General features: G+C 69.9%; 55 protein-coding genes (1 of these 55 running past the window's edge). 22 read left to right on the plus strand and 33 right to left on the minus strand.

Features of this window, described 5'->3' with window-relative positions:
- Positions 1-193 precede the first annotated feature (193 nt).
- The 13 genes from QH470_RS29405 to QH470_RS29465 form a co-directional block, all read right to left on the minus strand.
- The gene (locus QH470_RS29405; RefSeq protein WP_280275673.1) at positions 194-841 is read right to left on the minus strand and encodes a DUF305 domain-containing protein; all 648 of its coding nucleotides are present in this window, start codon (positions 839-841) and stop codon (positions 194-196) included.
- Entirely contained in the window at positions 841-2418 is a 1578-nt protein-coding gene (locus QH470_RS29410; RefSeq protein ID WP_280275674.1) for an LVIVD repeat-containing protein, read from the minus strand. Before QH470_RS29410 ends, QH470_RS29405 begins: the two co-directional genes overlap by 1 nt.
- A gap of 155 nt (positions 2419-2573) precedes the next feature.
- On the minus strand, positions 2574-3263 hold the full coding sequence (locus tag QH470_RS29415; RefSeq protein WP_280275617.1) for a methyltransferase domain-containing protein: 690 nt from the start codon (positions 3261-3263) through the stop codon (positions 2574-2576).
- A gap of 34 nt (positions 3264-3297) precedes the next feature.
- Positions 3298-4203 carry a 3-methyladenine DNA glycosylase gene (locus QH470_RS29420; protein ID WP_280275618.1) on the minus strand — a complete coding sequence of 302 codons (906 nt, stop codon included), beginning with the start codon at positions 4201-4203 and terminating at the stop codon, positions 3298-3300.
- A gap of 7 nt (positions 4204-4210) precedes the next feature.
- Entirely contained in the window at positions 4211-5275 is a 1065-nt protein-coding gene (locus QH470_RS29425; protein ID WP_280275619.1) for a hemolysin family protein, read from the minus strand.
- The gene (locus tag QH470_RS29430; protein ID WP_280275620.1) at positions 5268-6641 is read right to left on the minus strand and encodes a hemolysin family protein; all 1374 of its coding nucleotides are present in this window, start codon (positions 6639-6641) and stop codon (positions 5268-5270) included. Before QH470_RS29430 ends, QH470_RS29425 begins: the two co-directional genes overlap by 8 nt.
- A 304-nt stretch (positions 6642-6945) precedes the next feature.
- Entirely contained in the window at positions 6946-8382 is a 1437-nt protein-coding gene (locus QH470_RS29435) for a GuaB1 family IMP dehydrogenase-related protein (protein WP_280275621.1), read from the minus strand.
- 202 nt (positions 8383-8584) lie between these two features.
- Complete coding sequence (locus tag QH470_RS29440; protein ID WP_280275622.1) at positions 8585-9040, minus strand: DnaJ family domain-containing protein; 456 nt, start codon at positions 9038-9040, stop codon at positions 8585-8587.
- A gap of 203 nt (positions 9041-9243) precedes the next feature.
- Positions 9244-10197, minus strand: a complete 954-nt coding sequence (locus QH470_RS29445) for a M56 family metallopeptidase (RefSeq protein WP_280275623.1) — start codon at positions 10195-10197, stop codon at positions 9244-9246.
- A gap of 59 nt (positions 10198-10256) precedes the next feature.
- Complete coding sequence (locus tag QH470_RS29450) at positions 10257-10673, minus strand: BlaI/MecI/CopY family transcriptional regulator (protein ID WP_280275624.1); 417 nt, start codon at positions 10671-10673, stop codon at positions 10257-10259.
- Positions 10674-10750: 77 nt separating this feature from the next.
- Positions 10751-11593: an ABC transporter ATP-binding protein gene (locus tag QH470_RS29455; RefSeq protein ID WP_280275625.1), complete on the minus strand. Its 843-nt coding sequence runs from the start codon at positions 11591-11593 to the stop codon at positions 10751-10753.
- Positions 11590-12675, minus strand: coding sequence for a FecCD family ABC transporter permease (locus QH470_RS29460; protein WP_280275626.1), 1086 nt, complete (start codon positions 12673-12675; stop codon positions 11590-11592). The genes QH470_RS29455 and QH470_RS29460 overlap by 4 nt, the downstream gene beginning before the upstream one ends.
- Positions 12672-13709, minus strand: a complete 1038-nt coding sequence (locus tag QH470_RS29465; protein ID WP_280275627.1) for a FecCD family ABC transporter permease — start codon at positions 13707-13709, stop codon at positions 12672-12674. The genes QH470_RS29460 and QH470_RS29465 overlap by 4 nt, the downstream gene beginning before the upstream one ends.
- Positions 13710-13805: 96 nt before the next feature.
- Here QH470_RS29465 and QH470_RS29470 point away from each other — a divergent pair, with 96 nt between their 5' ends.
- The 6 genes from QH470_RS29470 to QH470_RS29495 all read left to right on the plus strand — a co-directional run bounded on the left by QH470_RS29470 (position 13806) and on the right by QH470_RS29495 (position 18477).
- Entirely contained in the window at positions 13806-14513 is a 708-nt protein-coding gene (locus tag QH470_RS29470; protein ID WP_280275628.1) for a hypothetical protein, read from the plus strand.
- Positions 14514-14797: 284 nt separating this feature from the next.
- A complete protein-coding gene (locus tag QH470_RS29475; RefSeq protein WP_425302811.1) occupies positions 14798-15238 on the plus strand; it encodes a PaaI family thioesterase in 441 nt (146 codons plus the stop codon).
- A gap of 114 nt (positions 15239-15352) precedes the next feature.
- Entirely contained in the window at positions 15353-15655 is a 303-nt protein-coding gene (locus QH470_RS29480) for an urease subunit gamma (protein ID WP_280275629.1), read from the plus strand.
- 40 nt (positions 15656-15695) lie between these two features.
- On the plus strand, positions 15696-16064 hold the full coding sequence (locus QH470_RS29485) for an urease subunit beta (protein ID WP_280275676.1): 369 nt from the start codon (positions 15696-15698) through the stop codon (positions 16062-16064).
- On the plus strand, positions 16061-17782 hold the full coding sequence (locus QH470_RS29490) for an urease subunit alpha (protein WP_280275630.1): 1722 nt from the start codon (positions 16061-16063) through the stop codon (positions 17780-17782). Before QH470_RS29485 ends, QH470_RS29490 begins: the two co-directional genes overlap by 4 nt.
- A 32-nt stretch (positions 17783-17814) precedes the next feature.
- Positions 17815-18477, plus strand: coding sequence for an O-methyltransferase (locus QH470_RS29495; RefSeq protein ID WP_280275631.1), 663 nt, complete (start codon positions 17815-17817; stop codon positions 18475-18477).
- A 24-nt stretch (positions 18478-18501) separates the two neighbouring features.
- Here QH470_RS29495 and QH470_RS29500 read toward each other — a convergent pair whose 3' ends face one another.
- Positions 18502-19272, minus strand: a complete 771-nt coding sequence (locus tag QH470_RS29500; RefSeq protein ID WP_280275632.1) for a VOC family protein — start codon at positions 19270-19272, stop codon at positions 18502-18504.
- Positions 19273-19393: 121 nt separating this feature from the next.
- Complete coding sequence (locus QH470_RS29505; RefSeq protein ID WP_280275633.1) at positions 19394-20053, minus strand: TetR/AcrR family transcriptional regulator; 660 nt, start codon at positions 20051-20053, stop codon at positions 19394-19396.
- An 88-nt stretch (positions 20054-20141) separates the two neighbouring features.
- Between QH470_RS29505 and QH470_RS29510 the strand changes: the two genes are divergently transcribed.
- Both QH470_RS29510 and QH470_RS29515 read left to right on the plus strand, forming a co-directional pair.
- Complete coding sequence (locus tag QH470_RS29510; RefSeq protein WP_280275634.1) at positions 20142-21659, plus strand: MFS transporter; 1518 nt, start codon at positions 20142-20144, stop codon at positions 21657-21659.
- Positions 21660-21712: 53 nt separating this feature from the next.
- Entirely contained in the window at positions 21713-22576 is an 864-nt protein-coding gene (locus tag QH470_RS29515; RefSeq protein WP_280275635.1) for an SDR family NAD(P)-dependent oxidoreductase, read from the plus strand.
- Positions 22577-22588: 12 nt separating this feature from the next.
- Here the strand turns inward: QH470_RS29515 and QH470_RS29520 are convergent, their stop codons facing one another.
- Positions 22589-23566, minus strand: coding sequence for a zinc-binding dehydrogenase (locus QH470_RS29520; protein ID WP_280275636.1), 978 nt, complete (start codon positions 23564-23566; stop codon positions 22589-22591).
- 114 nt (positions 23567-23680) lie between these two features.
- Positions 23681-24250: a hypothetical protein gene (locus QH470_RS29525; RefSeq protein ID WP_280275637.1), complete on the minus strand. Its 570-nt coding sequence runs from the start codon at positions 24248-24250 to the stop codon at positions 23681-23683.
- A gap of 166 nt (positions 24251-24416) precedes the next feature.
- Here QH470_RS29525 and QH470_RS29530 point away from each other — a divergent pair, with 166 nt between their 5' ends.
- Positions 24417-24839 carry a GNAT family N-acetyltransferase gene (locus QH470_RS29530; protein WP_280275638.1) on the plus strand — a complete coding sequence of 141 codons (423 nt, stop codon included), beginning with the start codon at positions 24417-24419 and terminating at the stop codon, positions 24837-24839.
- A 135-nt stretch (positions 24840-24974) separates the two neighbouring features.
- Here QH470_RS29530 and QH470_RS29535 read toward each other — a convergent pair whose 3' ends face one another.
- Positions 24975-25343 carry a VOC family protein gene (locus QH470_RS29535; RefSeq protein ID WP_280275639.1) on the minus strand — a complete coding sequence of 123 codons (369 nt, stop codon included), beginning with the start codon at positions 25341-25343 and terminating at the stop codon, positions 24975-24977.
- 272 nt (positions 25344-25615) lie between these two features.
- Here QH470_RS29535 and QH470_RS29540 point away from each other — a divergent pair, with 272 nt between their 5' ends.
- Complete coding sequence (locus QH470_RS29540; protein WP_280275640.1) at positions 25616-25753, plus strand: hypothetical protein; 138 nt, start codon at positions 25616-25618, stop codon at positions 25751-25753.
- 247 nt (positions 25754-26000) lie between these two features.
- Here QH470_RS29540 and QH470_RS29545 read toward each other — a convergent pair whose 3' ends face one another.
- The 3 genes from QH470_RS29545 to QH470_RS29555 all read right to left on the minus strand — a co-directional run bounded on the left by QH470_RS29545 (position 26001) and on the right by QH470_RS29555 (position 27676).
- Positions 26001-26303, minus strand: a complete 303-nt coding sequence (locus tag QH470_RS29545) for an LppU/SCO3897 family protein (protein WP_280275641.1) — start codon at positions 26301-26303, stop codon at positions 26001-26003.
- Between the two features lie 182 nt (positions 26304-26485).
- Positions 26486-27055: a hypothetical protein gene (locus QH470_RS29550; protein WP_280275642.1), complete on the minus strand. Its 570-nt coding sequence runs from the start codon at positions 27053-27055 to the stop codon at positions 26486-26488.
- Positions 27056-27064: 9 nt separating this feature from the next.
- Positions 27065-27676: a TetR/AcrR family transcriptional regulator gene (locus tag QH470_RS29555; protein WP_280275643.1), complete on the minus strand. Its 612-nt coding sequence runs from the start codon at positions 27674-27676 to the stop codon at positions 27065-27067.
- An 88-nt stretch (positions 27677-27764) separates the two neighbouring features.
- Here QH470_RS29555 and QH470_RS29560 point away from each other — a divergent pair, with 88 nt between their 5' ends.
- Entirely contained in the window at positions 27765-28847 is a 1083-nt protein-coding gene (locus tag QH470_RS29560; protein ID WP_280275644.1) for a saccharopine dehydrogenase family protein, read from the plus strand.
- Positions 28848-28944: 97 nt separating this feature from the next.
- On the opposite strand, the gene QH470_RS29565 is transcribed toward QH470_RS29560, so the two are convergent.
- Positions 28945-29331 carry an RNHCP domain-containing protein gene (locus QH470_RS29565; RefSeq protein ID WP_280275645.1) on the minus strand — a complete coding sequence of 129 codons (387 nt, stop codon included), beginning with the start codon at positions 29329-29331 and terminating at the stop codon, positions 28945-28947.
- A gap of 36 nt (positions 29332-29367) precedes the next feature.
- Entirely contained in the window at positions 29368-29748 is a 381-nt protein-coding gene (locus QH470_RS29570) for an RNHCP domain-containing protein (RefSeq protein ID WP_280275646.1), read from the minus strand.
- A 322-nt stretch (positions 29749-30070) separates the two neighbouring features.
- Between QH470_RS29570 and QH470_RS29575 the strand changes: the two genes are divergently transcribed.
- Positions 30071-30682 (plus strand): hypothetical protein, encoded by a 612-nt coding sequence (locus tag QH470_RS29575; protein WP_280275647.1) that lies wholly within the window; start codon positions 30071-30073, stop codon positions 30680-30682.
- Between the two features lie 375 nt (positions 30683-31057).
- Here the strand turns inward: QH470_RS29575 and QH470_RS29580 are convergent, their stop codons facing one another.
- Both QH470_RS29580 and QH470_RS29585 read right to left on the minus strand, forming a co-directional pair.
- Positions 31058-31663 (minus strand): dihydrofolate reductase family protein, encoded by a 606-nt coding sequence (locus QH470_RS29580; RefSeq protein ID WP_280275648.1) that lies wholly within the window; start codon positions 31661-31663, stop codon positions 31058-31060.
- Positions 31664-31764: 101 nt separating this feature from the next.
- Positions 31765-31938: a hypothetical protein gene (locus QH470_RS29585; protein ID WP_280275649.1), complete on the minus strand. Its 174-nt coding sequence runs from the start codon at positions 31936-31938 to the stop codon at positions 31765-31767.
- Positions 31939-32203: 265 nt separating this feature from the next.
- On the opposite strand from QH470_RS29585, the gene QH470_RS29590 reads away from it, so the two are divergent.
- From QH470_RS29590 to QH470_RS29600, 3 genes are all read left to right on the plus strand, one after another.
- Positions 32204-32839 (plus strand): urease accessory protein UreF, encoded by a 636-nt coding sequence (locus tag QH470_RS29590; RefSeq protein WP_280275650.1) that lies wholly within the window; start codon positions 32204-32206, stop codon positions 32837-32839.
- Positions 32840-33186: 347 nt separating this feature from the next.
- Positions 33187-33906, plus strand: a complete 720-nt coding sequence (gene ureG / locus QH470_RS29595; protein WP_280275651.1) for an urease accessory protein UreG — start codon at positions 33187-33189, stop codon at positions 33904-33906.
- Positions 33896-34573, plus strand: a complete 678-nt coding sequence (locus QH470_RS29600; RefSeq protein WP_280275652.1) for an urease accessory protein UreD — start codon at positions 33896-33898, stop codon at positions 34571-34573. Before ureG ends, QH470_RS29600 begins: the two co-directional genes overlap by 11 nt.
- A gap of 9 nt (positions 34574-34582) precedes the next feature.
- Here the strand turns inward: QH470_RS29600 and QH470_RS29605 are convergent, their stop codons facing one another.
- The 5 genes from QH470_RS29605 to QH470_RS29625 form a co-directional block, all read right to left on the minus strand.
- Positions 34583-35278: a hypothetical protein gene (locus QH470_RS29605; protein WP_280275653.1), complete on the minus strand. Its 696-nt coding sequence runs from the start codon at positions 35276-35278 to the stop codon at positions 34583-34585.
- 114 nt (positions 35279-35392) lie between these two features.
- Positions 35393-36142 carry a DUF4097 family beta strand repeat-containing protein gene (locus tag QH470_RS29610; RefSeq protein ID WP_280275654.1) on the minus strand — a complete coding sequence of 250 codons (750 nt, stop codon included), beginning with the start codon at positions 36140-36142 and terminating at the stop codon, positions 35393-35395.
- Positions 36143-37147: 1005 nt separating this feature from the next.
- Entirely contained in the window at positions 37148-37843 is a 696-nt protein-coding gene (locus QH470_RS29615; RefSeq protein ID WP_280275655.1) for a hypothetical protein, read from the minus strand.
- Positions 37844-38332: 489 nt separating this feature from the next.
- A complete protein-coding gene (locus tag QH470_RS29620) occupies positions 38333-39883 on the minus strand; it encodes an NAD(P)/FAD-dependent oxidoreductase (RefSeq protein ID WP_280275656.1) in 1551 nt (516 codons plus the stop codon).
- 63 nt (positions 39884-39946) lie between these two features.
- Entirely contained in the window at positions 39947-40636 is a 690-nt protein-coding gene (locus QH470_RS29625; protein ID WP_280275657.1) for a TetR/AcrR family transcriptional regulator, read from the minus strand.
- 52 nt (positions 40637-40688) lie between these two features.
- Here QH470_RS29625 and QH470_RS29630 point away from each other — a divergent pair, with 52 nt between their 5' ends.
- Positions 40689-42152, plus strand: coding sequence for a cytochrome P450 (locus tag QH470_RS29630; RefSeq protein WP_280275658.1), 1464 nt, complete (start codon positions 40689-40691; stop codon positions 42150-42152).
- A 6-nt stretch (positions 42153-42158) separates the two neighbouring features.
- On the opposite strand, the gene QH470_RS29635 is transcribed toward QH470_RS29630, so the two are convergent.
- Together QH470_RS29635 and QH470_RS29640 are read right to left on the minus strand one after the other, a co-directional pair.
- Positions 42159-43031: a serine hydrolase gene (locus QH470_RS29635; protein ID WP_280275659.1), complete on the minus strand. Its 873-nt coding sequence runs from the start codon at positions 43029-43031 to the stop codon at positions 42159-42161.
- A 96-nt stretch (positions 43032-43127) separates the two neighbouring features.
- Entirely contained in the window at positions 43128-43334 is a 207-nt protein-coding gene (locus tag QH470_RS29640; protein ID WP_280275660.1) for a hypothetical protein, read from the minus strand.
- 364 nt (positions 43335-43698) lie between these two features.
- On the opposite strand from QH470_RS29640, the gene recC reads away from it, so the two are divergent.
- From recC to QH470_RS29665, 5 genes are all read left to right on the plus strand, one after another.
- Positions 43699-47106: an exodeoxyribonuclease V subunit gamma gene (gene recC, locus QH470_RS29645; protein WP_280275661.1), complete on the plus strand. Its 3408-nt coding sequence runs from the start codon at positions 43699-43701 to the stop codon at positions 47104-47106.
- On the plus strand, positions 47103-51104 hold the full coding sequence (locus tag QH470_RS29650) for a UvrD-helicase domain-containing protein (protein WP_280275662.1): 4002 nt from the start codon (positions 47103-47105) through the stop codon (positions 51102-51104). Before recC ends, QH470_RS29650 begins: the two co-directional genes overlap by 4 nt.
- Before the next feature lie 118 nt (positions 51105-51222).
- A complete protein-coding gene (recD, locus tag QH470_RS29655) occupies positions 51223-53100 on the plus strand; it encodes an exodeoxyribonuclease V subunit alpha (RefSeq protein WP_280275663.1) in 1878 nt (625 codons plus the stop codon).
- Between the two features lie 385 nt (positions 53101-53485).
- Positions 53486-54751 (plus strand): cytochrome P450 family protein, encoded by a 1266-nt coding sequence (locus QH470_RS29660; RefSeq protein ID WP_280275664.1) that lies wholly within the window; start codon positions 53486-53488, stop codon positions 54749-54751.
- 12 nt (positions 54752-54763) lie between these two features.
- Positions 54764-55996 (plus strand): cytochrome P450 family protein, encoded by a 1233-nt coding sequence (locus tag QH470_RS29665; protein ID WP_280275665.1) that lies wholly within the window; start codon positions 54764-54766, stop codon positions 55994-55996.
- Positions 55997-55999: 3 nt separating this feature from the next.
- Here the strand turns inward: QH470_RS29665 and QH470_RS29670 are convergent, their stop codons facing one another.
- Positions 56000-56698: a TetR/AcrR family transcriptional regulator gene (locus tag QH470_RS29670; protein WP_280275666.1), complete on the minus strand. Its 699-nt coding sequence runs from the start codon at positions 56696-56698 to the stop codon at positions 56000-56002.
- Between the two features lie 128 nt (positions 56699-56826).
- On the opposite strand from QH470_RS29670, the gene QH470_RS29675 reads away from it, so the two are divergent.
- Positions 56827-56834: the beginning of a succinic semialdehyde dehydrogenase gene (locus QH470_RS29675; RefSeq protein WP_280275667.1), read on the plus strand. The gene runs 1564 nt beyond the window's last position; 8 of the gene's 1572 nt are visible here — the first part of the coding sequence; its start codon is at positions 56827-56829; its stop codon lies off the right edge, out of view.

Below are 56834 nucleotides of genomic sequence, written 5' to 3' on the forward strand. Positions count from 1 at the left end.
GGTTTTGTGAGCGGGTCCCCTGCCCCCCCGGGGTGCTCCCCCCCCTCCCCCCCCCCGGCCCCCCCGCCCCCGGGGGGCCCGCCGGGCCCCCCCCCCGGTTCGGCCCCGGGACCGCACAACGGCTGTCGTGGCCGGACAACATCCGTGGACGCCGAAATTGTTGTCCGGCCTCGAGAGACGTTGACGGTCTCGGCTAGGGGAGTGGGTGGGCGTTGCGCTGGGTCAGCAGCAAGCCCATCAGGCCGCATTCCTGGCTTTGGGCGAAGAGCATGCCGCGGGCGGCTTCCTTGACGGGGCCGGCGGGGATCGCGTGGTCGGCCGCCTGTGCCATCGTGATTCCGCCCTGATGGTGGCGATACATCAATTGCAGGAACAGGATTTCGGCGGCGGGGCCGCGGGCGGCGGAGAGGGCGTCGAGTTCGGACTGCGACGCCAGCCCCGGCATCGCGGTATCGGTCGCCGCGGACGCGGTCGAATGATGGTGCGCGGCAATGGTATCGGAGTGCGGCGGCATCCAGGCCATCGGGTGCTGCGGCATCGGCGCCGCGTTGGCCAGGCGGAGCCAGCCGAGCATGGTGCCGATCTCCACCTGCTGTGTCCGGTCGATCTGCCGCGCCAGCCGCAGCACCGCGGGATCGACGCCCGCGTCCAGCCGCTGCACGATCTGCACGGCCTGCTGGTGATGGGCCGTCATATCCTGGGCGAAGCCGATCTCCGTATCGTTCAACACCGGTGTCGCAGTGTGGTTTTCGGGCACGACGAGGGGGCGGAGGGCCGCGCCGAGCACCAGCAGCAGCACCGCTCCACAGGCGAAGGAGGCGACACGCGGCCAGCGCCGCATCACGAACCCACGATCGACTGCTGGTCCGCCGGTGGCGAATACACCTCGTCGTCGAGTTGCACCACCAGGAAACCGTTGTCGTTGCAGGTGGTCCACAGCTGGTTGCCGTGCCACTCCGGCGGGGCGAAGCACCAGTCGGTGGAGACGTCGCCGAAGGCGAGCATGCCGCTGCGCGGCGAAAGCGCCTGCCCGGGATCGAATTTGCCCTCCAGCATGGCGCGGGCGGCCGAGAAGCCCTCCATCGCGGGCGGTCCGATCAGCGACGCCAGCGCGTGCGGCGAATTCCACAGCTCCAGATTCCGGCCGGTCCGGGCGGGCGGATTGAAGTACGCGATCTCGCGGACGTGGAACGGGTCCCGCACGTCGAACACCCGGATCCCCGAGGACTCCCAGCCGCAGGCCAGCGCGGTCGGGTCGTTCGGGCGGTCGGCCGCGCAGTAGTGCGGGTCGTAGGAGAACACCGAGCCGCCCATGGCCGAGGCCATCAGGCTGTCCTGATGTTCGGGCAGGTTGATCTCGAGCTTGATCTTGTTGACCACCTCGGGGCGGGTGTCGTCGGAGATGTCGACGAGTTTCACACCGCCCGAACCGCCCTCGTCGGCGGTGAACAGATACGGCTTGCCGTCGTAGGTGACGGGGATGCTGTGCTGGGTGGCCCAGCCGTCGGTCCAGAACACCCGGCCCAGGTGCGCCACTTGGGGATTCGGATCGCGGCGCTGCACCGCGCCGATGTCGAGCACGGTGAATCCGCCGAGCGCCGACAGGTACAGGCGGTTACCGTCGGCGCTGACGCCGAAGCCGTGTGCCTCGATTCCGGTGAGACCCTGCCAGACGACATGCGGATTCGCGGGGTCGGTGAGGTCGACCGCGCTGACGAAACCGGGCGCGATGCCCGAGGACCAGTAGGTGCGGCCGTCGGGGGAGAAGCCGCCCTCGTGCGTCGTGATCGGCAGCGGCATAGCGAGGTTGGAGCCCGGGCCGGGATTGAGCAGACGCGGGTGGGCGCAGTCGGAGATGTCGTACACCGACAGGTAGCCCGCGCCCTCACCGACCGGGACTCCGGTGCCCACCAGTAGTTTTCGCTGCTTGTTGACCTTCAGGCTCTCCCAGGTTCCGGCAAGCATGGCCGGTTCGGTGAGGGTAGCGGTGAGTGTGGGCCGCGCCGGGTCCGATACGTCGAGCACCTGCACGCCCTGGGCCGGGCCCAGCAGATTGCCGGGGAACAGCGAACCGGTGTAGGAGCAGTGGTCGAAGGTGGTGGAGGTGATGCCGCCGCCGCGCCCGGCGAAGCCGCCGACCATCGACATATTGCAGCTGTACCCCTGTGTACTGCGCCCGCTGCTGCGGTCGGCGGCCGGAACATCGCCTTGCAGACCGCTTTCCGGCCGTGAGCCCGGCCCGCAGTCGGCTCGCCCGACCGCCGTCCGGCCGATGTCGAGGAACTGCCGCACCTGACCGGTGATGTCGGATTGCAGATCCGCCGAGGCCCCGCCCAGCGGCAGGGCGGTGGCGGCGAGCAACGCGGCCGCGAGCACCACTATCGGCCTGGATCGCCGAACTCCCAGGAAGCGCCGCATCGCGTCCCCGCCTTCCACGCCGTCCCCACATCTCGCCGAGACGGGGCCGCGGTACGCCGTACCGCTGGTTACGCCAACGTCGAAACGGTAACGCGTCCGCTGTCTGGTACGGACCATTTCGGCGAAAGTGCCGATGAGAACGCCATTTCCGCTGTTCAGTCCCCGCGCGTCCCGGCGGCGAGGAAGAACGGGACGGCGACGAACAGCCGATCGCGGCGGGCCCGGTCGGCTTGGGCGTCGAGCCAGGGACCCTCGCCACCGATGTCCGCGAGCATCGGCAGGAACGAGGGGTCCGTCCACACGACCGTGTGCACCTCGACGGTGACGTCGGTGAAGCCGTTGTCCAACAGTAGGTTCCGGTATCGGCGGGCGACCCGGGGGCTGGGCTGGCGGTCCGCGCGCGCATGGATGAGGGTCCGGGTGAGTTCGGGATCGTCGGAGTCGATGACGCAGGTGTCCCAGTCCTGGCCGAGCAGCACCGCGCGACCGTGGGCGGCCAGGACCCGACGGGCCTCGGCGACGGCTCGCTCGGGCTCGGCGAGGGTGTGCAGGACCTTGTCGGCGCGGTAGCCGGTGACCGAGCCGTCCTCGAGGGGCAGCGCGGTGGCGTCGCCCACGCGGAACTCGGCCGCGGGCCAGCGCGCGGCGGCGGCCTCGAGCATGGCGGGGTTCAGGTCGAGGCCGAGGGCGCGTATCCCGCGGTCGGCCAGTTCGCCGACGGCGCGGCCACCGCCGCAACCGACGTCGACCACGGTGTCGCCGAGGTCTTGATAGCTGCGTTCACGCAGTTCACGGGCCTGCGGAAGGTTGTCGAAGGCGTCGAGCATGGTGAGCAATGTGGACATGGCCGCCAGTCTGCGACTTCATCCCGACCTGAAGTCAACCGTGCGCGGGCACTTCGCGCAGCAGGCCTTCCGCGGCGGCCAGGAGGCGTTCGCGCAGGGGCGCGGCCTGTTCGGCCAGCTGTACTTGGCCGCGGACGTACTCGGCCCGCCCGGCGGGGGTCTCTATGGGCACCGGGGTGTAGTCGTACCCGGACAGGTCGTAGGGGCTGGCACGCATATCGAGTTCGCGTGCGGCGCAGGCGAGTTCGAAACAGTCCAGCAGCAGTGCGGAATCGATGAGGGGGATCAGCTTGAAGCCCCACTTGTAGAGGTCCATGTTCGCGTGCAGGCAGCCGGGCTGTTCACGCAAAGGCTGGTCGTCGCGGGCGAGGCGGTCGGCGTTGCGCGGCGCCGCGTCGGGGGTGAAGAACCGGTAGGCGTCGAAATGGGTGCAGCGCAACGGCATCGACTCCACCACCGCGTCGGTGCCGGTGCGGCCGAGGCGCAGGGGGACCTGGGTGTGGCGGACGTCGTCGCTGCGGTAGACCATCGCCCATTCGTGCAGTCCGAAACACGACAGCTGCGGCGCGCGGGAACCGGTGGCGCGCAACAGCTTCGCGATGAATGCGATGGTGTCGCGGCGACGCGCCACGAAGGCGGGGCCGGCGGTCCACGCCGGTGCGCCGTCCGGGTGCCGCGGGACACCTTCGTACCCACGGGAATTCGCGTACTCGTGTGCATCCTCCAGCGCCACGCCGTACCCCGGGTGCCAGCGCCGCAGCTGTGCGGGCTTGTGGCCGTAGTAGGTGAACAGGAAGTCGATCACCGGATGCTTCGACCCGGCGGCGCGCTGCCGCAGATACGGCCCGATCAGTTCCTCGACCCGCGTGCGGTGGTCGGCCGCCCGCGCCCGCCAGTCGCGTTCGGGCAACACCCGCAGGTCCCGCGCCGCCGTCGTCATGCCGTGCTCACTCCGCGATCCGGTGGGTGGCGTCGCGCACCGTCCCCACGAACTCCTCGACCAGGTCCTCGAGCGCGACGATGCCGACGGTGTTGCCGCGGCTGTCGACCACCCGGCCGAGATGGCTGTTGGTGCGGCGCAGGCGGGCCAGCGCCTCGTACAGCGTGGTGCCCATGCTGAGCGTGGGCAGCGGCCGGATATCGATGCGCGGGATCGGCGTCGACGGCCCGGCCGCTTCGTCGGCCACCTTGTCCAGCACGTCCTTCACATGCAGATAACCGACCAGCGAACCCTCCGAGGCCCGGACCGGGTACCGCGAGAAGCCGGTCTCCGCGACCGCGGATTCGATGTCGCCCAGCGTCGTCCCGTCGCCGCGCAACGGCACGCAGCGGGTTTTCTCCAGCGGCACCATGACATCGGCGACGATGCGATCGGTGGTGCCCAGGGCCTGGGTGAGGCGGCGGTGCTCGCCCTCCTCCAGCAGCCCCTCCGAGCGGGACTCGCCGATCATCTCCGCCAGCTCCACCGACGACACGGTGGCGTCCAGTTCGTCCTTCGGCTCGATCCGCAGCGCTCGCAGCGTCAGATTGGCCGCCACGTTGTACAGCGTGATCAGCGGGCGGGCCAGCCGCAGGAACCACAGCAGCATCGGAACCAGCAGCAGCGCAACGCGTTCCGGCCCGGCGAGGGCGATGTTCTTCGGGATCATCTCGCCCAGCAGCATGTGCAGCACCACGACGAGGGCCAGCGCCAGGGCGAACGCGATCGGGTGCAGCAGCTGGTCGGGCACGCCGACCAGATCGAACGGCCGCTCCAGCAGATGCGCGATGGCCGGTTCGCCGACCCGGCCCAGCAGCAGCGAGCAGATGGTGACGCCCAGCTGCGCCGACGCCAGCATCATCGACAGGTGCTCACCGGCTCGAATGACCGTGTCGGCGCTGCGTTTTCCTTGTGCGGCCAGGGTTTCCAGGCGGTCGCGGCGCGCGGTGATGAGCGCGAATTCGGCGCCGACGAAGAACGCGTTGCCGCCCAGCAGCACCACTGTCAGCAATACCCCGTACAGGTCACCCATGGTGCAACTCCCACTGTGCGAGGGTGTCGCCGTCGATGGGCCGCAGCAGCACCCGGTCGATGCGGCGGCCGTCCATCCGTTCCACCTGGGCCAGCCAGCCGCCGTTGGTGTGCGGCTGACCCTGGTGGGCGGTGGGGCTGGGCAGTAGTACCTCGTCACCGGCGTCCGGGATCCGGCCGAGTTCGGTGAGGACGAGGCCGCCGAGGGTTTCGTACTCGCCCTCGGGTGCCTCGTAACCGGTGGCGCGGGCCAGTTCGTCGACGCGCAGCAGGCCCGAGCAGTTCCAGCCTGCGGCGGTGCGGCGCACGTCGAGTTCCTCCTCGTCGTGCTCGTCGCGGACGTCGCCGAGGATCTCCTCGATGATGTCCTCGGTGGTGACCATTCCGGCCGTGCCGCCGTATTCGTCGACCACCAGCGCCACCTGCATGCCGTCGGCGCGCACGCGTTCCAGCACGGCGTCGCCGTCCAGGCTGGCCGGCACGATCGGCACCGCGTGGGCGATCGCGCGCAGCCGGATGGTGCGCCGCTCCCGGACCGGATGCAGGAAGGCCTGTTTGATGTGCACGACGCCGAGCGTGTTGTCCAGGTCGCCGTCGATCACGGGGAACCGGGAGAAACCGGTGCGGCTCGCGGCGGCGATCAGGTCGGCGATGGTGTCGTCCTGGTCGAGGGTTTCGATCTTGACCCGTGGTGTCATCAGCTCTTCCGCGCTGCGGTCGCCGAATGCCAGCGAGCGGTCCACGACCATGGCCGTGCGCAGGTCCAGCGCGCCGCGCTGGGCCGAGGTGCGCACCAGCGAGCCGAGTTCCTGCGGGGAGCGCGCCGAGCGCAGCTCCTCGGCGGGTTCGATGCCGAACCGGCGCAGCACCCAGTTGGCGGTGCCGTTGAGCAGCTTGATCAGCCATTTGAACGCCGCGGAGAAGGCGATCATCGGACCGGCGGTGAGCCGGGCGGCGCCCAGCGGGTTCGCGATGGCCATGTTCTTCGGCACCAGTTCGCCGTAGGTCATCGACAGCGAGGTGGCCAGCACCAGCGCCAGAGCCAGTGAAATACCCTGTGTCGCACCGGTTCCCAGCCCGGCGGCGGTGAACAGTGGCTCGAGCAGCCGGGCCAGCACCGGTTCGGCGATGTAGCCGGTGACCAGGGTGGTGATGGTGATGCCGAGCTGGGCGCCGGACAGCTGGAACGACAGCGTGCGATGCGCGTGGCGCACCTGGCGGGCCCGCCGGTCGCCGTCGCGGGCGTGGGCCTCGACGGTGCTGCGCTCGAGCGCGGTGAGCGAGAATTCGGCGGCGACGAACAGCGCGGTGCCGACGGTGAGCGCGATGAAGCCCACCAGGCTGAGCACAGTGAGTACGACCGACATGGTCAGCACCGCCCGCAGCGGGGAGGAACTGTGGTTACGGGGGCGCCGGGTTCGTCACCCGGCTCGGTAGAGGAGCCCTCCTGTATGGCGCCCTCGGACGCGGGTGACAACTGGGTCCTTTCGGCAAACGGAGCTGTGTACATGCTGCGCACCAGCGACGGGACAAGCGTCCCGGTGCTCGGCGAGTCCCATGCTACCGGGTCTCGTGCGCCACTCCGGGGCCGCGGCACACCGGAATATGGAATGCGCGCGGCGCCGTCGGAGTGCTTCCGCCCGCCCGGGTGTCCGGACCGGACGGTTCGGGTCACCAGCCGCTGGGCAGCGGACGACCCTCGGCGAATCCGGCCGCCGACTGGACGCCGAGGACGGCCTTGTCGTGCAGTTCGCCCAGCGTGCGGGCGCCGGCGTAGGTGCAGGCGCTGCGCACGCCCGAGCAGATGTGGTCGATGAGGTCCTCGACGCCGGGACGCTCGGGATCCAGGCGCATGCGCGAGGAGGAGATGCCCTCCTCGAACAGCCCCTTGCGGGCGCGGTCGAAGCCGCTGTCGGAGGCGGTGCGGGCGGCGACGGCGCGCTTGGACGCCATGCCGAAGCTCTCCTTGTACGCGTTCCCGGCGGGGTCGGTGCGCAGATCGCCGGGGGATTCGTAGGTGCCGGCGAACCAGGAGCCGATCATCACGTTCGACGCGCCCGCGGCCAGCGCGAGCGCCACGTCGCGCGGGTGGCGCACGCCGCCGTCGGCCCAGATGTGCACGCCGAGGTCGCGGGCGGCGGCCGCGCATTCGGCGACCGCGGAGAACTGCGGGCGGCCCACGCCGGTCATCATCCGGGTGGTGCACATCGCGCCGGGGCCGACCCCGACCTTGATGATGTCGGCGCCTGCCGCGGCCAGATCGCGCGTCCCCTCGGCGGAGACGACGTTGCCCGCCGCCAGCGGGACACCGAGTTTCAGGTCGGCCACCGCGCGCAGCGCCTCCAGCATCTTCACCTGATGGCCGTGCGCGGTGTCGATCACGAGCAGGTCGGCGCCGGCGTCGACCAGCGCCTTCGCCTTGGCCGGGACATCGCCGTTGATCCCGACGGCGGCGGCGACCCGCAGCTTGCCGCGAGCGTCGACGGCCGGGCTGTAGATGCCGGTGCGCACCGCGCCGGTGCGGGTCAGCACGCCCGCCAGGGTGCCGTCGGGGTGGACCAGCACGACGAGGTCCGCGTGCTCGGCCTCGAGCAGTTCGAAGATCTCCCGGGGCGAGGTGTCGGCCGGGGCGGTGAGGAAGTCGGTGTCGGCGACGGTGTGCAGGCGCGCGAACCGGTCGACGTCGGCGCAGGCGGCCTCGGCGACCACGCCGACGGGCTTGCCCTCGTCGACGACGACCACGGCGCGGTGGGATCGCTTGTGCACCAAGGCAAGTGCCTCGGACACCGAATGATCGGGGCCGAGCGTGACCGGCGTCTCGGCGGTCAGCGAACGGCTCTTGACATACCCGATGGTCTTGGCGGCCGCGCTGATCGGCAGGTCCTGCGGCAGCACCGTGAGGCCGCCGCGGCGGGCGACCGTCTCGGCCATGCGCTTGCCCGCGACCGCGGTCATATTGGCCACCACGATGGGGATCGTCGTGCCGGTGCCGTCGCCGGTCGATAGATCGACGTCGAAGCGGGACGCTACATCCGTCCGATTCGGGACGAGGAAGAGGTCGTCGTAGGTCAGGTCATACGGCGGCGTGTGGCCCGGAAGAAATTGCACTGTTGCCATTGTAGAGGAGTGCCCGCGGTGTGCGGGAAAGCCCGTCATGACGGTCCGGGCCTGGTCACGGCACGGTATCCGGGTGGCTCCGAATACGCTTCGGCGTTGCCCGGCGGACGGGCGTGGTGGAGCGGGCGGCGCGGTCGGGGGTGGTGACGTGTGCTCGCTCGGGAGGTGAGCGATCGCGGCGCGCGGCCACGGCTCAGCGGCGGCGGAACCACCTGCGGCGGCGGCCGGGTGGTGTGGGTGTGCCGGGGCCGGCCGAGCTGTCGGCGGTGGGTTTGTGCTCGTGGCGCCACTGCTCGACGACCTCGTCGACGTCGACGGGCGCGACGGGCACGTGCGGGCCGCTGGGCAGGCGTTGCCATTCGATGATGCGGGCGTTGAGTTCGGCGGCCAGTTCGCGGACGTCGCGTTCGAAGCGCAGGCGGCGTATCCGTTCCGGGAGTTGCTCCAGGTCGCGCCGCAGCAGCAGGGAGGGCGGCAGCACGCCGTCGCCCGTGACTCCCTCGCGCCGTAGGTAGTCCCGCAGCCAGGAATCCTCTGTCACCGGTTGCCCGGCCCCCGGAATCGGTTTGCCCGCCCCCGGCAGATTCTCGAACTCGCCGCGCTCGGTGGCCTCCCGAATCTGCTTGTCTACCCACGATTCGTGAGTCATTCCCGCAGGCTTACGCTCGGTCACGGCTATCCCCTTCGATAGTCGACGGTCTGCCTCTCCATCGTAACGGCTTGCCACACAGGCCCGTTCGAGCCCACAACCGACCGTCGGAGTCGTCGGCCCACCGGTTAGCGGTGCGGTTGCGGCGGTGAAATCCGGGGTGCTTTTCGTGCGCGGCGGCCGCGATTCCCCGGCGTTTCGCCTCAGGCGGCGCTGAACAACCGGCTCAGCTCGACCAGCCACGGAATCGCTACGGCCAAGGTCGGCACCACCAGGATGGCGGCGGCCACCAGATACGCCGCCACCGCGATCCGGATATCGCCGAGCGGTCCGGCCAGCCGCTGGATCCGGATCAGCGTGGTGGGACCGCCGACGGCCATCGCCCCTTGCGGCGCAGTCGAATTCGAGCAGGCCACCAGCGCTCGCGCCAGCGGCGTCGGCCCGGTGACCTTGACCGCGGAGTCGTCGGCGAGCAACTCGATCAGCAGCTTCACCGAGTCCAGCGCCGACTTGCTGCGCACCACGCGCGGGAAGGCCTCGTGCGCGGCGGTGAACGCCTCGAGCACCAGATCGTGCCGGGCCCGCAGGTGCGAGCGCTCGTGACTGACGATCGCCTTCAACTCCGCGTCGGACAGGCTCGTGAAGGTGCCCTGGCTGAGCACGACGCGGCGGCGCAACCCGGGTAGGCAGTAGGCGATCGGCTCGGTGGCGGCGAGCACCCGGATGTCGGCGGCGCCGCGCTCGCTGTGCCGGTATTCGCGCCCCTGGTCCAGCAGGTCGACCAGCATGCGGTGGCGGGCGCGGCGGCGGCGGGTGTGCACCCCGACCCGGATCGAGGCGTAGATCAGGCGCGCGCCGACCAGCAGCGTCAATGCGAACACGACCACGTAAGCCAGCCACAGCGGCAGCCCGAGCGCGTCGATTTCGCCGGTGGGGGAGGTGGTGGGCCGGCCGTCCGGACCGGGCACCAGAAGCTGACTGGCGATGGCCAGTCCGGACCCGAACGCACTGAGAACGGCGGCGAGAGCGACGGCCTGCCACAGCACGAGCGCCGCCCGCGGTGTCCGGTACGGCCATCGGGCTCGGCTGAGCAGGCTCGGCACCGGTCCCGCCAGAAGCAAGGCGAGACCGGCGAAGACCGGCGCGGTTGCGTTCATGCTCAGCTCACTGCGTTGTGGGGCCAGGGCCCGAGATCGCGCCGCTCCGCTGCGCCGACCTACTGCGGCGGGGCGACTCCTTTGTCGTCGGACGCGTTGCGCGCGGCCTCGGTTGCTTCGAGCTTAGCGAGTGCGTCCCGCAGTGCGGCAGCCTCATCCTGTCCGACCTGCTCGACGAAGTGCACCAGCGCGGCGCGGCGGCTGCCGACCTCGTCGGCCTGCTGTAGCGCGTCGACCATCAGACTCGCGACCAACTCGTCGCGGGTGTGCACCGGGGCGTAGCGATGGGCACGATCGTCGCGCTGCTGCACGACCAGATTCTTCTTCGCCAGTCGCTGCAGCACGGTCATCACCGTGGTGTACGCGAGTTCGCGGCGCGCCGCGAGGGCCTCGTGGACCTGCCGGACCGTTTGCGGTTCATCGGCCGACCACAACTGGTCCATGACCGCTTTCTCGAGTTCACCAAGACCTGCCATCCCACCAGTTTACGGAGGCAACGACACAAATGCGTACTACAGATCGTCGTAACCGGTCGGTAACTGTGTGGGATTTTTCATAGGGGTGCGGGGTACCGGTCGGGACCACCGACCGCGCCGCGCACGTGCCGGGTCCCGATCGGCACGATCATCGGCCGCCCGGAGACCGGATCGTCGAGCACGCTGGCCTCGAGGCCGAACACCTCGCGCAGCAGCTCGGCGTCGACGATGTCGGCGGGGGCGCCCTGCGCGACGATGCGGCCGTCGCGCATCACGATCAGCCGGTCGCTGTAGCGGATGGCGAGGTTGAGGTCGTGCAGCACCATCACCACCGTGCGGCCCAGATCGGCGTGCAGGCGGTCGACCAGGTCCAGGACCTCGAGCGAGTGCGCCAGGTCCAGATAGGTGGTCGGCTCGTCCAGCAGCAGGATGTCGGTGCCCTGGGCGAGCGCCATGGAGATCCAGGCGCGCTGGCGCTGGCCGCCGGACAGTTCGTCGAGGGTGCGGTCGGCCAGGTCGGCGATGCCGGTCTGGTCCAGCGCGGTCGCCACCTCCGACTCGTCGTCGGCCGACCACTGCCGCAGCCAGGACTGGTGCGGATGTCGGCCGCGCGCAACGAGATCGGCGACGGTCAGGCCCTCCGGCGCGACGGGTGTCTGCGGAAGCATGCCCACGATCCGCGCCACGTCCCGGGTCTTGAGCGTGGCGATCGCCTTGCCGTCCAACAGGACTCGGCCCGCGCGCGGCCGCAGCAACCGGCCCAGCGCTCGCAGCAGTGTGGACTTGCCGCAGCCGTTCGGGCCGATCACGGTGGTGATCACGCCGGTCTCGATCTCCAGTGACAGGCCGTCGACGATGACGCGGCCGCCGTATCCCAGGGTGATGTCGTCGGCGGTGAGGCGATGGGGGGTGGCCGTCATGAGATGGTCGCCTTCCGGTTCGTGCGCACGAGCAACAACAGCAGGAACGGTCCGCCGAGCGCGGCGGTGATGATGCCGACCGGTAGGTCGACGGGAACCACGGTACGCGCGATGACATCCGCGCCGACCACGACGAGCGCGCCGACGAGGGCCGATCCGAGCACCGGCTCGCCGGGCAGACGCAGCAGCCGCCGCGCGATCTGCGGCGCGGCCAGACCCACGAACGCGACCGGCCCGACGGCGGCGGTGGCCAGTGACGCCGCGACGACCGCCGCGCCCAGCAGCAGTCCCTGCTGCGCCTGCAACCGGACGCCCAGCGCGCGAGTGGTTTCGGTGCCGAAGCGCAGCGCGGCGAGCGTGCGCGCCGAGGCGGCGGTGACGACCAGCACCACGGTCAGCGCGATCGCGGCGGGGACGGCGCGGGACCAGTCGGCGCCGTTGAGCGAACCGGTGAGCCAGAGTTGGGCACGGGTGGCGTCGGTGAGCGTCGCGCGGGTCATCAGCCAGCTCACCCCCGAGAGCAGCAGCGCGTTGACGCCGATCCCGATGAGTACCAACCGCATTCCCGTCGCACCGGCCGCGCCGTCGCGCGATCGCCCCCAGGCCAGCAGGTAGATTGCCGCGGCCGTGAGCAGCCCGCCGGCCAGCGCCGCCAGGGGCACGCCGACGGTGGCCGCGGCGCCCGTCGCGGTGCCGGTGCCCGCGACCGCGGCGACGGCGGCGAAACTCGAGCCCGCGGTGATGCCGAGCAGGTCCGGGCTGGCGAGCGGGTTGTGCAGGATCGACTGGGTGATCGCCCCGGCCAGCCCCAGCGCCGCGCCCGCGACGACGGCGGTCACCGCGCGGGGCAGCCGCGACTCGAAGATGATGAAACGCTGTGCCCGCGTGCCTCCGCCGGTGAGCACATCGAACACCCGCTCCAGCGGAATCGCGAACTCGCCCACCGCGATATCGAGCGCGAACAGCACGAGCGTCGCGACCACAAGCCCTACCACGGTGAGCAGCACGGTAATTCGCAATACGGCCGAGAACGGGCCCACCCGCACCGCGGGCCGCACCCGGGCCAGGATCGGAATGTTCACAGCCCCACCGCCTTTCGCCGCCGCACGAACCAGATGAAGCAGGGCGCCCCGACCGCGGCGAGCACGATACCGGTCTGCAGTTCGCCGGGGCGCGCGACGACGCGGCCCACGATATCGGCCGAGAGCAGGAGCAGGGCGCCCATCAGGCCCGAATAGGGCAGCAGCCAGCGGTGATCCGGGCCGGTGACCATGCGGGCCAGGTGCGGGACGACCAGTCCGAGGAACGAAATGGGCCCGACCGCGGCGGTGGCCGCCCCGGTGAGCAGCACGACCGCCGCGAGCCCCAGCGCCCGGTTGCGCCCGACATTCACCCCGAGTCCGCGCGCCACGTCCTCGCCCAGGCCCAGCGCGTTGAGGCCGGGCGCGGCGACCAGCGCCAGCACGGTCCCGACGAACAGGAACGGCAGCACCTGCCGCAACACGTCGACGTCGTGCCCGGCGACCGTGCCGACCACCCAGAACCGGTAGGTGTCCAGCGCCGCGGGATCCAGCAGCACAACGGCATTCGTCAGTGCCTGGAGCAGCGCGGTCACGGCGGCGCCCGCGAGCACCAGGCTCAGCGGGCTCGCGGTGCCGCCTCCCACCGCGGAGACCCCGAACACCACCAGCCCCGCCACCAGCGCGCCCGCGAAGGCGAACCAGATGTACTGGTCCGGCCGGGTGAGGGCGAACAGGTGAATCGACAGCGCCGCCAGGAATGCCGCTCCGGCATTGAGTCCGAGCAGCCCGGCGTCGGCGAGGGGATTGCGTGTGTAACCCTGGATGAGCGCGCCGGCGATCCCGAGGGCCAGTCCGGTGAGCAGCGCCAAACCGGTTCGGGGCAACCGTAGTTCGCGCACGATCTGGTCGGCGGGGGTACTCGCCGGGCAGGTCAGCGGCCAGCCGTCCGGGCAGGTGAGGGCGTGGTAGACCGCGTCCAAGGGGAGCGAGCGCGCGCCCACGGCGATGCCCGCGGCGGTGACGACCAGCAGTAATACCGCCAGGACCAGCAAACCCGCGACGCGGTGCCGTGGAAGGGTGACTCGGGCGGGCACGGCGACGAATAACTCCTGACGTGATTCGATTCATTGCTCGGTAAGTCTGGTAAGCCTAACCTATCTTTCGATTCGGCCAACCGACGAGGAGGTTCGATGTCCGAACCGATGATTGCCAGCACGGCCCGCCGATCCGACGAGGCGTTCGGATACGCGTGTGCCCGCCTGCGCGCCTTACAGCCGGAACATCCGCGGGTGTACGCCGTGGCGGCGATAGCCGATCAGGGCCGGCGGCGCTGGTGGCGGCTGGCCGACGGGGTGCGCGAGGGGCGCATCGAACTGATGTACCGGCGTCATGCCGCGGAGATGATCAGCGCCGACATCGCGGCGGAAGTCGTTGCCACGGCGTTGATTCACGCCGTCGTCGGCCGGGTGGTCGCGCTGTTCGTGGCCGAGGGCCGGGCATGGGATCCGGGGCTGGAGAATCTGTGGGTGCACACCGACAACGACGGCGGCATCGACTGGGCGGGCCTGTCCGACACCACGATTCGGGTGATCGACGGCGACCGGCTGGCGGGCGGGCCCGGTGTGGTGACGCTGCCGTGCGAGCGGGCGATGTCGGTGTGGCTGGCCCATCGCTGCGAGGCGGTGCTGATGCTGGTGCAGCACAGCATGTTCCGGTGCGCGGGCCTGAGCGCGCGGCGGTTCTGGGCGCTGGTCGGCGAGACCGTCGCGGGCGCCGCCACCTACGTGCCGGATCTGGCGCGGACCTCCTCCGCGGTGGGCGCCGCGCGGGGGCAGGCGCTGCTCGTGGCGATGGAGGAACGCGGGATGCCGGTACGTCGCGCTTGCTTAGTTAGGTAAGCCTGCCCTACACTCGGACTCGGCGTTCGGATCGCCGAGAGTCCCGAGGGCTGCGGTCGACTCCCGATCCTGTGCCGGGGGGGGGGGGGGGGGGGGGGGGGGGGGGGGGGGGGGGGGGGGGGGGGGGGGGGGGGGGGGGGGGGCGGCGGCGGGGGGGGGGGGGGGGGGGGGGTGGTGGTTTTGTTTGTGTGGGCGGGGGCGGCCCCCGCCGCTCTTTTTCTGGGCAGGGTGCTTCCCGGAACCCGGGGACCGGGCGGTACGCGGTCTGTGTAAATGTTTTCGGTATGACCCAGCAGGACCAACCCTCCCTGGCGGATATGACCCCGGAACTCATGACCCGTTACAGCGAGGGCACTTTCACCGATCTGATCGGCCTGAAGTACACCGCGCTCGGCCCGGACCGGGTGGCGGCCGAGTGGGTGGTGTCGCCGCAGCAGCATCAGCCCGCGGGCATCGTGAACGGCGGCGTGTACTGCACGGTGATCGAGACGCTGGCCAGCGTGGGCGGCGGGACCTGGTTCGGCGAGCGCGGGACGGTCGTGGGCGTCAACAACAACACCGACTTCCTGCGAGCGGTGCGCGAAGGCACGCTGCGCGGCGAGGCCACGCCCGTCCATCGCGGCCGGTTGCAGCAGCTGTGGCAGGTGGTGATCACCGACGAGGACGACCGGGTGGTCGCCCGCGGTCAGGTGCGCCTGCAGAACCTGGCGGCCGCCGGGGAGTGAGTCCGGCAGCTCCGCGCCGGGGCCCGTGGCCAGCACGTCGCGGAGCGCGGCCGGTGCGCCCGTGCCAGAATGGCCCGCACTGCGGAAACCAGTCCGACTCGCAGAGGAGCACGCATGCGATTGTCGCCGCACGAGCAGGAGCGGCTGATGCTCAGCTACGCGGCCGAACTCGCGCGCCGCCGCCGCGAGCGCGGGCTGCGGCTCAACCACCCGGAGGCGGTCGCGATCATCACCGACCACGTGCTGGAGGGCGCCCGCGACGGGCGCACCGTGGCCGAACTGATGGCCTCCGGCCGCACGGTGCTCGGCCGCGACGACGTCATGGACGGCGTGCCCGAGATGATCCACGACGTGCAGGTGGAGGCCACGTTCCCGGACGGGACCAAGCTCGTCACCGTGCACCACCCGATCGGCTGAGGTGACCATGGCGGACCGGAATTCCGAGAACGCGGCGCCCGTGGTGCCGGGCGAGATCTTCTATGCCGAGGGCGTCATCGAGATCAACGCCGGGGCCGACCGCGTCGAACTCGACGTCGTGAACACCGGCGACCGGCCGGTCCAGGTCGGCAGCCACGTTCATTTCCCGCAGGCCAACGCCGCGCTGGAGTTCGACCGCGCGGCCGCGCACGGCCGCCGCCTCGACATCCCCGCCGGTACCGCCGTGCGCTTCGAACCCGGTCTCGGACAGCGCGTCTCGCTGGTTCCGCTCGGCGGCACCCGCGAGGTGTACGGCATCAGCCGGAACGCGCCGGGGCCCCTGGACGTGCCGCCGCCACCCGGCTGGTCGTCCGCCACCGAACGCGGAATCCTGGACGGGACACTGTGAACGACCTGACTCGTGCCCGCTACGCGGAACTTTTCGGCCCGACCACCGGCGACCGAATCCGCTTGGCCGACACCGATCTGTTGATCGAGATCACCGAAGACCGCAGCGGCGGACCGGGTTTCGCGGGCGACGAGGCGGTTTTCGGCGGCGGCAAGGTGCTGCGCGAATCCATGGGCCAGGCCCGCGCCACCCGCGCCGAGGGCACCCCCGACACGGTGATCACCGGTGTGGTGATCGTGGACCACTGGGGAATCATCAAGGCGGACATCGGCATCCGGGACGGCCGCATCTGCGCCATCGGCAAGGCGGGCAATCCCGACATCATGGACGGGGTGCACCCGGATCTGGTGGTGGGGCCGTCGACGGAGGTCATCGCGGGCAACGGGCGCATCGTCACCGCCGGCGCCATCGACTGTCACGTCCACTTCATCTGCCCGCAGTTGCTGGAGGAGGCGCTCGGCAGCGGCATCACCACCATGATCGGCGGCGGCACCGGCCCGGCCGAGGGCAGCAAGGCCACGACCGTCACTCCGGGGTCCTGGCATCTGGGCCGCATGCTGGAGGCCACCGACGGCTGGCCGGTGAACATCCTGCTGCTGGGCAAGGGCAACACGGTGCGGCACGAGGCGCTGTGGGAGCAATTGCGCGGCGGCGCAGGCGGTTTCAAGCTGCATGAGGACTGGGGCACCACCCCGGCGGCCATCGACGCCGCGCTGACCGTCGCCGACGCGGCGGGTGTGCAGGTCGCGCTGCACTCGGACACGCTGAACGAGGCCGGTTTCGTCGAGGACACGCTGGCGGCGATCGCGGGCCGGGCCATCCACTCGTATCACACCGAGGGCGCGGGCGGCGGGCACGCGCCCGACATCATCACCGTGGCGGCGCATCCGAACGTGATGCCCAGCTCCACCAACCCGACCCGGCCGCACACCGTCAACACCCTCGACGAGCATCTGGACATGCTCATGGTGTGCCATCACCTGAACCCCGCGATCCCCGAGGACCTGGCCTTCGCCGAGAGCCGGATCCGGCCGTCGACCATCGCGGCCGAGGATCTGTTGCACGACCTGGGCGCGATCTCGATGATCGGTAGCGACTCGCAGGCCATGGGCCGCATCGGCGAGGTGGTGATGCGGACGTGGCAGACCGCGCACATGATGAAACGCCGCCGCGGCGCGTTGCCGGGAGACGGCGCGGCCGACAATCTCCGCGTGCGGCGCTACGTCGCGAAATACACCATCTGCCCCGCCGTGACGCACGGGCTCGACCACGAGATCGGCTCGGTCGAAGTGGGCAAGCTGGCGGATCTGGTGCTGTGGGAGCCGGCGTTCTTCGGGGTGCGGCCGCACGCGGTGCTGAAGGGCGGCGCCATCGCCTGGGCCGCGATGGGCGACGCGAACGCCTCGATCCCGACGCCGCAGCCGGTGTTGCCGCGGCCGATGTTCGGCGCCTCGCCCGCCGTGGCGGCCGGTACCTCGCTGCACTTCGTGTCCCCGCAGGCGATCGAGGCGGGCTTGGCCGAGCGGCTGCGGGTGCACCGGAGGCTGGCGCCGGTCGCCGACGTCCGCAAGCGCACCAAATCGGACCTGCCGCACAACGACGCCATGCCCCGCATCGAAGTGGATCCGGACACCTTCACCGTTCGCGTGGACGGCGAGGTCTGGGCGGAGGACCCGGCCACCGAACTCCCGATGGCGCAGCGATACTTCCTGTTCTGAGCGCGCCCGTTCGCGGTGGCAGACTGGCCGGTATGACGAATGCCGCATGGGGTGAGGTCGACCGTTATCTCGTGGACACGCTGGTCGGAGGTGAGGACGCCGATGTGCTGCAGCGGAATTCGGCGGCCGGACTGCCCGCCATCGACGTGTCGCCGACGCAGGGCAAGTTCCTGTATCTGACCGCCGTCTCGATTCGGGCGCGCCAGGTGCTGGAGATCGGGACGCTGGGCGGTTACAGCACGCTGTGGCTGGCCCGGGCGGTCGGTCCGGAGGGACGGGTCGTCACGCTGGAGTTCGAGCCGCGCCACGCCGAGGTCGCGCGGAAGAATCTCGACGGCAAGGGCGTCGGCGATCGCGTCGACATCCGCGTCGGCGCGGCGCTGGACAGCCTGCCGGTGCTCGCCGACGAGCAGCCCGAGCCGTTCGACCTGGTCTTCATCGACGCCGACAAGGTCAACAACTCGAACTACGTCCGATGGGCGCTGCGCCTGACCCGTCCGGGTTCGGTGATCATCATCGACAACGTGGTCCGCCACGGCGCCATCGCCGACCCCGATGCCGACGATGCCGCCGCCCGCGCCAGCCGCGAGGTGCTCGAACTGCTCGCCGCCGAACCGCGCGTGGACGCGACGGCGCTACAGACCGTGGGCGCCAAGAGCTGGGACGGCTTCGCCTACGCCGTAGTCACGGGCTGAGGGTTCCTGCGGAGCCGATCCCGATCAGCCGAAGGACATGAGGGCCACGGTCGCGCCGTCCGGGTCGGCGACGACGGCGATGCGGGACGGGCCGGGCATGTCGGCCGGTTCGCTGATGACCTTGCCGCCGAGTTCGGTCGCGCGGGCGACGGTGGCGTCGCAGTCCGGGACGCGGAGGGTCATCGACCAGAACGGCGCGGGCTCGCCGGGCTGCGCGGCGGCGGCGCCACCGACCTCGCCGCCGCCCGCACCCGTGGTCAGGGCCTGATAGGGCATGTCGGTCGAGGTCTCCCAGGCGGCGTTGCGGTAGGTCCAGCCGAGTGTCGCGGCGTAGTGGGCCATCGCGTCGGCCGGGGCGCCCGCGGCCGTGTACTGCACCCAGCACGGATTGTTCTGCTCCGACCAGCGTTGGGTGCCGGGGTGGCCGGTGAGGTGGGAGACGCCGTAGGCCGCGCCGTCCGGATCGGTGAGGACGGCGAATTCCAATTGCCCAGGGATCTCGGCGAATTCGCAGAAGGCCGAGCCGCCCGCGGCCTGCGCGGCCGCCACGGTCGCGCGGACATCGGAGACGGCGAAATACGGCAGCCAGCTCGCCTCGATGCCCGGCGTCTCGGCCGCGGCGATGCCCGCCACGCGCGCGTCGTCCTGGTACAGCACGGTGTAGTGGCGCGCTTGCGGGCCGGTGTCCAGGGCGGTCCAGCCGAACAGCTCGGTGTAGAAATCGGCCGCGGTGGCGACGTCGGACGCGGTGATATCGAACCAACAGGGGGCGCCCTGAGCGAAACCGGATGGCATGGTCATCTCCTCGCGAGGTCGTGTGCCGCCGATCCGTGCGCCGACAGCACCGTTCCCTCGTGAGACGATGCCCGGCAGGAGAATTCATCGCTCGGCATATTCGGTCCGCCCGCGGACTCGGTCATCGGCCCGCGGCGAATCCGTCGCACAGGGCGGCCAGGCCCGAGTGCAGCAGGCGTTCGGGGTCCAGGAGGTCGCCGCTGCCGGTGCCCTCGAGCGGGGCGAGTGCCGGTGGGGAGGGCCAGCGCGGGGTTCCTTCCAGCAATGCCGTCAGGCCCGACATCTCCTCCTGCTCGGAGTCCCGCTTGGCCAGCATGGCGGCGCTGACCTGCTGCAGGGCGATGCCGGCGATGTAGCTCCACACCGCCAGGGCCATCCGGGTGGCCTCGCGCCGGTCGTCGGTCAGCTCGGTGAAGCCCTCCACCAGCCAGGCCAGGCACGCCAGGCTGTGCGGGCCGAAGTTGTAGCGCGGCACCGCGAAGGTGAACAGCACCCACGGATGTTGCTGGTACAGCTGCCAATCGATATCGGCGGCGATGCGCACCCGATCGCGCCACGTCCAGTCCGGTTGCGGGGGTGGATAGGGGTTGCGACGGGCGACCTCGTCGGTCATTCCCGCCAGCAGCGTGTCCTTGTTCGGTACGTGCCGGTACAGCGACATCGCGCCCACACCCATGCGCTCGGCGATGCGCCGCATGGACAGCGCGTCCAGGCCGGCCTCGTCCGCGAGCGCCAAGGCCGCGTCCACGATGGCGGCCCGGGTGAGCTTCGGCTCCGTCACGGATAACTCGCTTTCGTTTTACAGGCCGGGTGCGTACGCTGTACCCAGCTTTCACGCGTACGTCGTACGCACGATCGAAGGATAGGTGATGGTCGGCATCGACACCGGTATGACCACGACTCCGCGGCGCGCCTGGCTCGGACTCGCGGTGTTGACCCTGCCCGTGCTGCTCGTGTCGATGGACATGTCGGTGCTGTTCCTGGCGATGCCCACGCTCACCGCGCAACTGGACCCCACCGCGACCGAGCAGCTGTGGATCCTCGACATCTACGGCTTCATGATCGCCGGACTGCTCATCACCATGGGCAATCTCGGCGACCGCATCGGCCGCCGCAACATCCTGCTCGCCGGTGCGACCGTCTTCGGCGTCGCCTCGGTGCTGGCGGCGTTCGCGCCCAGCGCCGGGGTGCTGATCGCGGCGCGGGCGCTGATGGGCATCGGCGGCGCGACGCTGCTGCCGTCCAGTCTGGCGCTGATCTCCACGCTGTTCCCCGATCCACGTACCCGCGGTACCGCGATCGGCGTCTGGACGGCGTTCTTCGCCGGCGGGTCGGCCGTCGGGCCGGTCATCGGCGGTCTGCTGCTGCACAACTTCTGGTGGGGCGCGGTCTTTCTCATCAACACGCCGGTGCTGCTGGTGCTGCTGATTGCCGGGCCGTTCGTGCTGCCCGAACACCGCTCGGCCGGGCGGGGTCCGCTGGATCTGCTGAGCGTGGTGATGTCGATCGGCGGCATCCTGCCCGCGGTGTACGCGGTGAAGCGGGCCGCCGCGGACGGCATCGACGCCGAGGTGCTGGCGGCGGGCGTCTTCGGCGCGGTGGTGCTGGTGCTGTTCGTGCGGCGGCAGCGGCAGCTGTCCGAGCCGCTGCTGGATCTGAGCCTGTTCCGGCGCGGATCGTTCTCCGTCGCCATCGGTTCCAGCACGATCGGCATGTTGTCGCTCGCCGGTATGAGCTATCTGACCAGCGTGTATCTCCAGTCGGTGGCCGGGCGGGACGCACTGGGCGCCGCCCTGCTCGGGATTCCGGCGGCGGTCGTGGTGTTCGTGATGGCGATGGGCGGGGCGCGCGTGGCGCGTGTGCTGGGGACGCGCACCTCGTTCGTGCTGGCGCTCAGCGCGGCCGGGGTCGGCAATCTGATGTTGCTGGGCATCGGCGTGGACAACGGAATCGGTTGGTACGTGGCCGGTTCCACGGTGGCGGGCCTCGGCTACGGCATCGTGTTCACCCTGGTGTCCGAGGTGTCGGTGGCCTCGGTGCCGTCCGAGCGGGCCGGTTCCGCCGTGGGCATCTCCGAGACGAGTTTCGAGCTGGGCAACGCGCTGGGGCTGGCGCTGCTGGGATCGCTTGCCGCCCTGGTCTTCCGGTCCGGCGGCGACTTCGCAGAGACGCTGGGCGAGACGATCGCGCGGGCCGGGAACGACGACGCGGTGGTGCGTTCCGCGCGTGCGTCGTTCGTCGACGGCATGCACGTGGGGACGACCGTCGGCGCGGCGCTGCTGCTGGTCATGGCGGTCATCGCGCTGCTGGCGGCGCGGAGTCGGAAATCGGCGCCGGATGTGGACGTGGTGAGCGAGAACGCGGACTGCGGCACGGGCGGTCGCTGAACTACGGCCGGGTCGCTACCCCAAGATCAACCGGGGAGAATACAGTCGTGGCTGTGATCGAGAGCACGTCCAACGGCCGACCGCTGGCCGAGCGGGTGGCGACGCGGCTGCTGTATCCGACCTCGCGCCCCCGGGAAAAGGCACTGCGGGAAGCGGTTTCGGGCAAGGTGGTGCTGGTGACCGGCGCCTCGCACGGGATCGGCAAGGTGACGGTGCGCAAGCTCGCCGCGGCCGGCGCGGTGGTGTTGCTGGTGGCCCGTTCGCTCGAGGACCTGGAGCAGGTGGCCGCCGACATCGCCGCGGCCGGCGGCATCGCCCACGTGTATCGCGCGGACCTGACCGACATGGCGGCCACCGATCGGCTGGGCCGCGAGATCCTCGCCGCGCACGGCCGCGTCGACATCGTGATCAACAACGCGGGCAAATCCATCCGGCGCGCGCTCGACCAGTCCTACGACCGCTTCCACGACTACACCCGCACCATCGAGGTCAACTATCTCGGCCCGGTGCGGCTGCTGCTGACCCTGCTGCCGGACATGCGCGAACGCAAGCAGGGGCACATCGTGAACATCTCCACATGGGGCCTGCGGATCCCGCCCGCGCCGCGATGGTCGGCGTACGGGGCGTCGAAGGCGGCGTTCGACACCTGGCTGCGCACGGTCGCCACCGAGATCGCGGCCGACGACATCGCCACGACCTCGGTGTACATGCCGCTCGTGCACACCCGGATGAGCGCCCCGACCAACTTCGGGAACATGCCCGGCCTCACCGCGGACGAGGCGGCGGGGCTGGTCTGCCACGCCGTGGTGAGCCGGCCGGTGGAGATCTCGCCGTGGTGGTCCGGGCCGGTACAGGCGTGGAGCGACCTGACGCGCGGCCCGGCGCAGCGGTTCATGGCGCGGAGTTTCCGGCGCTGATCCCCGGGTGGGTCAGGGGATCAGGACCACTTTGCCGACGGTCGCGCGGGTCTCCAACGCGCGGTGGGCCGCTGTGGCGTCGGCGAGCGGGAAGCGCTGGATCGCCGGGCGCAGGTGACCCGAGGCCGCTGCCTCGAGTGCCGCCGTCTCCAGATTGCGGATGCCGCCCGCGCGTTCGGTCATTTTCGGGCCGAGCACGTACTCGTCGATGAGACCGCGCTCGGCGAGATAGTCCTCGCCCGGTTCCATGGGGCCGCCGCCACTCCAGCCGTAGATCAGCCGGGTGCCGCCCTTGCCGAGGAGATCGATTGCGGTGCGGGCGGTTTCGCTGCCGACGCCGTCGAACAGCAGCGCCGCGGGACGTTCGCCGAAGCGCCGCCGGATCGTGTCGGCCCAGCCCGGCTGCTGGTAGTCCAGGGCCAGGTCCGCGCCGTTGGCGGTGACCACGTCGGTCTTGGCGGACCCACCGGCCAGGCCGATCACCCTGAGACCTGTGTTCTTCAGATGCTGGACGAGGAGTGTGCCGATACCTCCGGCCGCGGCCGTGACGATCGCCAGATCCCCCGGCCGGAGCGTGGCGAACTGCACGATGCCGAAAGTGGTTCGGCCCGTGCCGATCATGGCCACCGCCGCGGCGGGATCGAGCGTGTCCGGAAGTTCGTGCAGCTGTTGGACTCCCGTGACGGCCAGCTCGGCATAACCGCCCGGCACCGTGCCGAGATGGGCGACAACCGCTGTGCCCAGCCACTTCTCGTCCACGCCGGGACCGACCCGATCGACGGTCCCCGCCACCTCGCGCCCCGGCACGGTGGGCAGCTCCGGCAGCGGAAACGGACCGGGCGCCCCACCGCGAATCGACGTATCGACGAAATGCACCCCCGCCGCGGCCACCGCAATCCGAACCTGCCCCGGCCCGGGCATCGGATCATCGACGGTCTCGTAGCGCAGGTTCTCGGCGGGCCCGAACTCGTGAAGACGAATCACATGCATGCCACCCACCCTGCAACCTCTACATAAGTTCAGGTCAAGGGGCTACGCTGATTCCCCTGTCATTCCGGCACGCCGGTGGCCGGAATCACGACTGTCCGCCTGCGGTGATGGCGATCATCCGTCACCGATGGCGCGACCGACTTCCGGCCGGGGCGTCAAAGCCCTTCGGAGGAACTCATTTTCGGAATCGAACCCCAGATCGTCGCGCATCAGCGCCCGCAGGGTCCGGTAGTTCTCCTGGCAGATACGCCAATTCCGGTCGAGTTCCTCCTCGGTCGCCTCGCCTGGCACCAGCAGCTCGGTGTATTCCAACCGCGGAACCAGCGCTTCGCGAATCAGTCCGCGAGTCTTCTCCGGCGAAACCAGCACCGCCAACCCCAACGCCTTGGTCGCGGCATCGGCTGCCTGCCTCAGCTTCTCGAGATCATCGTGCGACGGGGTCGCGCCTGCGGCCAAAGCCTTCCACACGGGATGCGCTGTGGTGTCCCAGTATTCGATCGCCCCCAACAACAGCGCATACGCCTCCTGCCGCGCCTGATACCGCCGATCCCCCTCATGCCGACTGCGATCCCGCCGCCACCGCCGATCCTCCCGCCACGAACCGATGATCTGCGCCCCCAGCACTCCCGCAAACCCCAACCCGGCCACAGCCACTGGAACCCAAGCCGCCACATCGCCCGCCATACCTGTCACAGTACGAGCCTCGGGTCCCGCCTTCTCGACAAGTCCGGCCGAAGCTGGTCTTCGCAGACTCGACATGGACCCGCACAGGCGCTTGCCGCTATCGAGATCATTGATCCGGTGCGAAGATCTCGCATGGATCCTCTTGGCATAGCGCTAGTCTGGCGGAGTGGTGGGCTTGCGGGTCGTGCGGGGGAGTGTGGATGACCGCGGGATCGGGGAATTGCTGTACGAGGCCATCGGCGGTGAACGTAGTCGGCTCACTGCCGCGCTGGTGCGCTACCGTGACGATCGGCGGACCGAGTTGCTGGTGGCTACCGAGGCCGGGAAATCAGTGGGCGTCATGGGTTTTCGGGTGAGGGACGACAACATCACGCTGCTGCATATCGCGACGGCGGCCGGGCGACGCCGGGACGGAATCGGCCGACTTCTCGTCAACGAGCTTCGAGCACGGGGTCTCGCTGTGGTCGCCGAGACCGATGCGGAATCCGTCGGCTTCTACCGCGGGACCGGCTTCACGGTGGAGTCGCTGGGGGAGAAGTATCCGGGGGTCGAACGGTTCCGGATCTGTTTGGCGGCGGATCCTGGCTGAGGTGCTTCGCTGATCCTTCGGCCCCTGGCGACTCGCTCACGCCGCCGCCCCTCTTTCGTTCGTTCTCATCAACGTCGGCAACGCGCAACGTGTGGCTGAGGCGCTACACCTGCCCGCTGCGCGGCTCGAGGCCGACTAGCTCCAGTTGGCTGCGAGGGTGAGGCAGAACGGGTGGCCGCTCGGGTCGAGCAGGACCCGCCATCCCTCGCCGGGCTGAAACTCCGGCACCGTGGCGCCCAGTTCGACCAGTTGCTTACTCGCCATATCGAGGTCTTCGACCGCCAAATCCAGGTGGAACTGCTTGGTGCCGTTCTCGTTCGGCCAGGCCGGTGCCTGGTAGTCGGGGATCGTGCCGAACCCGAGCGCGTGATCCGGACCAGTGAGCATGGCGTACTCGTCTTGCGCGTGCGCGATTTCCCAACCGAGCGCCGCCGCCCAGAACTTCGCGTCTCGCCGCGCATCGGCACTGTCCAGAGTGAGCATCTTCAACGTGGCAACCGCCATGGGCTTTCCTCTCCGCAAGAAAAATTACTGTCGCCAGCCTGCAACACCGGACGCCGCACGCGATTGCAAAAACGCGACAACGGCTCGCGCCCGATCGTGTCTCCGGCCGCGGTGGTCTTCTGCTTGCCTGGTCATTCGTGTGGTCGGCGCGGACGGTGGGTGCTCATGAGGGCCTGCCGACGCACTGAAGTCGGCAGGAGCGGACGTTCGGCGGGTTCGGACGTAGGGGTGTGCCCGTGGAGTCAGACGGCAAGCTGGAAGACTTACGGTCAGTGCTCTCATGCGTTTTCGAGAAGCTCGGTGCCGAGAGTCTCACCGAGCCCGACCGGGTCGAGTTGGTGGCACGCGCCGAGGTGGTGCAGGGTCAGATCGAAGCGATCCAGGATGTCATCGGAACGAGGAGCATGTAACGGATGTGGACGATGCCCGCGCCTACGGGTGATCGGCTGTTCTGAGGCGGCTGAGCCGGAGCAGTTTTCGTTGCCGGGTCACCCATCTGGGTAGTCCGCGGTCGAGCTACCGCTGAACCTGGAATGCCGGGCTGTGGCGGCGGTCCGGATCGGTGGGGAGGCGACGTTATGCCGGGGCGCCGAACCGGGGGTGCTCGAGGACGCGGGGTTTGTACTCGACCAGCTGGATGCGGCCGTCGAAGGTTCCTCAACCTGGTGCGGAGCGTGACCTTAGATCGCGGAGGCAGTACTCGTACCCGGTGGCGCCGTCGGTGTATGTCACGTCGGTGCCGGCGACGCCACGGCGGCAGCTCGTCTGCTTTTCCTCGAGAGGGACACGGTCGACCACCACATAATCCGCGGTGGCGTCAGAGCAGGACACCTCGAGATAGTTACCGCTACCACGCCGTTTCAGGCAATCCCCCTTCTCGAAGGGGTCCTCGAACAGAATCCCACACGCCGTGGCGAACAGCGCCAGCGCCAACAGCGCGAAGATACGCGAAGCGCGCATTTGCTGCCTTCCGAGCGAGAGATATTCCGCCGCAGTGCAATTCGAGCGCACGATAGCACAGCTGGGCCTCGGTGACACTGCGGTTCGCCTGCCAGCGCATGAGCGGGATGGCGCAGCTAGAGGTGCCCGCTCGTCGGCAATATCGGAGTGCGAGGAGTAGGTGGGCGGTACGAAGTTCAGCTTTACGGGATGGGTCGGGCCCGGAGCGGGCCGAGGATCGACTCCGGCGTCCAGTTGGTGGCTTGGGTGAGAGCTGCCGAATCCGACGGACTGACACCCATGTCCCGGCGGGCTTCGAAGACGAATGCCCGGCGCAGTCGATGTGCCTCCGCTCTGGCCAGCTCCCAGTCCGCACGGTCGGTGAGCTCTCCGCGTGCGAACCACTCCAGCACCCAGGTGCATTGATTGAGTTGCTGGCCGATGTCAGTCGCCCGCGATCCTCCCAACAGCAGAACCTCCTGCCATCGCAAGCTACGTTCGGCTTCCGCTTCGATGAGCAGTGGCAGGCCTTGGTCGACAGCCAGTGGCTCGACATCGGCAGAGAGATTGCGAGATGCCGCTATTCGTCGTGCGAGCGCATGCATGCGCGTGATGCAGTTCGAATACTCCACATACGCGGCCAGCCTGCGCTCATCCCACCGCACGGCATGGCTGCGAGACCACTTGGCACGTTCGTTGGCGTATGTCGCGAAAAATGTCAGGGCACCGCCAACAGCCACCCCCACAAGCGTCCCCACCACCTGACCGAGCATCACCGAATCTTAGTTCAGCACAGGCGAATCGGGTGGCCGAAGGCTGGACGAACGTGACTGGGTGTCCCCGGCCAGTACGGCATGGAGCGCGGCCTCGGCGGCGGCGAAACAGTCGGGGAAGGAGCCCTCGCCGTTGGCCCAGCGACCGAACGCCTCCTCGGAAATGATCGAGGCCACCCGGGCGGTGAGGTGTGCCTCGGTGGGCCCGGCCCCGCGCTGTTGCAAGGCGTCCCGGAGCGCGGCGGTGATCGCTGCCGACTTGCTGCGCTCGCGTTCCAGCAACTCCGCACTCGATTCGATGATCGCTCTGCGTCGCCCGGAATCGGTGACCATTCCGCTGACCGCCGCACCGACCTCACGAAAGGCCGACAGTGCCGCCGGTAGTGGCGCAAGCCCGGGATCCGCAGCAAGAACCGCCTCGGACACGGCGGCCGGAAGCCGCTCGGAGCCGGCGAAAAGAATCTCCCGCTTGTCCGGAAAGTACCGGTGGAAGGTCCGTCGGGTCAGTCCTGCCCGCTCCGCGATCTGCGTCACCGTCACGGCGTCGTAGCCGTGCTCGCCGAACAGGTCCAACGCCGCCTGTCGCAGGCGTTCCGGAGCTCCGGGGTCCCACCGTGCCATGCCCGCATCCTACCCATCGCGATGACTCACTGGGACATCGGTGCTAGCGTGGTGATGACACAATGGGACATGGCAGGATGGAGGAGACATGGCGCAGGGTGAGATCTGGATTCTCGGAGCCACCGGAAGGGTGGGGCGGGCCGTCGCGGCGCAGATCGTGGCGGCCGGTGTCGTCCCCGTGCTGGCCGGCCGCGATGCCGGTCGGCTGCGCACCGCGGCCGCCGGCCTCGGGCTCGACACCGACTCGAAGATCGTCGTCGCGTCGGAGGTGGAGGCCATGGCGGCCGAGATCACCCGGCAGCGGCCCGCCGTGGTCGTCAACACCATCGGCGACTACGCCGAGACCGCCGTCCTGCTCGCCCGCGCCTGCATGCCGGGCGGCCACTACCTCGACCAGGCCAACGACCCAGCCGCCTTCGATCGCCTGTTCGCCCTGCACGACGAGGCCGCCGCCGTGGGGAGCACCCTGGTGGTCGGTGCGGGATTCGGCGTCGTCGGAACCGAGGCGATCGTGGCACGCCTGTGTGAGAACCGTCCCGTGCCGAGCCGGGTCCGGGTGGACGCCTTCGCCTCGGTCGCCGTCGAGGAAGGGGTGCTAGGCGTCGCCCTTGCCACCAGCATCGTGGACAGTTTCGCGATGGGTGGCCGCCGCTATGACGGTGGCCGGCTGGTCAAGACCCGCCTCGGCGGGGAAGTGCATCACCTGACCCTGCCCGACGGAGAGCGTATGTCCTCGGTCGGTGTGCCCTCCGGTGAACTCATTGCTGCGCACCGGGTCAGTGGAGCTCCCTCGGTGTCGGCGACCTCCGGCCTCATTCCCGCCTCGCTCGCCGTTCGGGCGGCCCTGCCGCTGCTCTCGGCGATCCTGCGGATCCGGACGGTGCGGGCCTTCGCGATCGGCCGGATGGCCGGAATCAAGGCCAAGGCCGCCCCACGCCCACGCCCCCACACCTGGGGTCACGCCGTCATCACCTGGCCCGACGGCACTGCCCGCGAAGGATGGCTGCGGGCCGGCGACGCAATGGAATTCACCTCTGCCGTCGCCGCTCAGACCGCGCTCCAGCTCGCCGCGGGTAAAGGACGGCCCGGCGCTCACACCCCGGCCGCCGCCCTCGGCCCGGACCTTGCCACCGCTGCCGGAGCAGACTTCGTGGACGAGGCCCCAGCCTGACCGTCATGGCAAAGGACCGCCACGCCGCCCAGCCCACCGGTCCTCGCGAAGCGCCCGCGAGTTCCGGCCCCACCACACGCGGTAGTGGGGCCGGTCGTCACAGTGCGTCCAGTGCCCGACGGCCGATACGTGGATCGGCCAAGGGACGCAGTGCGATTCGCAGCAGCGCGAGCGGATTGTCGTCTCCGGCAATGCGATTCAGTTTCAATGTCCCGCACAGCAGGCACTGGTGGACCAATGCCCATTCGCCATCGTGGCGCACGGTCGAACTGACCGCGAGCATGCGGCCGCGGCACGGGCTCGCGCGGTCACCAGGGATTCGCCCGTCGACATGGCGGCTGGTCAGACAATGGGGGCAGTGATTGCGGTGCGACGTGCCCGGTACGGTGATCGGCACATCCAGACGACAGCCGATACACCGGAAACTCGCACCGGATTCCCCACCGGGACCATGCAATACGGTCTTGCCGCGTTGCGGGCGCACGGAGAGGGCCCTGTTCCTTCGAGGCATCGCGACCGCCTAGAGGTCGCCGAAGACTTCGAGCGGGAACGGCGGCTCCGCCAGCGGGCGTACCGCGAGTCGCATGAGAATCAGCTGGTTGTCGTCTTCGCTGATCGCATGCAGCGCCAACTCACAGCAGCGCGCGCATCGATGCACGATGGCCCATTCGCCGCCGCGGCGCACCGCGATCGACAGCGGAGCCATGCGTCCGCGGCACTCGGATACGCCGCCCTCGACGTGGTCGAGGGTGTGACACGAGTGCAGGCAGCTCGGGCAGTGATTGCGTCGACTGTTTCCGGGCGCGAGCGCGGAAACGGTGAGCCCGCAGCGGATGCAGGTGAAGGTGCCGGTCTTTGCGGCCGGACTGGGTTCATTCTGAGCGGAAATATGGTGGGACAACCCGGATCACTCCTTGGCAGAAAGCTGATGAGCAAACAGCAGGAGTAGGCCGAGCGCGCCTCGACGCCGCGGAACGTCCGTTCAGTGCGTGTGGCCGGCGGAGAGGCTGGCCGAGTACGCACCCTGAGGCGCTCTCGGCGCGGGCTGGGGCATAAATCAGTCCTTCCGCCAGTCGAATTCGATGCGCGTCGTCCGCACCCGGGCACCGTAGCAACGGTCGTCCGCTCTCCGCCATCGAATTGTTCGGTCGGGATCTCGGTAGACCTCGGCCGATGCCCCAGTAGCCTCGATCCGATACGCGGGAGAGGGAAAGGTGCGCGGCATGGAAAACGAATCGGGCTCGCCTCGCCCGCCCTATCGGGCGAAATACATTGCGGTCGTTGCCGTCGCGATCATCGCGGTGATCGCCGCAACCGCCGACGTGCCGGGCCGGATCAGCCGGGCGTTGAGTGGCACGTCACGCGAAGACCTGTTGTCCTCGCCGCGGCTGGACTCGGAACTGGACGTGGTGCGCGGCCAACTCGGCGGGCTGCCGATGCGGCGAATGGACGTCACCGCCAACCTCATCTCCGTCGAGGCCGTCGCCGCCGACGGCCGGCTGCACCTCTACTGGGTGCGCGACGGCGAGGTGGAGGACATGGACTCGACCACCGACCTGCATGCGGGCGAGACGGCGTTCGCCGCAGCGGATCTGTCGGGGCCGCGGATCCGGGCGGTGGTGTCTGATGTCCGCAGCCTTGGCAAGCCGGGCGAGATCCAGTTGGTCTCCTATATTTACCGCCACAAGCATCCGCTGTCGGTCGCCGTGTGGATCCGGCACGATCCGGTGAGCTCGGTGCTGCACTTCGACCCGCAGGGCGGGTCCACCGTGGTGGCCGAGGAGTCGATCGAGACCGACGAGCACACCTCGTCGTTCGGCGGCTGCTGGTGTTGACCATGTAGGTCGCGCCCGTGTCCATAACCGCTGCAAAAGCCGTGTCGGCCAAGGGATCTGGACGACTGCGCGGGTCGCGACAGAGATCAGCGCCAACCGGGTTCGCCGTCGAAGTGGACGTCGAAGCGATCGTCTCGCTCCCCGACTGCCATTCGGTTCATGGGCCCCGGGTTGGTCGGTCGCCAACACTCAACTGCCGATACTTGCCCGGAAATCGGTTGTCCAGCAACATCGCCGGGGTCGAGCACGCCGGTATCCGTTCCTATGTCAAAGAGCGGGTATCGGGCGGGGCGGCGGAAGGGTTGAGCCGGAGTACCTGGAGAGCCGGGCTGGATGCCCGGCTCTGGCGGCGGTCCGGATCGGTGGGAGGCGACATTATGCCGGGGCACCGAGCGGGGGGTGCTCGAGGACGCGAGGCTTGTACTCGACCAGCTGGATGCGGCCGTCGAAGGTGCGGTGATCGGTCATCTCGAGGGCAACGTCGGGATAGCTGTCATAGATACGTTCCGCGCCCGTGGCACCGGTGATGACCGGGAACATCACGACCCGGAATCGGTCGACGAGTCCGGCTCGGAGCAGGGACCGGCACAGGCTCAGGCTGCCGATCGTGGTGAGCAGCCCCGAACCACTCGTTTTCATGGCGCGGACCGCCTCGACGGCGTCGTCGCGGACGAGCGTGGAGTTGGCCCACGTCAGCGGCGCCTCGAGTGAGGAGGAGAACACCACCTTGGACGCCTTTGTGAGCCCGTCGACGGACGCCTCTTCTTCCGGCCTGAACTCGTCTTGGCCATCGGGGACCTCGCCGGCGGCGAAGCTCGACATCAGGCGGTAGGTGTTCGCTCCCATCAGGTAGGTGGGCTCGGGCTGCTCGCCGAGCCATGCGAGATACTCCGGGCCCTCGAGGCCCCAGAACCCGGGCCATCCCTCTCCCGATGCATAGCCGTCGAGGGAGGTGATGAAGTCGACGAGAAGCTCCGACATGGCGGTGTCCTTTCCTTGGGTGTCACAAGCTTTGACCGGGCGGGAGCCACAAACTCATCGGCTGCGCCGAGGTGTCACCACGACTCACAACATTCGACCCGCTACAGAAGTTCGGCGAGCGCTTGAAGCACGGCCGGACGATCCGCGCTCGGCACATCCCTGAGCACCTCGCGAAGAAGTCTGATCTTGTTCTTGGTAATGACAACCTTCGCGACGGCGGCGGCCGAGCTGGACAACGCTGTTGCCTGTCGGCAATTGCCGAGTTCTATCAGCAAATGACCAATCGTGTGAGGCACGGGGGGTGGAGAGAGGCACGGACTACCGGTGCCCTATCGCGCTGGTCGTTTAGCAGGCCACCAACTGCACCCTGCAATCGGCAGTACCGTCCGTTGGACGGCATGCTTCGCGCGCCTCGGTCGAGGTGTGAACATCCAACGACCGTCGATGAGGGCCTTGTGGGACCCGAATCTCATGCTGCGCGGAGAGCGTGAGGCGGTCTGATGAGGTTGCCTAGGATCGACGGGTGCGGATGGGAGCGTGGTGATGAGTCTGGCTATGTTGCTGACGCTGGGGGACTCGCGGCTGCCGATCGGGGGGCATGTGCATTCCGGTGGTGTGGAGGAGGCTGTGGCGTCGGGGCTGGTGCGGGATGTGGCGACCGTTGAGCAGTACTTGCGGCGGCGGGTTCGGACGTCGGGGCTGGTGGCGGCGTCGTTGGCGGCGGCAGTGTGCGCGGGAGGGCTGGAGGTGGCGCGGGCTGAGGTGGAGGCGGATGCGCGGACACCGGCGCCTGCGGCGCGGACGGCGTCGCGGGCGCAGGGGCGGGGGCTGTTTCGACTGGCGCGGCAGGTGTGGTCGCGGCACGACTGGACTGCGCTGGGTGCGCGGCCGCATCTATCGACGGTGTTCGGCGTGGTGGGGGAGGCCGCCCGGGTGACGCCGGAGGAGATCGCGGGTGTTGTCGCCTACACCACGATGACCGGGGCGGCGACGGCCGCGCAACGGCTGCTGGCGCTCGATCCGGCCGCGGTGGCCGCCTGCACGGTCCGCCTCGCCGCCGACTGCGACGAGGTCGCGGCCGAGGCGGTGAAAGGGCTTGCCGCCCTGTCCGATCCGCTGCAGGATGTGCTGGCCGAGCGGCACGTGGGCCGCCCGATGCCCCTGTTCGCTTCCTGATCTGGCCCGGAGGTCCGCCCACCTGTGGTGACACGCGGGCGTCCTGATCTGGCCCGGCGGCTCGCCTGCGCTGGTGACACATGGGCGTTCTGATCTGACTGGGCAGCTCGCGTGCCGGGCGACACTTGGGCGTTCTGGCCAACCGGCTTGCCTGCGCTGGTGACACGCGGGCGTTCTGATCTGATTCGGCGGCTCGCCTGCGCGGGTGACATGCGGACGTTCTGACCTGGCATGACGGCTCGCCCCCGAGTACCACGCGGGCGTCCTGGCCCGGCCCGGCGGCACGCCCGCCCGGGTAACACGTGGTTTACACGGGTCGGCCAGGATGTGGGGGAAAGGAGTTGAGCATGCCCCCACATCTGATTGATGGTGAGCCGCACGATCACGGTCATGAGCGGCCCAGGCGTGAGCGCACACCGGGCGAGCCGCTGCGGATCGGGATCGGTGGGCCGGTCGGGTCCGGGAAGACCGCGCTGGTCGCGGCGCTGTGCCGGGTGCTGCGCGGCGAGCTGTCGCTCGCGGTGCTGACCAACGACATCTACACCACCGAGGACGCCGACTTCCTGCGCCGGCACGCGGTGCTGCCCGACGAGCGGATCACCGCCGTGCAGACCGGCGGCTGCCCGCACACCGCCATCCGCGACGACATCACCGCCAATCTCGACGCCATCGACGACCTGATCGAGGCCAATCCGCCGCTGGACCTCATCCTGGTCGAGTCCGGCGGCGACAACCTGACCGCCACCTTCTCCTCCGGTCTGATCGACGCGCAGATCTTCGTGGTCGACGTGGCCGGCGGTGACAAGGTGCCGCGCAAGGGCGGCCCGGGTGTCACCTTCTCGGATCTGCTGGTGATCAACAAGACCGACCTTGCGCCGATGGTCGGTGCGGATCTCGCTGTGATGGAACGGGATTCGTCGGCCGTACGCGAGGGCCGCCCGTTCGTCTTCACATCATTGACCGAGGACCCCGCCGCCACGCCGGTCCTTGCCTGGGTGCGCGAACAGTTGCGGTCGGCGGCCGAACAGGATGCCGCGGCCGGGGCGGGCCCCGCCTTTGCGCACTGAGCTGACGATCCGCGCCCGGGCGGGCGCGCTGCCGCAGATCCGGGCCACCGGTGGCCTGGCGGCGCGGCGCACCGGTCCGGGCGTGGTGCATCTGATCGGCACCGCCGCCACACCGCTCGGCGGGGACGAACTCGATATCGCCGTCGTGGTGGAGCCCGGCGCGCGGCTGGCGGTGCGCTCTGTCGCTGCCACCATCGCTCTGCCCGGGCGAGACACTCGAAAATCGGTGGCGCGCTGGCACTTCGAGGTAGGAGAGGGTGGCGAGCTGGACTTCGACCCCGAACCCACGGTGGTGGCGGGCGGGGCCGAACATATGGCTCTGACGGCGGTCGTCCTTGCCTGCGGTGCCCGAATCCGGCTACGCGAGCGTGTGCAGATCGGCCGCGCGGGCGAGGATTCGGGCTACTGGCGCGGCGATCTGACCGCCGACCTCACCACGACCCCCCTTCTCCGCCACCACCTCGAACTCGGCTCTGCCGCCGTCACCGACGACACCCTCTCCGCCCCACGCGCTTTGTCCAGCATCCTCACCTACCCTGACGAAACCCCCACGCACACTGCAGGTTTGGATGCCGCTCTACTTCCGCTGGCCGCGGGAGGCTCCCTCTACACCTGGTCCGGCCACCTCCTCGCCGACCAGCCGACCGAAACCGAAATTCGCGTGTAGGCACACGATCTATGTGTCCGGTGTGGGCCGATCGCGGGCGGGTGGATAGATGGGCTCCGGGCGGTTTCCGAACAGATAGTCTCGGAAAGCTGCCAGATATTCGTCTATTTCCTGTTGGTCGAGAAACCGGGATTGTGTCGGGTCGAACCATTCGTTCGGCGTCGGGCGCCGCGCGATCATGTAGTCGAGAGCTTCGCGCATCATGTCCCCGTACGCCGAATTCGTGGCGACGCGTTCGCGTTCTCTCGGGGCAAGTCGCCACATCTCGTCGGCCCAGTCCGCGGAGTGCAACCTCACGAGCGGGAACAGCAGGCGATTGAGGTGCGGGACCTCGTCCCACCACTTGTTGTTCGTGCGCAAAAGTTCACTGGCCGTTGTCGGTTCGTAGGTCGGGTTGATCGCTCGGGCGGCTCCGCGGGGATGCCAGGTCGGCCCGATATTGAGGTTCACCGGCGGGTACCAGACGCCGCGCCACACCGGAACTCCGAGCGCCAGCGGATTCACGGGAAGTTCCTCGGCCAGTGAGATGTCGGCCGTGATGCGACGCACAGGCGGCAACTCCTCGTAGGAGGGGAGAAGATCGGCCACCATCGTCAAGCAGTCCCGCTCATCGAAGCCGGTCACACCCGCGTACGGCCTGGTCCACCAGAGAACTGTTCCGTGGTCTGGATCGAATTCGATCCAGAACCGTCGCACCGTGGGCATATTCGCCCTCCTCCGCTGGACACTCCCGAGCGCTCACGATACCGAGTTCGAGCAGTGACTTCCGCTCGATAATCGGCACGGGCCGGATGTCCGGAAGCGCTTGTGCCGCAGTGGTCAGGACGTCCTGCGGACGATGATGTTGCCGGTGGTGACGTGCGCCTGTATCTCGGCGGCCTTGTCGGAGTAATGGGGGCTCTCGGCGGGATCGAGATCATTGCGTACCCAGCCGAAATCGGTGTGCAGGTCGAGCACGGCGGTGGTGCCGGAACCGACGCCGATGTCGAGTTCGCCCATGGTGGTCTCCAAGCGGATCCGGCCCTGGGTGATCCGGTCGACGCGGATGGATCCTGCCGCCGTGGTGGCGGTGACGTCTGATTCCGCGGTGCCGATGGAGATGTCGCCGTTCGCCGACCGGGCTCGCAGTTCGCCGGTCACCGTGCCGACGGTGGTCGTGCCCATGGAGGTCGTCGATTCCACCGCGCCCGCCGTGTCGATATGGATATCACCGAGGGAACTGGTCAGTCGGCAATCGCCGAGGCTGCCCTCGGTGCGGATGGTGCCCATCTCTGTGTCGGCGCGGACCCGCGACCCGGTCGGAACCTCGATGACGATTTCGATCACGCCGTGGGCGCGGCTGGACGGCTGCTCGCTCGACGGCGGACGTGGTGTGCTTACTCTCAGTTCGCCTTTCGAGTACTCCGCTCGCGTCTGCTCGACGGTCTCCACGTCGAGGCGACGGTCCTGATCGTCGGCGCGCACCTCGACGACCGTGGAGGTCCGGTCGCCGGCGATGACACTGATATGGCCGACGAAGGCCTCGACGATGACGGAAATCGGCTCGGGAGAATCGAATTCGCGCCGCATGGGTGCCCTCCTTCAGCGGGCAGGTGACGTGGCCTGCGCCCGCTCCGTCGTTGGAGGGGCGACCTCGCTGCGTCACATCATCCGCTGTGTCATGGGTTATCCGCTGCGGTTCGCCGCTGAAGATGTTGTCGTGCAGCTCGAGAGCGGGACAGTGGTGGCGAGATGTGCGGTGGACGCGGGTCAGCGTTCGATGGTGTCGCGAGGGGCCATGCGGTTGGTGCGCTTGGGGCGGCCGTTTTCGTCGGCAGCGGAATCCGGGCCGAGGGCTTGTGCGGTGCGCGGTCTGGTGGCCGGAGGAACCGCTTGCCCTGAGTTGTGCGGCGTGGCGGGCGGGGTGCCGGGCTGGGCTGAGGGCGGCTGGGTCGGCTGGGTGTGACCCGGTTGGCCTGACTGTAGGTGAGCTGGTTGGGTTGATTGCGGCTGACCCGGTCGGCCTGGCTGTAGGTGAGCCGATTGGGTTGGCGGCGGGTGACCCGGTTGGGTTGGCCCGCGGCCTGATTGGGTGGGCTGCTCGGCAGTCGGCCTGTTGGACCGCGCGGTTACCGGGGCGGTGCGTTGTTCGTGGGAGGCTGCCCGGCGTGCTCCGGGCGACGTTGCGGGATATCTGGTGGATTGCCGGCGCGGCTTGGTGTTGCGGCCCCGGCGTTCGGGTTTGGCGAACCGGAGGGCTAGTAACGCTAGGCCCGCGAGGGCGAGCGCGAGGGCGATCAGTACGGCGGCCCAGGTGGATCCGTGCATCCGTTGTCCCCTTCCGGAGGCGGGCGCCGCATCGGGCGCCGTGGGCAATTGTGCCCGACGGGCGGGGTGTTCTGCTGGAAATGGGGACGGAATGATCGGGTTCCGACAGTGTGGGCGGCGGTTCGCCACCGTGGTTCGCCGCGGCCGACGTGGTCGTGAAACGCTCTGGCATGCACGGTTTTTCGGGACCGTGCCGCCGGGCGGACGAACGAGAACGGGGCGGGAAGCGGACATCGTCGGCCGGTTCCCGCCCCGTGGGCGTGTCGGTCAGTCGCCTACGACGCGCGGAGGTGCGTTGTAGGAATTGACCGCGCCGACTACCGCGCCCGCGGCCGCACCGATCGCGGCGGCGGGGACGGTGATGACGCCGGCGCCGAACGCGGCGCCCAGCGCGGGGCCCGCCACCATGCCGACCGGCATGAACGGGAGGCCCACGACCAGGCCGACCACACCGCCGACCAGACCGGAGGTGAGTGCGATCGGGGCCGCCGTAGCGGCGCCCGCGAGCGCACCCACCGCGGCGGAGCCGACGGTCTGCCCGGCGATGCGGTCGGAACGGCTGCGCTCCATGCCGACCGAGTCCAGGAAGGTCGCGAGGTCGGCCTCGGTGCGGGCGGCGCTGTCGTTGATCTGGATGGCCTGCTCGCGGTCGATCCATGCCGGGGCGTCGACCTGGACGTCGCCGAACCGGAACTTGTCCGGCGGCGGCGCGATCGGCGGCACCGGTGCGACCGGCACGGGAGCGTGCAGCGCGCCCACCGGCGCCAGGTAGCTCTTGTCCGGCATGGCCCGCGCGTCCTGCAGCGAGCTGAGCGTGCTGTGCGGAATGTTCAGCCCCTCGTAGGGCTGCACATTGGGCGCCTCGCTCGCCGGCCACTGCCGGGGCGCTTGGTCCTGCTGGGCCGCCTGGTTCGGCTCGGTCGGCGCGGCATTGGCGGTCCCCGTACCGACGACCGCCAGCACTAGCGGGATCGCACCCGCCGCGACGGCGCTTCCTACCCGGTGGCGATGCGGACTGGGCGCTCTATGTTTGCCTGCGGCCATAGCGACCTTTCTTTCCGGGGACATCGACGTCCGACATTCGGACCCGGCGCTCCGGTGGATTGGTCGAAAATCCGACACGCCGAAACAGGTGCTATAGCTATCGATTAGCTGTGCGTCGCCGTCTTCGTAGAAGCGACGAGAATGAGACCGGCGCAAACCGCACCCAGCTCCCCAACCACCGGACGGATGGGCACAGAACCGCTGAATGCGCTTCCTGCCCTCGGCAATACGATGGTCACCAGATGATTGCCAAAGCGGCGTTCTTGGACGGGTTCGAGCTACTCCCAGACTTGGTACTCCGGCGTGTCGCACACGGCCACGGAGACCGTCCCGACGGCATCCGGACCTGGTTTCGCGCGCACTCGGCGAGCCGGACGGGCCGAGACCAGCACACTAACGAGACGGACTTCAGCTCACCGAACGACCCGAAGATTGGCCGGACCGCTCGTCCGCCGTTCTGCCGTCATCAGCGGATATACCTGCGCCAGCGGTCTTTCCATCCGCTACAGACTCGTCAGTGACCGCCCCGTCCGCACCGGTCCCGGAACCGCCCGCGTCCCGGCCGAGCGCCGTGGCCCCCTTGCCGCCCAGCTCCGCGCGCGCCTCACGCCCGTCCTCGTCGTTGCCGTTCATCGCCTCGAGCGCGAGCCGCGCGAACACCCACTGCTCGGTGGCGGCCATCTGCCCGCGGTTGCGCCCGATGAACGCCACGAACCACTGGAACACCGTGATCGCGCGGCTGCGGTAGCCGATCAGGTAGTAGAGGTGCAGCACCAGCCAGATCAGCCACGCGAGGAAGCCACCGAACTCCAGCTTGCCGATCTGGCACACCGCGTTGTACCGCGACACCGTGGCCATGCTGCCCTTGTTGAAGTACTTGAACGGCTTGCGCTGCTCGGACGTCTGCTTGCCGCCCAGTTCGGCCTTGATCTGCTTGGCGGCGTAGGTGGCGCCCTGAATGGCGCCCTGCGCCTGGCCGGGCACATTCGGCACCGACATCAGGTCGCCGACGACGAAGACGTTCGGGTACCCCTTGATGGTCAGATCCGGCTCGACGACCACGCGTCCCGCGCGATCCACCTCGGTGCCCTTCGACTGCTCGGCGAGCAGCTTGCCCAGCTCGCTGGCCGCTACGCCCGCCGACCACACCTTGCACGCGGCCTCGATGCGGCGCTCGCTGCCGTCCTTGTCCTTCACCGTGACGCCGCGCGCGTCGACGCCGGTGACCATGGCGTTGAGCTGGACCTCCACGCCCATCTTCTCCAGCCGGCGCTGCGCCTTGCCGCCGAGCTTCGGGCCCATCGGCGCGAGCACGGCGCCGGCGCCCTCGAGCAGGATCACCCGGGCGTCGCGCGGATCGATGTTGCGGAAGGTGCCCTCGAGCGTGCGATCGGCGAGTTCGGCGATCTGCCCGGCCAATTCGACGCCGGTGGGGCCCGCCCCGACCACCACGAACGTCATGAACCGGTCGCGCGCCTCCTGCGTCTTGGCCAGCTCCGCCTCCTCGAACGAGCCGAGGATGCGGGCGCGCAGTTCCAGCGCGTCATCGATGGTCTTCATGCCGGGCGCGTAGGTGGCGAACTGGTCGTTACCGAAATACGACTGCTGGGCGCCGGTCGCGACGATCAGGCTGTCGAACGAGGTGACGGTGTCCTCGTTCAGCAGCTCCGAGGTGACGGTGCGGTTCACCAGATCGATGTCGTGCACCTCGCCGAGGATCACCTGCACGTTCTTGTACTTGCGCAGCACCAGCCGGGTCGCGGGCGCAATCTCGCCGGTGGACAGGATGCCCGTGGCGACCTGGTACAGCAGCGGCTGGAACAGGTGGGTGGAGGTCTTGGAAATCAGCACGACATCGACGTCGGCGTGCTTGAGATGCTTGCACGCGAACAAGCCGCCGAAGCCCGATCCGATCACCACCACGCGGTGGCGCCGGTTCGCGACAGTCTCGGTAGTCATCTCGCTCCTCGCCGGGCGTACGGTTTTGCGACAGCCTTACGGTAGTCGGCTACCCACGGGCAGTCACGATGAACTCCCGTTGTCGGCGAGTCCGCGCGCCGTGGCGAGTTCGTCCGCGGAGATCGGGCCGATCAGGCGTTCTCCGCCGATGCTCTCGACGGTCGGCCACAGGAACGCCGCGAGCCGGTCGATGAACTGCTCGCGCGAGAGGTCCGGGTCCTGGGCCCACGCCTCCGCCGACATCAGAATGGCGCCGACGGTCGCGGTCGCCCAGATCCGGGCCAGCGCCGGATCGGCGTCGAGGCGGCGCAGGATGACCTCGAAAACCGCCGTGGCCCAATCGGATACGCGGGTGAAGAAGGGGCGGTGCTCGGTCTCGCCGCTGTCGAGCCGCTGCATCATCACGTGGTGCAGGTTGGGGTTGTCCTCGACGAAGTCGCACATCAGCCGCACGATCGCGCGCAGCAATTCGCGGGCGGGCAGCGGCTGGGCGAGCACCGCGTCGGCGGCGGTGATGATGCCTTCCATGTGCCGCTGCGCGAGGGCGTCGATCAGCGCGGGCAGGTCCGGGAAGACCGCGTACACGGCGGTGCGCGCGTAGCCCGCCTCGGCGGCGACCTGGGCGATCGTCATGTGCGTTCCGGCGCGTGCGATGACCCGCTCGGCCGCGTCGAGGATCTCCGCGCGGCGCCGGGCCGGATCGCGCGCCGGACCGGGCGGACGGCCGCGTGGCCGCAGTGTGTCCCTTGTCACAGGCCCCACTCTATCGGTAATGTACGAGGTGTACTTAAACGGGAGGCTTGCCATGGTCAGCGTCGACCCTCGCACATACCGGGCCGATCGGGAGAACATCGGTTTTCTCGAGATTCCGGACCGCAGCCCCGTCGACCGGCTGTTACGACGGCTGCCGGTGCGGGAGCAGACCTTGGCCACGCCGCCGCGGGGGAACACGAACCGGGCGGTGCGCGGCGACGCCGGGCTGCCGTTTCTGGGGCGGTCGCTGCAATACCTGCGCTGGGGTCCGGCGGAAATGATGGACCGATATCGCCGCTACGGTCCGGTCGGCTACTACCGGTCGCTCGGCGTCGACCGGGTGTTCGTGGCGGGACCGCAGGCTGTCGACGAGGTACTGGGCAAGCGCCGCAACGACTTCGGGCAGGGCTGGGACTATCTCATCGGCTCGTTCTTCCGCCGCGGCCTGCTGCTGCTGGAGTTCTCCGAGCACATGTTCCATCGGCGGATCATGCAGCAGGCGTTCACGCGGGAGCGGCTCGAGACGCACCTGGCCGGGCTGGCCCCGGCGGTGGACGCGGCCATCGATCGGTGGGCGCCCGCAGGATCACGGCAGGTCCGGCTGTATCCGACGATCAAGGACATGACCCTCGAGGTCGCCGCCGAGACGTTCATGGGCGCGCGCACCGGGCCGGAGCGGGCGCGGCTGGCACGGGCGTTCCTCGACTGCACGCACGCGGCGCTGGCGATGGTCCGAATGCCGGTGCCGGGCAGCGCGTGGCGGGCCGGACTGCGCGGGCGCAAGGTGCTCGAGGAGTACTTCACCCGAATGCTGCCGGACAAGCGCAGGTCGGAGGGTGCGGACTTCTTCTCCGCGCTGTGCCACGCCCGCACCGAGGACGGCGAGACGTTCTCCGCCGAGGACATCGTCAACCACATGATCTTCCTGATCATGGCCGCGCACGACACCACGACGACCACCGCCACCGCGGTCGCCTACTACCTCGGCAGACATCCCGAGTGGCAGCAGCGGGTGCGGGAGGAGGCGCTGGCGCTGCGGGAGCGGACCGGGGGCGCGCCGCCGACGATCGCCGACCTGGACCTGCTGCCCGATCTGGATCTGGTGATCAAGGAGAGCCTGCGGCTGGTGCCGCCGGTGCCGGGCCTGGTGCGGCGGGCGGTGCGCGACACCGAGGTCGCCGGGCACTACATTCCCGCCGGTACCCATGTCGACGTCGCCTACGGCGTCAATCACCTGCTGCCCGAATTGTGGTCGCACCCAGCTCGTTTCGATCCGGAACGGTTCGGCGCGGACCGGCGCGAGGACAAGTCGCACCGGCTCGCGTGGATGCCGTTCGGTGCGGGCGCGCACAAGTGCATCGGCATGCATTTCGGCGTGCTCGAGGTGAAGGTGATCCTCGCCGCCATGGTGCGCGACTACGAGTGGCGAATCCCCGACGACTACCTCATGCCGTGGGGATTCAACACCATCCCGTTTCCTCGCGACGGGGCGCCGATGCTGCTGCGGCGGCGGTGACCGGGGTCAGCGGGCGAACAGCAGCTCCGCGACGTGCGTGGTGGTCTGCTCGCCGTCGGTGTAGCCGCCCTGACCGCCGACATCGTTCATGATCGCCAGGGTGTAGCGCTCGTCCGGTCCGGCGAATCCGACCGAGTTGACCACCCAGCCGCCCTGCTCGTCGGACCAGCCGTTCTTCAGGCCCGGCTGCATGTCGGCGCCGGCGCCCCAGACGCCCCAGTGCTGGTTGGTGTCCACCTTGCGCATGCGGTCGATCAGGTAGGCGCGGTCGTCGGGGTGCATGTGGTCGAGCGTGTTGTTCATCACCCGGTCCAGATCGGCGGGGGAGCACTGCAGGAAACCCCAGTCGGGGAAGGGGTGGCCGCCGGTGGGCTGGGGGATCAGGCTCGTCATGCCGTTGGCGCGGAAGGCGTTGACGAAGGCCATCCGGTCCGGGCCGGAGTACTTGTTCCAGAGGTAGTCCGCGGCGCCGTCGTTGGAGGTGGCGAGCATCGATTCGAGCTGGTTGCGGTCCTCCGGGGTGAAGATCAGCGCACCGACACGGGCGCGGTTGAGGATGTCCTCGGCGATCGCGAGCTTGATCGTGGAGGCGGTCCAGAACAGCGAGTCGGCATTGCCGTTGCTGTAGACGTTGCCGGTAACGCGGTCGCGCACAACATAACCCGTGGTTCCGGGGCGGCCGGCGAGATAGGCGTCCACGGCGGCGATGCGGCCGGCGATATTGCAGCCGCCGGCGCAGCTCTGGTGGGCGGGCAGCGCCGACGCGGGGGCGGGCTGCAGGGCGGGGGCACCCGCGATCAGTACGGCGGCGACGGCGCAGGCGCCGGCGGCCAGGCGGGTGGGGCGAGTGGCGCTCGAGGTGGCGCGGGGGTAACGCACGATGAGCCACAATAGCCACCGTGGTGCGCGTCTCGCACGTCTTGAGGTCTGCTGCCGGTTGTGCTAGCGGCCTCGGACGTTGCGGCGCACGGGTTTTCAGCGGAACGCGGCGAGTAGTTCCTCGACGCTGCGGCCGTTGAGGCGGTAGCAGTGCTCGAAGGCCTCGGTGTGCTGGTCACGGGGCCAGGAGTGCAACACCGCGGTGCGGCCGTAGTGGCGCGAATTGACCAGTTCCCAGCGCTCGCCGACCCGCCGGACCGTGAACCCGGTTCTGGGCAGCAGGGGAATCACCGACGCAGACATGAACCGAACCAGCCTTTCGCTACTGCTCTCCCCGTTACCTCCCCGCCGAGCACTGTGGCACATCGGGTGACGGCAGTACCGGTGACACGCGGAGCGAATTGCGGCCATCGCGGGACGCCCGGCATAGTGGGCGGATTCGGTTGTGTTGCTAGAAATTTGGTGCATCTCGGTCTTATCGGTCAACGTGGTGGTCAGGGGCTCGCCGAGGGATAGCCGATAGGGGACCATGCGGTATGTGTGCCGAAGTCCGAGTCGCATCGGGGGATCGGGGCGCGGAGTTTGTAGGATCGGCCAGCGACAGGCAACCACGAGGCATCCGGGCGGGCGGATCAGGGACGGCACAGCGAGCGGAGAGAGGCGGCCGATGGCGCTGCACATCCACCGGGCCGAGCGAGCGGACACGCTCGCCGGCGCGTTGGCATCGCTGCTGGCCCAGCCGTTGGCCGACCCGTTCGCGGCCGAGGTGGTGGCGGTGCCGGCCAAAGGCGTGGAGCGCTGGCTGAATCAGCGGCTGTCGGGGGTGCTGGGCGCGGTCACCTGCGACGGAGTATCGGCGAACATCGCGTATCCGGCACCGGCGGCGCTGGTGGCGGCCGCGCTGGCCGGGGCGACAGGGGTGCCCGCCGACGACGATCCGTGGGCGCCGGACCGGGCGGTATGGGCGCTGCTGCGGGTGATCGACGCCTCGCTCGCCGAGCCGTGGTGCGCCGTGCTGGCGCGCCACCTGGGCGCCGAGGCCGCCGGGCGCACGCACCGGTCCGGACGCCGGTTCGCGACCGCGGCCCGGATCGCGGCGCTGTTCGACGGGTACGGGACGCAGCGTCCCGGCCTCATCACCGACTGGGCCGCGGGCGCCGACACCGACGGATGCGACGGCGCGCTGCCGGAGGACCTGCTGTGGCAGCCGCAGCTGTGGCGGCGATTGCGCGCCGAACTCGGCACCCCGAGTCCGGCCGAACGACTGGCGACCGCCTGCGAACGTCTGCGCGCCGAGCCGTCCGTTCTCGATCTCCCACAACGGATCTCGCTGTTCGGCGTGACCCGCCTCACCGCGGACCAGCTCGCGGTGCTGTCGGCCCTGGGCGAGGGCCGCGACGTACACCTGTGGCTGGTCCACCCGAGTCCGGGGATGTGGGCGGAACTCGCGCGGCTGGGGGAGGGCGCGGAACCCCTTGGCGCTTCGGCTGTGGTGCCGGTGCGGGCCGGGGTTGCTGGTGGGGCTCGGCGGGTTTCGGATGTCAGTGCGTTGGTGGTGGCGCATCCGTTGCTTGCGGGGTTGGGGCGGGATGTGCGCGAGTTGCAGCAGCGGTTGCGGGGGGTGGGGGCGGTGGTGGATACGTACCATCGGGCGGACGGCGACAGTGGTTCGCGCACTTTGCTTTCGGAGTTGCAGGGCGGGATTCGGGGGGATCTGTGGCCGCCGCGGGACGAGTGCGTGGCCGATGGCACGGTGCAGGTGCACTCGTGTCACGGACCGGCGCGGCAGGTGGAGGTGTTGCGGGACGTGCTGCTCGCGGCATTCGCCGCCGACCCGACGCTGGAGCCCCGCGACGTGGTGGTGATGTGCCCGGACGCGGAGAACTACGCGCCGCTGGTCCGGGCGGCGTTCGGTCAGGCGGCGGCGGAGCCCGGCGCCCGCGCGCCGCACCCGGCGCACGGGCTGCGGGTGCGGCTGGCCGATCGCTCGCAGAGCGCCGCCAACCCGGTGCTGGCCGTCCTGGACGGACTGCTCGCCATGGCCGACGGCCGGGTCACCGTCACCCAGGTACTGGATCTCGCGGCCGCCGAACCGGTTCGGTTGCGCTGCGGATTCGACGACGACGATATCGAGCGGCTGCGCGAATGGGCGGCCGAGACCGGGGCGCGGTGGGGGATCGGCCAGCGGCAGCGGCAGGCGTTCGGGCTCGGCGACTTCGCGCAGAACACGCTCAACGCCGCCGTGGACCGCATCCTGCTCGGCGTCGCGGCCGGTGAATCCTCCGAGGACTGGCTCGATCTGGCGCTGCCGCTGGAGGACGTGGACTCCGGTGACGTGGACCTGGCGGGCCGGTTCGCCGAGTTCACCGACCGGCTGGCGGTGTGCGTGCGCGACCTGCGCGGCCCCACGCCCGCCGAACCGGCCGGATCCCAGCGCCCGGCGCACGAATGGGCGCAGGTGCTGGTGCGCGCGCTGGACCTGCTCACCGAAGTCACCTACGCGCAGACCTGGCAGGCGGTGCAGGCCCGCCGCGAACTGACCGCCGCGCTCGAGCACGCGGGAGATATTCCGTTGCGGCTCACCGATATCGCGTCGCTGCTCCACTCGCGTCTCGCGAGCCGCGGTACCCGCGCCAACTACCGCACCGGTGAGCTGACCGTGTGCACTCCCGCGCCGCTGCGATCGGTGCCGCATCGCGTGGTGGTGCTGCTGGGCCTCGACGACGACGTGTTCCCGCGGCCCGGCGGCGTCGACGGCGACGACGTGCTGGCCCGCGAGCCGCGCGTGGGCGAACGGGACGCGCGCAGCGAGGACCGGCAGTCGCTGCTGGACGCGATCATGGCGGCCGGAGAGAAACTGGTGCTGCTGCACACCGGCGCCGATCCGGTCACCGGCGCGTATCGGCCTCCGGCCATCCCGGTCGCGGAACTGCTCGACGTGCTGCGCGCCCACGCGGGCGGGCTGGACGGCGTGGTGACCCGGCATCCGTTGCAGGCCTTCGACAGTCGCAACTTCGATCCCGTCGCGCCGTTCAGTTTCGACGCCGTGGCGCTGGCGGGGGCGCGGGCCGCGGCGAGCCCCGCGCGCGAACGGGCCGCGTTCCTGCCGGGGCCGCTGCCTGCCACGGTGCGCGCGGATGTCGAACTGGCGGAACTGGTTTCGTTCGTCGAGCATCCGGTGCGCGCGTTCCTGTGGCAGCGGCTGGGCATCCGGGTGCCCGAGGAGGAAGAGGAGATCGACGAGCGGCTGCCGATCGAACTCGACGGGCTCACCAAATGGAATATCGGTGAGCGCATGCTGAGCGCGCGGTTGAACGGCGCGGACCCGGCGGCGTTGCGGGCGGCCGAGTGGCGGCGCGGCACCCTGCCCGCGTTCGGGCTGGGCGCGGCGGTGCTGACCGAGGTGGAGGGCACGGTCGACAAACTGGTCCGGGTGGCGCGGCCGATGCACGAGGTGCCGTCGCGCACCATCGACGTGGCGGTCGACCTGGGGGACGGGCGGCTGCTCAGCGGCACGGTGCCGGACGTGCACGACGACGCGCTGGTCCGCACCACGTTCTCGCGGCTGGCCCCGAAGCACCGGGTCGCGGCGTGGGTGCGGGTGCTGGCGCTGGCGGCGACCGAACGCAACCAAAGCTGGCGGGCGGTCACCATCGGGCGCGGCAAGTTCGGGCGGCCCGCCTGGCGCTCCACACTCACCGCGCCCAATGCCGCTGCGGCCCAGTCGATCCTGCGCGACCTGGCGGATCTGCGCGACGAGGGCCTGGCCGAGCCGTTGCCGATCGCGCCGACCGCCTCGGCGGTGTACGCCGAACGCCGCTGCCAGGGTGCGAGTGTCGAGGATGCCCGGCTGGCCGCCGACCAGGAATTCCTCGGCGGCCCCAACGGCCCCAAGGCATTCGGCGACCACACCGATCGCTACCTGCGCTACGTGTGGGGCCCCGCGCCCCGGCTGGAACATCTGGAAACCCCGCTGCCGGAACCGGACCCGGCGGGCGAGCCCACCCGCTTCGCCGCCCTGGCCCGCCGCCTGTGGAACCCGTTGCTGGCCACCGAATCCCAGGGACAGCCATGACCGACGAACTCTTCTCCCTGACCGACCTGGAGCCCGCCCCGCGCCCCCGCCGCCGCTCCCGCCCCACTTCCACCAACCACCCCGACCCCACCCCGGCCGAGACCGCCGACCTGTTCGACCTCACCCCCGTCCCGCAGCCCACGGATTCACCCGAGCCGAGCGAGCCAACCACCTCCGAGCCCCCCACCCACACCTCCGAGCCCACCACTCTCGGCTCCGATGCCTCGACCCCCGGCCCCGGGGGCTCCGGGTTCGATTTCGAAGCCTCCGCTCCAGACTCCGAAGCTTCTGCCTCCGGCTCCGAAGCCTCCGATACAGGCCTCGGATTCCGCGGCCCGTCGGAGCCGAGCACTCTCGAGCCTGACCCACCACTCCTGCACACGGATCTGCGTCCTACACGCCCGGCCGATCCGCGCGCGACTACCTCGGCCGTACCGGGGCTGTCCGAGCCCGACGGGAGCGACGACGCGGAGTTCCCGGTCGACAATGCTGCCGCTGTGCCGGACCTCGAATCTTCTGCAGCGGCGGGCCATTCGGACGCGATGGATGTCGCCACCTCCACCAGCGGAGACGAGAGCGAACTCCAGGCCACTGCCCTGCCCGACAAGCTGTCGGATCCCGAGGAGGCCGGAGCGGCCGTGGGCCGTCGGGCGTCCACCGGGGCTGGTGCGCTGACCGATGGTCCTGGCCTGCTGGGGACGGCGGCGGGCGAGGGGTTCGAGTTGTGCGGGGCGTTGCCTGCGGGGACGACCGTGCTGGAGGCGAGTGCGGGGACCGGGAAGACGTATGCGATCGTCGGGCTGGCGGTGCGGTTCGTGGCCGAGGCGGGGGTGGATGTCTCGGAATTGCTGCTGGTGACGTTCAGCCGGGCGGCGACGCAGGAATTGCGGGAGCGGACGCGGGACAAATTCGTGGCGGTGGCTGCTGCGCTGGCCGATCCCGGCACCGCGCGGAGCAGCGAGGACGAGCTGATCCGCCATCTGGCGCACGCGGATCCGGCGGAGGTGGGGCGGCGGCGCACCAGGCTGCTGGCGGCGCTGTCGGACTTCGACTCCGGCACCATCGCCACCACGCACAGCTTCTGCCAGCGCATGCTGGACGAACTGGGGCTGGCGGGCGAGCACGATCCGCGGGTGCGGCTGGTGGAGAACGTGGACGATCTCGTCGCCACCGTCGCCGACGATCTGTATCTGGCGCGGTACGCCCGCGGCGGGCCGCCGTTCTCGGTGCGGGAGGCCCACCAGCTGGCCGCCGCCGCGGTCCAGGACCGGCACGCGCGGCTGGTGTCCGACGAGGAGATCGGCGACCATCCCGCCGCCGAGCGCGTCGCCTTCGCCGCCGCCGTGCGTGCGGAAACCGAACGTCGCAAACGGATTTCGGGTCTGCGCGACTTCGACGACCTGCTGGTGCTGCTGCACGAGGTGCTTGCCGATCCGGCACACGGCGACCGGGCGTGCCGCCGCATCCGGGAGCGCTACCGGGTCGCCCTGGTCGACGAATTCCAGGACACCGACCCGTTGCAGTGGGACATCCTGCGCCGCGCCTTCCACGGCCATGCCACCCTCGTGCTGGTCGGGGATCCGAAGCAGGCCATCTACGCCTTCCGCGGCGCCGAGGTGCTCAGCTACCTGGACGCGGTGGCCCACGCCGACACCCGCCGCGAACTCACCACGAACCGGCGCAGCGACGCGGGCCTGCTCGGTGCGCTGGAGCACCTGATGGCCGGCGCCGCGCTGGGGCACAAGGAGATCACGGTGTCCAAGGTGGCGGCGGTCCGGCCGCACACCCGGCTCACCGGCACTGTCGAGGCGCCGATCCCCTTGCGGGTGCGGTGTTTTCGGCGCGAGGGCGCCGGTCCACGCAACGGCGCGGGATTCCCGGCGGTGGGACGCCAGCGCGCCCGGGTCGCGGACGACGTGGCCGCCGATATCGCCCGACTGCTCGACTCCGGCACTCACATCGGCGAAACGCCGCTGGGCCCCGGCGATGTCGCGGTGCTGGTGCGCACCCGCGCGCAGATCGACATCGTGCGCGCCGCCCTGGACCGGGTGGGGGTGGCGTCGGTGCTGGCGGGCGGCGCCAGCGTGTTCGGCACCCAGAGCGCCGTCGACTGGCTGTGGCTGCTGCGGGCGTTGGAGCAACCGCACCGCGCGGACCGGGTGCGGCTGGCGGCAAGCACGCCGCTGCTCGGCCTGTCGGCGGCGGAGATCGACACGGGCGGTGCGGATCTGGTGGGACGGCTGAGTACCCAGCTGCGCGAGGCCGCCCGGTTGTTCGGCCGCGCGGGTTTCGCCGCGGTATTCGAGAAGCTCTCGGCCGAAACGGAATTGGCGCCGCGGCTGCTGGCGGTGGCCGGGGGCGAACGGCAGCTCACCGACCTGCGGCACATCGCGCAGCTGCTGGATCGGGTGGCGCTGCGCGAATCGCTGGGCCTGACCGCGCTGACCCGATGGCTGGCCGACCGGGTGCGCGATCCGGCGTCGGGCGCGGTGTCCGACCGCAGTCGCCGCCTGGACCGGGACGCGGCCGCCGTGCAGATCGCCACCGTGCACGCCAGCAAGGGCCTCGAATTCCCGGTGGTATACCTGCCGTTCGCGTGGGACAGCGCCAAGAACCCGAATCCGGTGACGCTGTTGTTCCACGACGACGGCGACCGCGTCCTGGACGTCGGCGGCCCGGAGGCGCCCGGGTACGGCGAGCGCAAGCGCCGCAGCGACGCCGAGGAGGCCGGTGAGGAACTGCGCCTGCTGTATGTGGCGCTGACCCGGGCGCAGTGTCAGGTGGTGGCGTGGTGGGCGCCCGCCTACGGCACCGCCTTCGCGCCCCTGCACCGCATGATGCTGGGCCGTCTGCCCGGCAGCGCCGAGGTGCCGGGCAAGAGCGAGGTCGCGACGGACGATGCTGTGCTGGAACAGCTCTCGGCCTGGGCGGCCGCGGCCGGAGCGGGCTTGATCGGGGTGGAGCCGGTGACCCGCGCGCCGAAGGTCCGGCCGCGCTGGGAGCGTGACGAGACCGAGGGCGCGAACCTGGCCGCCGCCGTCTTCGAGCGCAACGTGGACGCCGAGTGGCGGCGCACCTCCTACTCGGCGCTCACCGCGGGCGCGCACGACACGCACGCCGTGGCGGAGGAGACGCCCGGCGGTTCCGACGAGCCGGAGACTCCGGCGGTCCTCGAGGACACCAGCGATTTCGCCGACGCCGCCCCCTCGCTGATGAACGACCTGCCCTACGGCGCGGATTTCGGCACCCTGGTGCACGGCGTGCTGGAGCTGGTGGGCACCGACGCGCCGGATCTGGCGGCCGAGGTGCGGGCCCGCTGCGGGCACGCGATCGAGGAGCTGATGGCCGACATCGATCCCGAGGCGCTGGCCACCGCGCTGCTCGCGGTCCTGCGTACGCCCCTCGGAATCGGTTGCCTCGCCGACGTTTCCAGCCGCGACCGGCTCAACGAGATGGACTTCGAACTGCCGCTGGCCGGGGGCGATACACCGCGGCCCGCACGGGTCACGGTGCGCGCCATCGCCGGTCTGCTGCGCCGCCACCTGCCCGCCGACGATCCGTTCGCCGAGTACGCCGACCAGGTCGAGACCCTGGAGGACACCGTGCTGCGCGGCTACCTCACCGGCAGTATCGACGCCGTGCTGCGCGTGCCCGGCCCGCGTTTCGTGGTGGTCGACTACAAGACCAACCGGCTGGGCGGCGAGGACCTCACGGTCGCCCACTACACCCGCGACCGCATGGCCGCCGAGATGATGCGCTCGCACTACCCGCTCCAGGCCATCCTGTACTCGGCTGCGCTGCACCGCTATCTGCGCTGGCGGCTTCCCGACTACGCCCCCGGACAACACCTCGGCGGCATTCTCTACCTGTTCGTCCGCGGCATGATCGGTCCCGAAACCCCGCCCGGCTGCGGCGTTTTCGACTGGAGCCCGCCCGTCGCGCTGGTCGAGGACCTCTCGGCGCTGCTCGCCGGTGATCTCTCGGGAGCCGCCTCGTGACCCCGCACCCCGCCGCCGGATCGGCGCGCGAACCGGGAAGCTGTCGAGACAGTTCCGCGGCTGGGCTGGACCAGAGCGGTGCGAGGGTGCCGCGGGAAATCCTGCGAGAGGACGGCCGGTGACCGCTATTCAGTTGGCGCAGCGGGCCACCGGGCTGTTGCGCACCTTCAATACCGCCGGGGTGCTGTCGGCCGCCGACGTCCACGTGGCCGTGCGGCTGGGCCGGTTGGGGCGGGAGGACTCGGAGGTGGTGCTGTTGGCGGCGGCCCTCGCGGTGCGTGCGGTGCGGTCGGGTTCGGTGTGCCTGGAACTGCGGCGGATGCACGAGATCGGCGTGGACGGTGAGGGTTTCGACACCGGCGACCCGGACGTCGTCGATCCCGCGACGCTGCCGTGGCCGGACGTGGACGAGGTGCTGGCCGCGCTGCGGGTCAGCCCGCTGGTGGAGGGCAGCGCGGCCGGACCGCTGCGCCCGCTGCGGCTGGTCGAGCACGAGGGCGCCGGCCCGCTGCTGTACCTGGACCGGTACTACCGGCAGGAGCAGACCATCCGCCACGCGCTGACCGAACGCGCGGCCGGGCATCCGCTGGTCGACCCGGAAACGATTCGGCGGCAACTGGACCGGCTGTTTCCCGACGCCGCGGGTCCCGGCGACCCGCCGGACCGCCAGCGCGTGGCCGCGGCGCTGGCCGCCACCCACTGGACCACCGTCGTGGCCGGTGGTCCGGGCACCGGCAAGACCCACACCATCGCCCGCATCCTGGCGTTGCTGGTGGCGCATCAGCAGGCCGTTCCCGGCGCCCCGGCGCTGCGGATCGCGCTGGCCGCGCCAACCGGCAAGGCCGCCGCGCGCCTGCAGGAATCGGTGCGCGAGCAGGCGGGCGACCTGGAACTGCCGGACCTGACCGCCGCCACCCTGCACCGCCTGCTGGGCTGGCAGCGCGGCGGCGCCACCCGGTTCCGTCACCACGAATTCAACCGGCTGCCATACGACATCATCGTCATCGACGAGACCTCGATGGTGTCGCTGACCATGATGAGCCGCCTGCTGCCCGCGGTGCGCCCCGACACCCGCCTGGTGCTGGTCGGCGACCCGGACCAGCTCGCCTCGGTGGACGCCGGCGCCGTCCTCGCCGACCTGGTCGCCGGGCCCGTTGTCGGCGAGCCGAACCCGGTGCTCGACGAGATCCTCGGCGGCGCCGGTGCCGATCATCCCGACGCGTTGTCGGTCCGAGAGCGGGATCGGTTGCGCGGCGGCATCGTTCGCCTCACCCGCGGCCGCCGCTTCGGCGGGCGGATCGCCGCGCTGGCGGTGGCGGTGCGGGCGGGCGACGCCGAGACGGCGCTGGCGCTGCTGGCCGACGGCGGCGACGAGCTGTCACTACAGCCGCCCGACGACACCGGCGGCGTGCGTGCCGACGTGGTCCGTGCCGCTCGCGAATCGACGGCTGCCGCCGAATCCGGGGACGCCGCGGGCGCCCTGGCGGCGATGGAATCGCATCGGCTGCTGTGCGCGCATCGGCAGGGGCAGTTCGGTGTGGAACGCTGGGACCGGCTGGCCGCGGGCTGGGTCGCGGCCGCGGGCATCGGGACCGAACCCGGTGCCGGGCAATGGTTTCCGGGCCAGCCGCTGCTGGTCACCGCGAACGATCACGAGGCGCGCATCTACAACGGCGACACCGGTGTCATCGTCCGTGGCGCGGACGGGTCGCTGCGCGCGGCCCTGCAGCGCGGCACCGAGCCCTATCTGGTGCACCCGACGCAGTTCCCGGGCGTCACCACGGTCTACGCCATGACCATCCACCGCAGCCAGGGCAGCCAGTACGGCACGGTGTCGGTGGTCCTGCCGGGACCGGAATCGACCCTGCTCACACGTGAACTGCTCTACACGGCCATCACCCGCTCGCGCCACCGGGTCCGGATCATCGGCACCGAGGAGGCGATCCGCGCGGGTATCGCGCGCCGGGTGCTGCGCGCCAGCGGTCTGCGCGCTTGACCGACGGCCGCGCACTGATCGGCACACTCTGTCTCGGCACCGCCGTGCGGACCTGCGAACAGCCTGGCGATCCACCGCACGCGAGGCATCCTCACGTTCCGTTTTCGCAGGATCGCCCCGGGCGCAGGGTATTTCGCGTCGTCGCAGGCCGTGGTTTCCCGGTCGTCCAAGCCGCCGAGTCGCGATAGCATCCGGACATAGCCCATGGTGGGAGCGCCGCGTGTACGAGTTCCCAAGGGCCGCTGCGCAATCGAGAGAGAATTCGTCGCACTGCTGCTAATCTGGAACGGCCGTCCGGTTCTTCCGGACGGTAACGCTCGATTGGTCAGTCTAGCTTCGCGCGGTCCATTGCGTGCGGAGTTCGTTGTGCTGCAATGGTTGTGAGGTGAACGCTTCCGTGTCGTCCGGCCCGCCGACCACCACGCCCGGAGCCTGTCCGGTCCAGGGGTCTCCCATTGATACCGACGGCCCGCGTGCGCTGCTCGACACCCCCGAGTTCGCTGCGGATCCGCACGGTTTCTACCGCACCATGCGCGACCGGTTCGGCTCGATGGTGCCCATCGAGCTGTCTCCCGGAGTGCCCGCGACGCTGGTCATCGGCTACCGCACGGCACTGCAGATCCTCAACGACCCGGAGCATTTCCCGGCCGATCCGCGGCACTGGCAGGACTCCGTGCCGGAGGACTGCCCGGTGCGGCCGATGCTGCAGTGGTATCCCAACGCGCTGCGCAACGCCGGGTCGACGCACGCCCGCTACCGCCAGGCCTATGTCGCCGCCATCGACGGCATCGACCTGCATGCGCTGCACTCGACGGTGGAATCGATCGCCGTCCCGCTGATCAACACCTTCTGCGAGAAGGGCTCGGCGGATCTGTTGTCGCAGTACGCGTTTCCGCTGGTGTTCGAGTCGCTCAACCGCATGGTCGGCTGTTCGGCCGATATCGGCCAGCGGGTCGCCAGCGGGATGGCGGCGCTGTTCGACACGGTGAACGCGGCCTGGGGCATGCAGCACCTGTCCGAGGCGCTGATGGAGCTGATCGAGTTGCGCCGCGCCGACCCGGGCGACGATGTGACCTCGCGCCTGGCTCACCATTCGGCGAAGCTCACCGACGAGGAGATGCTCTACAACCTGATCAGCTTCTACGGCGCGGGCATCGAACCCATGCAGAACCTGATCAGCAACACGCTGCTGCTGATGCTGACCGACGACCGGTTCGGCGGCGGCGTGCTCGGCGGCAGCATGTCCACCCGCGACGCGCTGGACGAGGTGCTGTTCAACGACCCGCCGATGGCGAACTTCTCCGTCACCTATCCGCGCCAGCCGATCCTGATCGACAGCGTGTGGCTACCCGCGAACCAGCCGGTGGTGATCAGCCTGGCCGGATGCAACAACGATCCGTCGATCGCCGGCGGCGATCGCACTGGTAACCGCTCCCACCTGGCGTGGAGCGCGGGCCCGCACGCCTGCCCCGCGCGCTCGGTGGCCTACCTGGTCGCGCAGGACGCGATCGACCAGCTCCTGGACGCCCTGCCGGAGCTGGAACTGTCCGGCTCACGCGCCGACATCACCTGGCGGCCGGGCCCGTTCCACCGCGCCATGGCGGCGCTACCCGTCAGCTTTCCCCCGGCCCCACCGTTGAATCTGGCGTAAGGAGAACCCCCGATGGCGCACGATCCGATTGTCCTGGACCTCGCCGGTACCGATATCCAGGCCGAGTCGGCGCGAATCCGCGAGCGCGGCCCGATCGCCGAGGTGGTGCTTCCCGGTGGGGTGCCGGCCTGGTCGGTCACCGATCAGGCGGTGCTACGGAGTCTGCTGGCCGATTCGCGGGTGTCGAAGGATCCGCGCCAGCACTGGGCGGCCTTCATCAACGGCGAGATCACCGAGTCCTGGCCGCTGCTGCCGTGGGTGGCCGTGGACAGCATGTTCACCGCCTACGGCAAGGACCATCGGCGGCTGCGCAAGCTGGTGTCCCCGGCGTTCACGCACCGTCGCACCACCGCGCTGCGGCCGCGCATCGAGGAACTGATCACCGACCTCCTCGACGATCTGGCGACCACTCCGCCCGGCCAGGTGGCGGATCTGCGCAGCCGCTACGCCTACCCGGTCCCGATCCGCGTCATCACCGAATTGATGGGTGTGCCAGAGCATCTCGGCCCGCCGATGCACAAGTGCGTGGACGGCTTCTTCGACACCTCGTTCACGCCCGAGCAGGCGCAGGCCAACTACCTGGAGATGTTCCGGCTGGTCAGCGAACTCGTCGCGTATCGCCGCGAACAGCCCGGCGACGACATCACCAGCGTGCTGATCACCACCCGCGACGAGGACGACGGTTCGCAGCTGACCGAGAAGGAACTCGTCGACACCCTGATGCTGGTGATCAACGCCGGGCACGAGACCACGGTCAACCTGCTCGACCAAGCGATCACCGCGCTGCTGACGCATCCGGGGCAGCGCGCCGCGGTGGTCTCCGGCGAGGTGCCGTGGTCGGATCTGGTAGAGGAGACGCTGCGCTATCAGGCGCCGGTGGCTCATCTGCCCTTGCGCTACGCGGTCGAGGACATCGAGATCGACGGCGGATACCGAATTCCCAAGGGGGAAGCCATTCTCGCCTCCTACGCCGGGGCGAGCCGGGACCCGAAGATCCACGGCGACACCAGCGACGAGTTCGACATTCGCCGCAAGACCAAGGACCAGCACGTGGCGTTCGGGTACGGCGCGCACCACTGCCTCGGCGCGCCGCTGGCCCGGCTCGAGGCGACCATGGCGCTGCCCGCCCTGTTCCAGCGTTTCCCGAAGCTGCGATTCGCCACGGACCCTAAGGATTTGGCGCCGGTGGGCAGTTTCATCTCCAACGGTCACGCGACGCTGCCGGTGTATCTCGACGGCGAATAGCGATCAACCGGTCGCCTCGAAGATGCCGGGGATCGTCAGCGCGAGCTCGACGTCCTCGCGCCGGCCGAGCGTGACCAGCACACTGCGGATCATCGTCAGCCGGGCCGCGGCCACTTCGTCGGGCGCCGGTTCGCCGCCCGGCGCGGCGGCCGCGGACACCCGGTACACGACGAATTCGCAGACCTGCAGCGCCGTATCGAGATCCAGCGGGCTGGGCAGCGGTCGCCCGAGGGCGGCGAACTTCGCGCGGACCAGCGCGCGGATGTCGTCGAACGCCTCCTCGCGATAGATCGACACGGGCGACGCCGGATCGTGGAGTTCGGCGAAGACCGGGCGCAGCATGGCCCCGTGGCCGCGCGCCCAGTCGAGATAGGCGTCGATGAGGCCGATGCCCAGCTGCACCGGTTCGTCGGAATTCTCCAGGGCCTCGCGGATGCCGCCGACCAGTCCCTCGTTGGAGGCGGTGAGCAGAACATGCAGTGGGGCTTCGGCATTGGCGAAATACCGGTAGAAGGTCGGCCGGGCGAGACCGGCCCGATCGATGATGCGCGCGACATTGAGCCCGCGCGAGCCGTGCGCGGTGAACACGTCCGCGGCGGCCAGCACGATCCGGGCGCGCACCTCGTCGGCCTGCTCGCGGGTCTGCGGCGGGCGGCCGCGGCGGGCGCGGCTGTGCGGTGTGGACACAGCGTCGCGCGGCATCTGTGATTCCTCCCAGCTCGGTACCCGGCGCTTGACACTGCGCGCCTGAACTCGATTAATCTAACACCGGTGTTAAGCTAACACTGGTGTTCAACTAATTCATGTTCCGCCGATCGAGAGGGCCGACGATGACGAC

Origin of the sequence: Nocardia wallacei (assembly GCF_029868745.1) — a bacterium.
GTDB classification, from domain to species: Bacteria; Actinomycetota; Actinomycetes; order Mycobacteriales; family Mycobacteriaceae; genus Nocardia; species Nocardia wallacei_B.

Excerpts from the sequence above, each read along its gene's own strand:
- QH470_RS29405 (WP_280275673.1), bottom strand. The coding sequence starts at position 841 with ATGCGGCGCTGGCCGCGTGTCGCCTCCTTCGCCTGTGGAGCGGTGCTG.
- QH470_RS29475 (WP_425302811.1), top strand. The coding sequence starts at position 14,798 with ATGACCCAGCAGGACCAACCCTCCCTGGCGGATATGACCCCGGAACTC.
- QH470_RS29430 (WP_280275620.1), bottom strand. The coding sequence starts at position 6,641 with ATGTCGGTCGTACTCACTGTGCTCAGCCTGGTGGGCTTCATCGCGCTC.
- QH470_RS29425 (WP_280275619.1), bottom strand. The coding sequence starts at position 5,275 with ATGGGTGACCTGTACGGGGTATTGCTGACAGTGGTGCTGCTGGGCGGC.
- QH470_RS29500 (WP_280275632.1), bottom strand. The coding sequence starts at position 19,272 with ATGCCATCCGGTTTCGCTCAGGGCGCCCCCTGTTGGTTCGATATCACC.
- QH470_RS29580 (WP_280275648.1), bottom strand. The coding sequence starts at position 31,663 with ATGTCGGAGCTTCTCGTCGACTTCATCACCTCCCTCGACGGCTATGCA.
- recC (WP_280275661.1), top strand. The coding sequence starts at position 43,699 with ATGGCGCTGCACATCCACCGGGCCGAGCGAGCGGACACGCTCGCCGGC.
- QH470_RS29495 (WP_280275631.1), top strand. The coding sequence starts at position 17,815 with ATGACGAATGCCGCATGGGGTGAGGTCGACCGTTATCTCGTGGACACG.
- QH470_RS29440 (WP_280275622.1), bottom strand. The coding sequence starts at position 9,040 with ATGACTCACGAATCGTGGGTAGACAAGCAGATTCGGGAGGCCACCGAG.
- QH470_RS29545 (WP_280275641.1), bottom strand. The coding sequence starts at position 26,303 with ATGCGCGCTTCGCGTATCTTCGCGCTGTTGGCGCTGGCGCTGTTCGCC.
- QH470_RS29630 (WP_280275658.1), top strand. The coding sequence starts at position 40,689 with ATGGTCAGCGTCGACCCTCGCACATACCGGGCCGATCGGGAGAACATC.
- QH470_RS29605 (WP_280275653.1), bottom strand. The coding sequence starts at position 35,278 with ATGCCCACGGTGCGACGGTTCTGGATCGAATTCGATCCAGACCACGGA.
- QH470_RS29550 (WP_280275642.1), bottom strand. The coding sequence starts at position 27,055 with ATGCTCGGTCAGGTGGTGGGGACGCTTGTGGGGGTGGCTGTTGGCGGT.
- QH470_RS29535 (WP_280275639.1), bottom strand. The coding sequence starts at position 25,343 with ATGGCGGTTGCCACGTTGAAGATGCTCACTCTGGACAGTGCCGATGCG.
- QH470_RS29665 (WP_280275665.1), top strand. The coding sequence starts at position 54,764 with ATGGCGCACGATCCGATTGTCCTGGACCTCGCCGGTACCGATATCCAG.
- QH470_RS29610 (WP_280275654.1), bottom strand. The coding sequence starts at position 36,142 with ATGCGGCGCGAATTCGATTCTCCCGAGCCGATTTCCGTCATCGTCGAG.
- ureG (WP_280275651.1), top strand. The coding sequence starts at position 33,187 with ATGCCCCCACATCTGATTGATGGTGAGCCGCACGATCACGGTCATGAG.
- QH470_RS29670 (WP_280275666.1), bottom strand. The coding sequence starts at position 56,698 with ATGCCGCGCGACGCTGTGTCCACACCGCACAGCCGCGCCCGCCGCGGC.
- QH470_RS29650 (WP_280275662.1), top strand. The coding sequence starts at position 47,103 with ATGACCGACGAACTCTTCTCCCTGACCGACCTGGAGCCCGCCCCGCGC.
- QH470_RS29575 (WP_280275647.1), top strand. The coding sequence starts at position 30,071 with ATGGAAAACGAATCGGGCTCGCCTCGCCCGCCCTATCGGGCGAAATAC.
- QH470_RS29415 (WP_280275617.1), bottom strand. The coding sequence starts at position 3,263 with ATGTCCACATTGCTCACCATGCTCGACGCCTTCGACAACCTTCCGCAG.
- QH470_RS29510 (WP_280275634.1), top strand. The coding sequence starts at position 20,142 with ATGGTCGGCATCGACACCGGTATGACCACGACTCCGCGGCGCGCCTGG.
- QH470_RS29560 (WP_280275644.1), top strand. The coding sequence starts at position 27,765 with ATGGCGCAGGGTGAGATCTGGATTCTCGGAGCCACCGGAAGGGTGGGG.
- QH470_RS29640 (WP_280275660.1), bottom strand. The coding sequence starts at position 43,334 with ATGTCTGCGTCGGTGATTCCCCTGCTGCCCAGAACCGGGTTCACGGTC.
- QH470_RS29445 (WP_280275623.1), bottom strand. The coding sequence starts at position 10,197 with ATGAACGCAACCGCGCCGGTCTTCGCCGGTCTCGCCTTGCTTCTGGCG.
- QH470_RS29470 (WP_280275628.1), top strand. The coding sequence starts at position 13,806 with ATGTCCGAACCGATGATTGCCAGCACGGCCCGCCGATCCGACGAGGCG.
- QH470_RS29480 (WP_280275629.1), top strand. The coding sequence starts at position 15,353 with ATGCGATTGTCGCCGCACGAGCAGGAGCGGCTGATGCTCAGCTACGCG.
- QH470_RS29555 (WP_280275643.1), bottom strand. The coding sequence starts at position 27,676 with ATGGCACGGTGGGACCCCGGAGCTCCGGAACGCCTGCGACAGGCGGCG.
- QH470_RS29450 (WP_280275624.1), bottom strand. The coding sequence starts at position 10,673 with ATGGCAGGTCTTGGTGAACTCGAGAAAGCGGTCATGGACCAGTTGTGG.
- QH470_RS29455 (WP_280275625.1), bottom strand. The coding sequence starts at position 11,593 with ATGACGGCCACCCCCCATCGCCTCACCGCCGACGACATCACCCTGGGA.
- QH470_RS29620 (WP_280275656.1), bottom strand. The coding sequence starts at position 39,883 with ATGACTACCGAGACTGTCGCGAACCGGCGCCACCGCGTGGTGGTGATC.
- QH470_RS29520 (WP_280275636.1), bottom strand. The coding sequence starts at position 23,566 with ATGCATGTGATTCGTCTTCACGAGTTCGGGCCCGCCGAGAACCTGCGC.
- QH470_RS29525 (WP_280275637.1), bottom strand. The coding sequence starts at position 24,250 with ATGGCGGGCGATGTGGCGGCTTGGGTTCCAGTGGCTGTGGCCGGGTTG.
- QH470_RS29420 (WP_280275618.1), bottom strand. The coding sequence starts at position 4,203 with ATGACGACGGCGGCGCGGGACCTGCGGGTGTTGCCCGAACGCGACTGG.
- QH470_RS29410 (WP_280275674.1), bottom strand. The coding sequence starts at position 2,418 with ATGCGGCGCTTCCTGGGAGTTCGGCGATCCAGGCCGATAGTGGTGCTC.